The sequence below is a fragment of the Thermosipho sp. 1244 genome, assembly GCF_018588215.1.
Taxonomy (GTDB): Bacteria; Thermotogota; Thermotogae; order Thermotogales; family Fervidobacteriaceae; genus Thermosipho; species Thermosipho affectus.
Genome location: NZ_LNGA01000034.1, coordinates 57,672 through 111,039, shown reverse-complemented (window position 1 = coordinate 111,039; position 53,368 = coordinate 57,672). Strand labels below are relative to the sequence as shown.

General features: G+C 29.6%; 53 protein-coding genes (1 of these 53 running past the window's edge). 42 read left to right on the top strand and 11 right to left on the bottom strand.

Translation table 11 applies throughout. The features are described 5' to 3' along the window. Window positions 1–516: 516 nt before the first annotated feature. Genes AS157_RS09380 through AS157_RS09355 form a run of 6 tightly spaced genes read right to left on the bottom strand, consistent with a single transcriptional unit; the run spans window position 517 to window position 5,018 of the window. Window positions 517–1,602 (bottom strand): S-layer homology domain-containing protein, encoded by a 1,086-nt coding sequence (locus AS157_RS09380; protein WP_077288531.1) that lies wholly within the window; start codon window positions 1,600–1,602, stop codon window positions 517–519. 27 nt (window positions 1,603–1,629) lie between these two features. Continuing rightward, window positions 1,630–2,667, bottom strand: coding sequence for a protein-glutamate methylesterase/protein-glutamine glutaminase (locus AS157_RS09375; protein WP_077288530.1), 1,038 nt, complete (start codon window positions 2,665–2,667; stop codon window positions 1,630–1,632). After that, window positions 2,649–3,164 carry a diacylglycerol kinase family protein gene (locus AS157_RS09370; protein WP_077288529.1) on the bottom strand — a complete coding sequence of 172 codons (516 nt, stop codon included), beginning with the start codon at window positions 3,162–3,164 and terminating at the stop codon, window positions 2,649–2,651. Before AS157_RS09370 ends, AS157_RS09375 begins: the two co-directional genes overlap by 19 nt. After that, entirely contained in the window at window positions 3,088–3,690 is a 603-nt protein-coding gene (locus AS157_RS09365) for a 2-oxoacid:ferredoxin oxidoreductase subunit gamma family protein (protein WP_077288528.1), read from the bottom strand. The genes AS157_RS09370 and AS157_RS09365 overlap by 77 nt, the downstream gene beginning before the upstream one ends. A gap of 4 nt (window positions 3,691–3,694) precedes the next feature. After that, the gene (locus tag AS157_RS09360) at window positions 3,695–4,519 is read right to left on the bottom strand and encodes a 2-oxoacid:ferredoxin oxidoreductase subunit beta (protein ID WP_077288527.1); all 825 of its coding nucleotides are present in this window, start codon (window positions 4,517–4,519) and stop codon (window positions 3,695–3,697) included. After that, window positions 4,506–5,018 (bottom strand): deoxycytidylate deaminase, encoded by a 513-nt coding sequence (locus tag AS157_RS09355; RefSeq protein ID WP_075665091.1) that lies wholly within the window; start codon window positions 5,016–5,018, stop codon window positions 4,506–4,508. Before AS157_RS09355 ends, AS157_RS09360 begins: the two co-directional genes overlap by 14 nt. A 175-nt stretch (window positions 5,019–5,193) precedes the next feature. On the opposite strand from AS157_RS09355, the gene AS157_RS09350 reads away from it, so the two are divergent. Genes AS157_RS09350 through AS157_RS09295 form a run of 12 tightly spaced genes read left to right on the top strand, consistent with a single transcriptional unit; the run spans window position 5,194 to window position 15,326 of the window. After that, window positions 5,194–6,393 carry an adenosylhomocysteinase gene (locus AS157_RS09350; RefSeq protein WP_077288526.1) on the top strand — a complete coding sequence of 400 codons (1,200 nt, stop codon included), beginning with the start codon at window positions 5,194–5,196 and terminating at the stop codon, window positions 6,391–6,393. A gap of 4 nt (window positions 6,394–6,397) precedes the next feature. Next, complete coding sequence (locus AS157_RS09345; protein ID WP_077288525.1) at window positions 6,398–7,795, top strand: Rne/Rng family ribonuclease; 1,398 nt, start codon at window positions 6,398–6,400, stop codon at window positions 7,793–7,795. 12 nt (window positions 7,796–7,807) lie between these two features. Continuing rightward, a complete protein-coding gene (locus AS157_RS09340) occupies window positions 7,808–9,484 on the top strand; it encodes a nucleoside kinase (RefSeq protein ID WP_077288524.1) in 1,677 nt (558 codons plus the stop codon). Next, window positions 9,481–10,377: a DUF4941 domain-containing protein gene (locus AS157_RS09335; protein ID WP_231450242.1), complete on the top strand. Its 897-nt coding sequence runs from the start codon at window positions 9,481–9,483 to the stop codon at window positions 10,375–10,377. Before AS157_RS09340 ends, AS157_RS09335 begins: the two co-directional genes overlap by 4 nt. Then, window positions 10,374–10,808: a GerMN domain-containing protein gene (locus tag AS157_RS09330; RefSeq protein WP_077288522.1), complete on the top strand. Its 435-nt coding sequence runs from the start codon at window positions 10,374–10,376 to the stop codon at window positions 10,806–10,808. Before AS157_RS09335 ends, AS157_RS09330 begins: the two co-directional genes overlap by 4 nt. Window positions 10,809–10,810: 2 nt before the next feature. Continuing rightward, entirely contained in the window at window positions 10,811–11,086 is a 276-nt protein-coding gene (gene hfq / locus AS157_RS09325) for an RNA chaperone Hfq (protein ID WP_075665086.1), read from the top strand. Further along, window positions 11,058–12,143 (top strand): GTPase HflX, encoded by a 1,086-nt coding sequence (hflX, locus tag AS157_RS09320; protein WP_231450240.1) that lies wholly within the window; start codon window positions 11,058–11,060, stop codon window positions 12,141–12,143. Before hfq ends, hflX begins: the two co-directional genes overlap by 29 nt. Before the next feature lie 8 nt (window positions 12,144–12,151). Further along, window positions 12,152–13,117, top strand: a complete 966-nt coding sequence (locus AS157_RS09315; protein ID WP_077288533.1) for a M23 family metallopeptidase — start codon at window positions 12,152–12,154, stop codon at window positions 13,115–13,117. A gap of 2 nt (window positions 13,118–13,119) precedes the next feature. Continuing rightward, window positions 13,120–13,434 (top strand): hypothetical protein, encoded by a 315-nt coding sequence (locus tag AS157_RS09310; RefSeq protein WP_077288521.1) that lies wholly within the window; start codon window positions 13,120–13,122, stop codon window positions 13,432–13,434. Next, a complete protein-coding gene (gene metK, locus AS157_RS09305) occupies window positions 13,431–14,618 on the top strand; it encodes a methionine adenosyltransferase (protein ID WP_077288520.1) in 1,188 nt (395 codons plus the stop codon). The genes AS157_RS09310 and metK overlap by 4 nt, the downstream gene beginning before the upstream one ends. Window positions 14,619–14,633: 15 nt before the next feature. Beyond that, window positions 14,634–14,912: a 30S ribosomal protein S20 gene (gene rpsT / locus AS157_RS09300; RefSeq protein WP_075665083.1), complete on the top strand. Its 279-nt coding sequence runs from the start codon at window positions 14,634–14,636 to the stop codon at window positions 14,910–14,912. Between the two features lie 12 nt (window positions 14,913–14,924). Then, the gene (locus AS157_RS09295) at window positions 14,925–15,326 is read left to right on the top strand and encodes a hypothetical protein (protein WP_077288519.1); all 402 of its coding nucleotides are present in this window, start codon (window positions 14,925–14,927) and stop codon (window positions 15,324–15,326) included. 33 nt (window positions 15,327–15,359) lie between these two features. Here the strand turns inward: AS157_RS09295 and AS157_RS09290 are convergent, their stop codons facing one another. Further along, window positions 15,360–17,216: a transketolase gene (locus AS157_RS09290; RefSeq protein WP_077288518.1), complete on the bottom strand. Its 1,857-nt coding sequence runs from the start codon at window positions 17,214–17,216 to the stop codon at window positions 15,360–15,362. Window positions 17,217–17,353: 137 nt separating this feature from the next. On the opposite strand from AS157_RS09290, the gene AS157_RS09285 reads away from it, so the two are divergent. The 12 genes from AS157_RS09285 to AS157_RS09230 are packed head-to-tail and all read left to right on the top strand — an operon-like array spanning window position 17,354 to window position 28,209. Then, window positions 17,354–17,812: a flavin reductase family protein gene (locus tag AS157_RS09285; RefSeq protein WP_077288517.1), complete on the top strand. Its 459-nt coding sequence runs from the start codon at window positions 17,354–17,356 to the stop codon at window positions 17,810–17,812. Continuing rightward, window positions 17,812–18,420: a class I SAM-dependent methyltransferase gene (locus tag AS157_RS09280; RefSeq protein WP_077288516.1), complete on the top strand. Its 609-nt coding sequence runs from the start codon at window positions 17,812–17,814 to the stop codon at window positions 18,418–18,420. Before AS157_RS09285 ends, AS157_RS09280 begins: the two co-directional genes overlap by 1 nt. After that, window positions 18,350–19,078 carry an ATP-binding cassette domain-containing protein gene (locus AS157_RS09275; RefSeq protein ID WP_231450243.1) on the top strand — a complete coding sequence of 243 codons (729 nt, stop codon included), beginning with the start codon at window positions 18,350–18,352 and terminating at the stop codon, window positions 19,076–19,078. The genes AS157_RS09280 and AS157_RS09275 overlap by 71 nt, the downstream gene beginning before the upstream one ends. Further along, entirely contained in the window at window positions 19,075–20,268 is a 1,194-nt protein-coding gene (locus tag AS157_RS09270; protein WP_143608941.1) for a type II secretion system F family protein, read from the top strand. The genes AS157_RS09275 and AS157_RS09270 overlap by 4 nt, the downstream gene beginning before the upstream one ends. Window position 20,269: 1 nt before the next feature. Then, on the top strand, window positions 20,270–20,626 hold the full coding sequence (locus AS157_RS09265; protein ID WP_077197684.1) for a hypothetical protein: 357 nt from the start codon (window positions 20,270–20,272) through the stop codon (window positions 20,624–20,626). Between the two features lie 10 nt (window positions 20,627–20,636). Next, window positions 20,637–21,581 (top strand): hypothetical protein, encoded by a 945-nt coding sequence (locus AS157_RS09260; protein WP_143608939.1) that lies wholly within the window; start codon window positions 20,637–20,639, stop codon window positions 21,579–21,581. Continuing rightward, window positions 21,559–22,116 (top strand): hypothetical protein, encoded by a 558-nt coding sequence (locus AS157_RS09255; RefSeq protein WP_077288514.1) that lies wholly within the window; start codon window positions 21,559–21,561, stop codon window positions 22,114–22,116. The genes AS157_RS09260 and AS157_RS09255 overlap by 23 nt, the downstream gene beginning before the upstream one ends. Further along, window positions 22,113–22,535 carry a hypothetical protein gene (locus AS157_RS09250; RefSeq protein WP_077288513.1) on the top strand — a complete coding sequence of 141 codons (423 nt, stop codon included), beginning with the start codon at window positions 22,113–22,115 and terminating at the stop codon, window positions 22,533–22,535. Before AS157_RS09255 ends, AS157_RS09250 begins: the two co-directional genes overlap by 4 nt. Next, window positions 22,528–22,971 carry a hypothetical protein gene (locus AS157_RS09245; protein ID WP_077288512.1) on the top strand — a complete coding sequence of 148 codons (444 nt, stop codon included), beginning with the start codon at window positions 22,528–22,530 and terminating at the stop codon, window positions 22,969–22,971. The genes AS157_RS09250 and AS157_RS09245 overlap by 8 nt, the downstream gene beginning before the upstream one ends. Beyond that, complete coding sequence (locus tag AS157_RS09240; protein WP_077288511.1) at window positions 22,971–26,888, top strand: type II secretion system protein GspD; 3,918 nt, start codon at window positions 22,971–22,973, stop codon at window positions 26,886–26,888. The genes AS157_RS09245 and AS157_RS09240 overlap by 1 nt, the downstream gene beginning before the upstream one ends. Next, the gene (gene amrB / locus AS157_RS09235; RefSeq protein ID WP_231450238.1) at window positions 26,885–27,676 is read left to right on the top strand and encodes an AmmeMemoRadiSam system protein B; all 792 of its coding nucleotides are present in this window, start codon (window positions 26,885–26,887) and stop codon (window positions 27,674–27,676) included. Before AS157_RS09240 ends, amrB begins: the two co-directional genes overlap by 4 nt. Beyond that, window positions 27,670–28,209, top strand: coding sequence for a ComEA family DNA-binding protein (locus AS157_RS09230; RefSeq protein ID WP_077288509.1), 540 nt, complete (start codon window positions 27,670–27,672; stop codon window positions 28,207–28,209). The genes amrB and AS157_RS09230 overlap by 7 nt, the downstream gene beginning before the upstream one ends. On the opposite strand, the gene AS157_RS09225 is transcribed toward AS157_RS09230, so the two are convergent. Beyond that, complete coding sequence (locus AS157_RS09225) at window positions 28,206–28,574, bottom strand: hypothetical protein (protein ID WP_077288508.1); 369 nt, start codon at window positions 28,572–28,574, stop codon at window positions 28,206–28,208. The genes AS157_RS09230 and AS157_RS09225 overlap by 4 nt on opposite strands. Before the next feature lie 687 nt (window positions 28,575–29,261). On the opposite strand from AS157_RS09225, the gene AS157_RS09220 reads away from it, so the two are divergent. The 16 genes from AS157_RS09220 to AS157_RS09145 all read left to right on the top strand — a co-directional run bounded on the left by AS157_RS09220 (window position 29,262) and on the right by AS157_RS09145 (window position 48,586). Then, window positions 29,262–29,690, top strand: coding sequence for a FeoA family protein (locus AS157_RS09220; RefSeq protein WP_075665069.1), 429 nt, complete (start codon window positions 29,262–29,264; stop codon window positions 29,688–29,690). Window position 29,691: 1 nt separating this feature from the next. After that, the gene (gene feoB, locus AS157_RS09215; RefSeq protein ID WP_077288506.1) at window positions 29,692–31,635 is read left to right on the top strand and encodes a ferrous iron transport protein B; all 1,944 of its coding nucleotides are present in this window, start codon (window positions 29,692–29,694) and stop codon (window positions 31,633–31,635) included. A gap of 114 nt (window positions 31,636–31,749) precedes the next feature. Continuing rightward, on the top strand, window positions 31,750–32,118 hold the full coding sequence (gcvH, locus tag AS157_RS09210; protein WP_077288505.1) for a glycine cleavage system protein GcvH: 369 nt from the start codon (window positions 31,750–31,752) through the stop codon (window positions 32,116–32,118). After that, on the top strand, window positions 32,118–32,558 hold the full coding sequence (locus tag AS157_RS09205) for a hypothetical protein (protein WP_077288504.1): 441 nt from the start codon (window positions 32,118–32,120) through the stop codon (window positions 32,556–32,558). The genes gcvH and AS157_RS09205 overlap by 1 nt, the downstream gene beginning before the upstream one ends. A 62-nt stretch (window positions 32,559–32,620) precedes the next feature. After that, on the top strand, window positions 32,621–34,273 hold the full coding sequence (uvrC, locus tag AS157_RS09200) for an excinuclease ABC subunit UvrC (RefSeq protein ID WP_077288503.1): 1,653 nt from the start codon (window positions 32,621–32,623) through the stop codon (window positions 34,271–34,273). Between the two features lie 121 nt (window positions 34,274–34,394). Then, complete coding sequence (locus AS157_RS09195) at window positions 34,395–35,432, top strand: ABC transporter permease (RefSeq protein ID WP_075665064.1); 1,038 nt, start codon at window positions 34,395–34,397, stop codon at window positions 35,430–35,432. 14 nt (window positions 35,433–35,446) lie between these two features. Then, window positions 35,447–36,361 (top strand): ABC transporter permease, encoded by a 915-nt coding sequence (locus AS157_RS09520; RefSeq protein ID WP_077288502.1) that lies wholly within the window; start codon window positions 35,447–35,449, stop codon window positions 36,359–36,361. A 13-nt stretch (window positions 36,362–36,374) separates the two neighbouring features. Beyond that, entirely contained in the window at window positions 36,375–37,391 is a 1,017-nt protein-coding gene (locus tag AS157_RS09185) for an ABC transporter ATP-binding protein (protein ID WP_077288501.1), read from the top strand. Then, a complete protein-coding gene (locus AS157_RS09180) occupies window positions 37,388–38,527 on the top strand; it encodes an ABC transporter ATP-binding protein (protein ID WP_077288500.1) in 1,140 nt (379 codons plus the stop codon). The genes AS157_RS09185 and AS157_RS09180 overlap by 4 nt, the downstream gene beginning before the upstream one ends. Before the next feature lie 230 nt (window positions 38,528–38,757). After that, window positions 38,758–40,482, top strand: a complete 1,725-nt coding sequence (gene ade, locus AS157_RS09175) for an adenine deaminase (RefSeq protein WP_077288499.1) — start codon at window positions 38,758–38,760, stop codon at window positions 40,480–40,482. A gap of 3 nt (window positions 40,483–40,485) precedes the next feature. Then, a complete protein-coding gene (locus AS157_RS09170; RefSeq protein ID WP_077288498.1) occupies window positions 40,486–42,744 on the top strand; it encodes a xanthine dehydrogenase family protein molybdopterin-binding subunit in 2,259 nt (752 codons plus the stop codon). Between the two features lie 5 nt (window positions 42,745–42,749). Beyond that, window positions 42,750–44,165: a PLP-dependent cysteine synthase family protein gene (locus tag AS157_RS09165; RefSeq protein WP_077288497.1), complete on the top strand. Its 1,416-nt coding sequence runs from the start codon at window positions 42,750–42,752 to the stop codon at window positions 44,163–44,165. Window positions 44,166–44,175: 10 nt separating this feature from the next. Continuing rightward, window positions 44,176–45,534 (top strand): 8-oxoguanine deaminase, encoded by a 1,359-nt coding sequence (locus AS157_RS09160; RefSeq protein WP_077288496.1) that lies wholly within the window; start codon window positions 44,176–44,178, stop codon window positions 45,532–45,534. Between the two features lie 172 nt (window positions 45,535–45,706). Next, window positions 45,707–46,582 (top strand): 16S rRNA (cytosine(1402)-N(4))-methyltransferase RsmH, encoded by an 876-nt coding sequence (gene rsmH / locus AS157_RS09155; RefSeq protein ID WP_077288495.1) that lies wholly within the window; start codon window positions 45,707–45,709, stop codon window positions 46,580–46,582. Between the two features lie 13 nt (window positions 46,583–46,595). Continuing rightward, a complete protein-coding gene (locus AS157_RS09150; protein WP_077288494.1) occupies window positions 46,596–46,859 on the top strand; it encodes a hypothetical protein in 264 nt (87 codons plus the stop codon). Next, window positions 46,856–48,586: a penicillin-binding transpeptidase domain-containing protein gene (locus AS157_RS09145; RefSeq protein WP_231450236.1), complete on the top strand. Its 1,731-nt coding sequence runs from the start codon at window positions 46,856–46,858 to the stop codon at window positions 48,584–48,586. The genes AS157_RS09150 and AS157_RS09145 overlap by 4 nt, the downstream gene beginning before the upstream one ends. Before the next feature lie 11 nt (window positions 48,587–48,597). On the opposite strand, the gene AS157_RS09760 is transcribed toward AS157_RS09145, so the two are convergent. Beyond that, window positions 48,598–49,431: a DMT family transporter gene (locus tag AS157_RS09760; protein ID WP_077288493.1), complete on the bottom strand. Its 834-nt coding sequence runs from the start codon at window positions 49,429–49,431 to the stop codon at window positions 48,598–48,600. Between the two features lie 127 nt (window positions 49,432–49,558). Here AS157_RS09760 and rmuC point away from each other — a divergent pair, with 127 nt between their 5' ends. Further along, a complete protein-coding gene (gene rmuC / locus AS157_RS09135; protein ID WP_077288492.1) occupies window positions 49,559–50,686 on the top strand; it encodes a DNA recombination protein RmuC in 1,128 nt (375 codons plus the stop codon). A 90-nt stretch (window positions 50,687–50,776) separates the two neighbouring features. Here the strand turns inward: rmuC and AS157_RS09130 are convergent, their stop codons facing one another. Continuing rightward, complete coding sequence (locus AS157_RS09130) at window positions 50,777–51,394, bottom strand: hypothetical protein (RefSeq protein ID WP_077288491.1); 618 nt, start codon at window positions 51,392–51,394, stop codon at window positions 50,777–50,779. A gap of 190 nt (window positions 51,395–51,584) precedes the next feature. Between AS157_RS09130 and AS157_RS09125 the strand changes: the two genes are divergently transcribed. Beyond that, the gene (locus AS157_RS09125; protein WP_077288490.1) at window positions 51,585–52,655 is read left to right on the top strand and encodes a SpoIIE family protein phosphatase; all 1,071 of its coding nucleotides are present in this window, start codon (window positions 51,585–51,587) and stop codon (window positions 52,653–52,655) included. Window positions 52,656–52,749: 94 nt separating this feature from the next. Here AS157_RS09125 and AS157_RS09120 read toward each other — a convergent pair whose 3' ends face one another. Then, window positions 52,750–53,368, bottom strand: the 3' portion of a protein-coding gene (locus tag AS157_RS09120; RefSeq protein ID WP_077288489.1) for a hypothetical protein. It continues 83 nt past the right edge of the window; only the last 619 of its 702 coding nucleotides appear in the window; its start codon lies off the right edge, out of view — the gene reads right to left on this strand; it ends in the stop codon at window positions 52,750–52,752.

Below are 53,368 nucleotides of genomic sequence, written 5' to 3'. Positions count from 1 at the left end.
CCTCTTAGGAAACACCTTTTTTATTATTTTGTGTTATTTGTAATAGATATTTAATTTTATTGGTTAAAAACATAAGCGATGATTTTTTGTAGTACTTGGTAATGTTTAGTAATTTAAAGATTTAGTATGTGTTTTTTGAAAGATTATTATTTATTATTCTCACTTCTTTAATATGTATACTTACTGATATCCGTAAACACCATTGTATTTGAGATATGTCTTTTTAATTTTTTCTTTAAGTTCTTTGTCATTGCTTTTTTGTACTACGTTCAGTAATATGTGATTTTTGAAATAGATGATATTTTACATTTTTATTTATTAATCTGCAAACGAACTCTGCTTTGAGCAATTCCAAAGGGAAATTCAAATGATTTTTTCTTTTATTTTAGGAGAATACAAAAATTTTGTACTTTCTTTGCAAAAAAAAAACACCCCCTTGTCAGTTTTATTTTGCTGCTTTGGGGGTGCTTTTTTATTGTTTTTTGCTCCAGTGGGATATTGTTATGGTTTTATGTATTAATTGGTTATTGTTAAATATAAAGCTATACCAGCGACTGCGCCTGATAAGATCGATATGATTAACGCGATAGTTGAAGTTGAAGACGTAGAATTACTTGAATTTTTTATTTCGTTTATTTCCTGAGATAGTTCATCGATTTTGCTTTCGGTTGTAGATTTTAAGGTTGAGTAATTTTTATTTAAATTTTCAACAACTGTGGAAGTAGTTTCATAATTACTTACGATTTGATTTAATTTTTCAATCTTTTTATTAAACGTTTGTACTGTAATATCATAATCTGATTTGAATGTTTGAAAATCAACTTTTAACTGAGTAACATCACCAGAAATAGTAGAAATTCTTGTATCCAAGGCTTTGGTTTTAGCATTTAAATATTCTTCAAGGCTTGAATAGTTATTATTTAGAGTATCAATTGTTTTCTGCATATTGCTGTTTTCTGTCTTTATAGTAACTATATCACCATTTAATGCATCAAGTTTATTTTCAGTTTGCTTTTTAAAGTTATCAAACTCATATGATAATTTGTTAAACTTATCAAGGTCAACTTTTTGAGACAAGTATTTGTTTATATCTTCATTAAGCATTTTGCTTTCTAAAATAGTAATTTTGTTATTTAATTCGTCTACTTTATTCTTTAATGATGAGATATCGATTGATAAACTTTTTACATCATTTTTAGTATTAACTAATGACGTTTTAAGTTCGCTAACATCTGAAGATACAATCTGAACGGAATCTTTTAAAGAAGATAAATCTTCTATCTTGTTCATTGCTGTGCTTACAATATCAGAAAGTGTTAAAATCTGCTCTCGTAATTTACTTACATTTGATGTATTGGAAACAGCCTTGTCAATTTGAGATTGGATATAATTCATCATTCTATAAAGTGCAACAGCAACTTGATAACGCGTCATTCCTTGGTTCCCTTGGAAAGTTCCATCAGGCATTCCACTAACAATTCCTAATTTACTTAGTTCATTTACAGCATCATATGCCCAGTGATTTACTGGAACATCTTTAAAGGCCCCAAAATAAAATACAGACAATGCCAATATAAAAAATGAAACGAAAAGCTTTTTCATAAATTCACACCTCCTTAAATTATTTTCCTAAATTATTTCAACTAGTTTTTCTGGTATTTTATATGCGGGCAATACAAAGTCTGCGTATCCTTCTTCAACCACTGATTTTGGCATACCGTATACTACACAAGTTTCTTTTGATTCAGCAATAACAATTCCTTTGTAGTATTTCACTTTGAATGCACCTTTTGTACCATCTTTACCCATTCCAGTTAAAATAACAGATATTGTTTTTTCCTTGTATATTTCTGCAACCTTATCCAATGTAAAATCGACTGCAGGTCTAACGTTATTAATTTTCTCGCTTTTTTCAAGATAGACTATACTTTTTTTATCATGTAATCTTATTCCAAGGTGGTAATCGCCAGGAGCAACATACACCCACCCAGGTTTTAGTATGTCTCCCTCTTCAGCTTCTTTAACATTTAAATTTGAAATTTTATTCAATCTATTTGCAAGTGATTTTGTAAATCCGGCGGGCATATGTTGAACAAGAATTATTGGCGCAGGAAAATTTGAAGGTAGTGGTGGAATCACCTGGTCTAATGATTTTGGCCCACCAGTTGATGAACCAATAACAACGATTTTTCCGGAAACTAAAGATTTGACACTAAATGTTTTATGACTGTAAGTGATTTTTCGTGATAGAGCTTTAACGTCAATTTTCATGGCATTTCTTATTTTTTCAATTAGTTCCCCTGCTACTTTTCTAAAATTCATTGAAATACTTCCAGCAGGTTTTGTGACAAAATCAACCGCTCCAAGTTGAAGTGCAGTTATAGTTATATCAGCACCTTCTTCTGTAAGACTACTAACCATTATTATTCTTGAAGGAGAACGCTTCATAATTTCCTTTAATGCTTCAATTCCATTTAATTTAGGCATTTCAACGTCTAATGTAATGACGTCAGGTTTGTGTTTTATAGCAAGTTCTACTGCTTCAAGACCATCTTTGGCAATTCCAACGATTTTCATGTCTTTTTCTTTTTCAATAACATCTTTTAAAATCATTCTCATAAAAGCCGAATCATCAACTATTAATATCTTTATCTTTTTTTCTTCCATCTTATCACTCCTAAAACATATATAAATGGGAATAAGGAAACAAATCCAAAACCAAAAATTTTCGCAATAATTATATCCCAATTAAACAATAAATTCCCAATGATTGCAATACCGACAATTACAGAAAACATTGCAGCCCAAAGTACGATACCAGAACTGATATCTTTTATTATTTTAACAATAGGATGAAATTCTGGTATAAACAAGTCAAGCAAATTTTCGATTAAAGTGTTTATTAATTCAGAAATTATTACAAAAAATACAGCGAAAAAAATCCATATATAGTTATTTTTATCAATTGGCAAAAATAAAGTCAAAAATAGTATAACAAATCCTACAAAAAAATGGATTCTTAAATTCCTTTCTTGAGAAATAGCTGTTAATATACCTTCGATTGCATGTGAAAATGATTCTTTTAAATTATTCGAACCCAATTGTTCTTTTAACTTTTCTTTCGATTCTTGGTTTGTAGAATTTTTCTGTAAGTGTTGTGCCATATTTCACCGCCTCAATATTTTTTTCAACGTATTTTGGATTTATATTTTCTTTGATAGATTCAATTAAATAATCAATATTAACTATTGAAGTTGCTTTAGAAATAACTCCTAACATTATCATATTTGCAAACATTTCGCTTCCAAATTTTTCAAGTGCAATTTTTGAAGCAGGTATATTTATCTTTCTTTTGGTCATCCTAAATGATTCAAGTGGGAGTTCTTTGATATATGTATCATCAATAATAATTATACCATTATTTCTGACATTTTTACACTGTCCAATCATAAAAGGATGTAAAATTAACAATATATCGAAAAGAGTTGCTTTTGGAAAATCAATAGGTTTATTAGAAATTAGTAAATCACAATAACTTGGTCCACCTCTGACTTGTGCAGTATAATTTTGAGTTTGTACAACATACTTGCCAGATTTCACTAATGCCTTTGCTAGAGTTAAACCAGCGATTAGATTTCCCTGACCACCTATTCCTGCGATTCTAATTGAAAATGGTCTTTGGATTTCCATTTATTTACACCTCCGAATTTTTTGATATTGCAACAACTTTTTTATAATTTTCATAAAAGTCATGTTTTTCTTCTTTTTTGAAAACACCAATTATTATTTTGTCTTTTAGTAAATTCTTATCCATTTTTTCAGCTTTGGATTTTAAAATTGCATTTTCCTTCATGTAGTTGTGAATGTCCCAAGCATTTTTCATTCCGTTATATCTACCATAATAAGTGTGACAATTGGTTAAAACTTCTACAATACTCATTCCTTTGTGTGTAATAGCTTCTTTTATATATTTTACTGTTAATGGATAATGATAGACCGTACTTCTTGCAACATAAGTGGCACCAGCAGATAGCGCCAGATTCACAATATCAAAAGAGTTTTCAATATTACCATAAGGCATGGTACTAGTAATTTTTTCATGTGGAGTTGTTGGCGAGTGTTGTCCTCCTGTCATTCCGTATATCATGTTATTAAACACTATTACGGTTAAATCAATGTTTCTTCTACAAGCATGTATAAAATGGTTTCCACCAATAGCTGTTAAATCACCATCACCACCCATTACAATCACTTTGAAATCTGGTTTTGCAAGTTTTACCCCTGTTGCAAATGCTATGGCTCTTCCATGTAGTGTGTGCATTGTGTTAAAATCTAAATATCCAGTTGCTCTTGAAGAACAACCTATTCCAGAAATAACTGCTACTCTGTCTTTTTCTAAATTCAATTCATGAGTAGCTTGGATAAATGATTTCATTATTATTCCATTTCCACAACCTGGGCACCAAACGGTTGGCCATCTATCAATTCTTAAATATTTGATAAGTTCATCCCTCTTCATTTATTACACCTCCATATTTTTCAATTTTTATTTCTGATACTTTAAACAAAAAATCTGTTAATGGATCGGGATAGTCATTGATAAATATGACTTTTTTTATCCCAGCGTTTATTATAAGTCTTGCACAGACGGAGCAAGGTTTATGCGTAACGTAAATTATGGAATTATCAGTAGATATACCAAATTTTGCAGCTTGCATTAAAGCATTTTGTTCAGCATGAAGTGCATAACAAATTTCCTGGTTTTTTCCGGAGGAGATATTTAAATCATCTCTTATACAGTTAATTTCATTACAGTGGGGAAAACCAGAAGGAGGTTGATTATAACCAGTTGCAAGGATTCTTTTATCTTTTACAATTACCGCTCCAACTTTTCTATGGATACAAGACGAACGTGTGGATATTATAAGCGCTATTTTTAAAAAATACTCATCCCAACTTTTTTGTGGCGTACCTTTTGAAGATACATTTAGATTTTCCAAATATTTTTTTAGATCCATTTTTAAACTCCTTTGTTTTGGTGTCTATAAAAATTTTAATATATTTAATTTTAAAAGCAAGTCATAAATACTGCAAAAAGCTATTTTTATTTTAGACTAAGCGTAAAGAGTTGTTAGATTTTCATTTATATGTGATAAAATATAAAATGTTAAAAATTAAATAGGGAGGTATAGTATGATTGGTATGAAGAAAATTGAGTGGGTTTCAAATTATATGCCACTTTTAAATTATTTGCAGAAAAATTATAAAGGGGTTTTGGATGGGATAAAAATTACAATGGCGATACATTTGGAAGCTAAAACAGCTTATTTGGCAATTACTCTAAAAAAGTTGGGAGCAGAAGTTTTTGTTACTGGGTGTAATCCATTATCAACCCAAGATGATGTTGCAGAAGCTTTAAAGGATTTAGGGATAATTGTTCACGCAAAGAGAACAAACGATGAAAAAATTTATTATGAAAATCTTAATAAAGTACTTGACTACAATCCTGATCTAATTCTTGATGATGGGGCAGATTTGAGTGTTATTGTACATACTGAAAGAAAAGAATTATTAAAAAATCTTAAGGGAATTTCCGAAGAAACAACTACAGGTGTACGAAGAATTAAAAATTTGGAAAAGAATGGTATACTATCGGTTCCGGTAATTGCAGTTAACAATGCTCGTATGAAGTATTTATTTGATAATAGATATGGGACAGGTCAGTCGACATGGGATTCAATTATGAGAAACACAAATACACTAATTGCAGGTAAAAATGTTGTTGTTGCTGGGTATGGATGGTGTGGCCGTGGAATAGCAATGAGAGCCAAAGCATTAGGTGCAAATGTTATTATAACAGAAGTTGATCCAGTTAAAGCTTTAGAAGCACTAATGGATGGTTATAGAGTCATGAAAATGTCAGAAGCTTCAAAAATTGCAGATATAGTTGTTACTTCAACTGGAATGAAAGATGTGGTAAAATACGAAGATATTGTTAATATGAAAGATGGTGTTATACTAGCAAATGCAGGGCATTTTAATGTTGAAATTCCGGTTGATGAGCTTGAAAAAAACGCAGAATTTGTATTTGAAGCAAAACCAAATGTCAAAGGATATAAAATTAACGGAAAGAAGATTTTTCTAATTGGTGAAGGAAGATTGGTAAATTTGGCAGCAGCTGATGGTCATCCAATAGAAATAATGGACATATCTTTTGCCCTTCAAACTTTGTCGTTAATTTATTTAAAAAAGAATCATGATAAGTTGGAGAGCAAAGTATACGGTTATCCTGAGGAATTGGATATGGAAGTTGCTAATTTAAAGTTAAAATCTCTGGGAATAGAGATTGACGTTTTAAATGAAAACCAAAGGGAGTATATGAAAGGATTTTGAAAGCATGGAAAAAGTGTTAGTTTTAAATTCGGTTGAAGATAACTTACATTATGCGGTTATTGAAAATAATAGATTAGTTGAAATTGTGTCTGATGAAGAAGAAAAGCTTACTGGCAACATTTATCTTGGACGTGTAGAAAAGGTAGTAAATGCATTAGACGCAATATTCGTAAATATTGGAAATAAAAAAAATGGTTTTTTAAGATTGAAAGATATCCCAGAAGAATATTACAATTACTTCTCATTGAAAAAAATAGATAAAGGAACTAAACTATTAGTACAAGTAAAAAAAGATCCAGTTGGAGATAAAGGACCACAGTTAACTGCAAATATTAGTATTGCGGGAAGGTATATGGTTTTATTTCCTTTTTCTAAAGTTATAGGGGTATCAAAAAAAATCGAAGATGAAAATGAGAGGGCAAGATTGCATGATATTGCAAAACATATTTCTGAAAATGCTAATTTAGGTGTTATAATTAGAACTGCCGCAGAAGGATTGGATGAATCATATATTCAATCTGAAATGGATTTGCTGGCAAATAGAGTTTTTGAAGTTTTAGAGATATTTAAACGTAAAAGGAAAGCTCAAATTTTGTATAAAGAAGAAAATTTGCTCGATTATGTTTTAAGAGAAAAGTTAACAAAAGATGTAAAATTGATTATTACTAACAACTTAAAACATTTAGAAACAATAAAGAAATATTTAAAAATTTTCAGAAGAAGACCAAAAATTGAAATAATAGATGGTGATACTTTTGATTATATGAATATTTACAAATATTTTAAGGAACTGTTAAGCAGAAAGGTTTCGTTGCCTTCAGGTGGAGAAATAATAATTGATAAAACTGAGGCATTAACTATAATAGATGTCAATTCAAAGCATTTTGTAAAAGGAAAAAGTCAACAAGAAACTGCATTTCAAACAAACAAAGAGGCAGTTTCGGAAATTTTTAGGCAATTACGTTTAAGAAATATTGGTGGAATTGTTTTGATTGATTTTATTGATATGAATTCAAATGATATGAAAAACATGTTATTAGAACAGATAAACGAAGAAATAAAAAAAGATAAAAGTAAAATTGAAATATTTGGCTTTACAAAACTAGGGCTTTTGGAAATGTCAAGGAAAAGAACTGTAAGATCTTTTTTTGAGAATTATATTTCACCATGTCCTGTATGTGGTGGAGCTGGTTTTATTGTTTCTCCAAAGATGACAATTAAAAAGTTATATCAAAAAATAGAAGAGGCACCAAAGGAAGCAAAAGAAGTAATTATTAAGCTACATCCTTATTTTAAGAATCTTATTGAGAAGTCGAAGTTGAAAAAGGTAAAAGATTTAGTGTATCATATACATTTTACTTACCATGATCCAAAATCATTCGAAATAACGTGGAAAATTTAAAGGAGGGGAAATATGGAAAAGATAAAGTTGGAATTTTTGGATGATGGTAGAGTTGTAGAAGTTGAAAAAGGTGAAACTCTAAAAAAGTTTGTAGATAATTATTCAAAATATTATGATTCACCTATAATAGCGGCGAAGATAGATAATACAATTATTGAATTGTTTAGGCCTTTACATTATTCTGGGAAAGTTTCATTTTTAGATGTTAATTCTGTTGACGGATTTAGAATATATCAAAGAGGTTTGCTTTTTATATTAAAATCTGTTTTAAAAAAAATGTATCCGCAATACTTTTTAAAAGTTTCTCACAGTGTAGGTAAGTCTATTTATTGTGAATTAAAGGATGAAAATAACAGAGTAAAAGTTTTAGCTGATGATGAAATTTTAGCTGTGAAAGAAAAAATGCTTGAAATAATTGGAAAAGATGAAAGATTTTTGAAATTTGAGTTTATGAAAAGTGAAGCGTTAAAATTGTTTGAGAAGTTTGGATATCACGATAAAATAAATTTGTTGAGGTATCGTAAGAAAAAAACTGTGAAAGTTTATAAACTTGGAGATAGTTTTGATTATTTTTATGGGTATATGCCATATTCTACAGGGGTTTTAAAATATTTTGATTTGTTAAAGTATGAGAATGGTTTTGTGTTAGTCTTGCCTGCTTTTAAGAATGGAAAACCCGTACTGGAATTTAAGCCCCTTCCTAAATTAAGCCAAGTTTTCATTGAATATAAAAAATGGTTAGAGATAATGAATATTGATAGTGTGGGGGATTTAAATAACTTAATTGCAAAGGGTGAGAGAAGCGTTACTGATTTGATAATAATGTCAGAAGCACTTCATGAAAAAAAAATTGCGTTTATAGCAGAAGAAATAAAGAAAAAGAAGAATGTAAGGCTTATTTTGATTGCTGGGCCTTCATCTAGCGGAAAAACAACTTTTTCAAAAAGATTGATGGTGCAATTAAGGGCAAGTGGACTAAGACCTGTTACTATTTCCTTGGATGATTATTTTGTAGATAGGGAAAGAACTCCAGTTGATGAAAATGGAAAACCAGATTTTGAAGCTCTTGAGGCAATTGATATTGATTTGTTTAATAAAAATTTATTGGATTTGTTTGAGGGTAAAGAGGTTGAAATACCAAAATTTGATTTTAATTTGGGAAAAAGAAAAAAAGGTAAAATATTGAAAATTGAAAAAGATCAACCTATTATAGTAGAAGGTATACATGGGTTGAACCCAAGATTAACAGAACAAATACCCGAGGAGTTAAAGTATAAAATTTATGCTAGTGCATTGACACAGTTGAATTTGGATAATACGAATAGATTGCATACAACAGATACAAGACTTTTAAGAAGAATAGTTAGAGATAGTAAATTCAGGAGTCATGATGCTTTAGCAACATTGAAGATGTGGCCAAGCGTGAGAAGAGGAGAAGATAGAAATATCTTTCCCTACCAAGAAAATGCCGATATAATGTTTAACAGTGCGCTTGTATACGAGATTTCAGTATTAAAGATTTTTGCTGAGCAACTTTTAATAGTTGTTCCAGACAATGTTCCAGAGTATTCTGAAGTAACAAGGTTATTGAAAATTTTGGAATATTTCCTCCCAATTACAAATATTGAAGATATTCCTAGAACATCTTTAATAAGAGAATTTATCGGAAGGAGTGTTTTTAAATATTGAGAATACTTTCTATATTGCTTGTTTTTGTTGGTATAATTTCCTTTGCGTTTAATATAAGCTATGGTGGAAGATCTATAAAAATAGAAGAAATTGATTTTGATTCTACTTATGCCTTGTTAAACGATTATTCAAATTTTTTAAGGGTGGAATCTCCATCTACAGGGGCCATTTCTTCGTTTAAATATATTGAATGGAAGGGAAAATTCGTTTCTTTTTCAAGAAATGTATTAGTTTTAGATGAAAAACCAGTAGAAGAGGTTTCAATTGAAGATATATTTAAGTTTTTTGATATACCTTTTAGAAAAGATGAAAAAAGTTATCGTTTACCGGATATGATAATATCTAAAATTGTTGATTTTGGAAGCTATATACAGTTTGATTATAATGGAGAATATAAGTTAGAGATCTCGAAGAATGAAGATTTATTGGAAATTTACTCACAAGGGTTAATTTACTATGATGATGCATTATTTGAAAAAGGAGCTATAATTTTCTCAAAAAAGATAGATTCAAACTTTGAAATGGAGATTAACAAGCTCCCGGGAAGAGTAATTATTCAGTTTTTTAGAGAATACAATATTGACAATTTAATAGTTAAAGTTTTTGGAGAAAAGATAGATTCATATGATTCAAAGAGTTTTGCGTTGATGTTTAAAAATTCTAATTTAAATATAATTTTTGTTCCAAACTATTCTCCAGATTTTGATGGTAAAGATTGGAAAATATTTTCTATATCAGAAAAAATAGGAAAAGTGACTTCAAAAAGATTTAAACTTAAGATATACTATTTACCTTTTGTACAATTACCAAAGGATTTGCCTGGAATAATAATATTTGCACCCAAAGAAACGTGGAATGATATAAAAAAGTTCGTTGAGGAGGAAATTATGTGAAAAAATTGATTTTATTGTTTTTGTTTTTTTCATTGTTTTTATTTTCTTCTGAGATTGCTTTTGTGAAAAATGATGATATAATTTTCCTAGAGGTTGGGAAAATTAATTCTGTACAGGAAATTTTTGAGAAACTTTCTACATACAAACTTAGTGATGGTATTAAAACATTTGTACCAAAAGATATTTTGAATGCATATTATTTTGTAGATACGGCATTGATTATAGATTTGTCCTCTAAGAGTATACAAAACTATTCAATTGATAGAGAAGTAATGTTAGTTTTACAGATTTTATATTCATTATTTGAGAACATAAATGGTATAGATAGAATTTATATTTTGGTTGATGGAGAACAAACGGATATTTTTATTAAGAGTGTTAATGTTTATTTTTCTTTTCCAAAGGAACTATACGTTAAAAAGGGGGAATAGGTATGGCAGAGAAATTTAATTTACAGGATAGGTTTTTGAATATTTTAAGAACTAGCAAAATTCCTGTAAAAGTTTATTTAGTAAACGGTTTTCAAACTAAAGGTATTATAAGATCATTTGATAATTTTACCATGCTTTTGGAAAATGGTAGTCAGCAAAATTTAATTTACAAACATGCTGTAAGTACTATTATGCCTGAGGCGTTTGTTAGATTAACAAGTAAACAGTCGCAAGATGAAAGTGAAAATAATGAAAAGGAAAGTAATGGAGAAGAATAATGTTATTATAGCTGGTATTTATAGTAAATTTATTGACGAATCGTTTTATGAATTAGAATCATTGTGTAAAACTTTAAGTTGGAACGTAATAGATAGGGTGTTTCAAAAGAGAAAAAAACCAGATGCAAGGTTTTATTTTGGTAGGGGTTTTTTGGAAAAATTTAATTTGTTATTTGAAAGTGGGAATATAGATTATTTAATTATAAATGATGATTTAACTATTATTCAAAGAAGAAACATCGAAAGGACAATTGAAAACAAGGTTTATGATAGAACGGAACTAATATTGGAAATATTTGCAAAACACGCTAAAACAAAGGAAGGAAAATTACAAGTTGAAATTGCCAGGTTGAAATATCTTATGTCGTATTTAGTTGGAAAAGGAAAGGAACTTTCAAGACTTGGTGGTGGTATTGGAACAAGGGGACCTGGTGAGACAAAGTTGGAGTATACAAAAAGGTACTTAAAGAAGAGAGTTTCTTTTTTGGAGAAGGAATTGTATGAAATAAGAAAAAATAGAGATGTTCAAAGAAAAAAAAGAATAAAGTCAAACTTAATTAAGATTTCAATTGTTGGGTATACGAATGCTGGAAAAACTACTTTGCTTTCTGCTTTATCAAAGGAATCACTTTACTCTAAAAATGAGATGTTTTCAACGGTGTCTCCTATCACAAGAAGGGTAAGGCTACCATCTGGGGCTTATGTGTTATTTTCAGATACCGTGGGATTTATAAAGAAATTGCATCCATTAATTGTTGAAGCATTCCATTCAACTTTAGAGGAGATTGTTTATTCGGATTTAATTTTAATTCTTGTTGATGCATCAGATGTTAACTTTAAAGATAAAATAAAGGTGATTTTTGAAACATTAGAAGAGCTCGGAATAAAAGATAAGAAAATGATTCTTGTATTTAATAAAATTGATCTTTGTAATTTGGATTATTTGAAAAAATTAAAGGCTGAATATAAAAAAGCTATATTTATATCAGCTAGAAAAAAGATAAATTTGGATTTGTTATTGTATGAGATTGATAGAATAAATTTTAAGGAGGTTTGACAATAGATATGAGAAAAATTTTATTTTTACTAATAGTTTTTATTTCTGTACTATCTTTTTCGGGATTTATTCCACCAGTTGATGATAGTTACTTAACTTCTTCATTTGCAGAGTTTAGAAGTACTGGGAATTCTCCTCATTTTCACGGAGGAATTGATTTTAGTACATTTTCTAAAGAAGGAATTCCCATTAGAGCAATTTATGAAGGTTATGTAGTTCGGTTAGAGTTAAACGATCCAATTTATGGTAACATTATTGTTTTGCAACATCCCAATGGTTATCGCTCACTGTATGCCCATTTGAGGAGCTTTAATTATGTATTACAACCAATTGTAGATGACGTGGTTAAGGAGTTTCAAAATGAAAAAGTGGTTATAGAATTTTCCAATAATGAAATTAGTTTTTCTAAAGGAGATGTTATTGCTTATTCAGGAAAAACAGGAGAAGCAGTCAAACCCCATTGTCATATTGAGATAAGGAACCATGATGAATCTATTTTAGTGGATCCTTTGGAGTTTTTTGAAATCGCTCCACCTGAAGGTGATATTATCTTGAAAGAATTGATTATAGATGGTAAGAAAGTAGAATATAACAGAGGTTCTGTTTATACTTTTACAGGAGATTATCCAAAAATCGAAATGAATGCTTTTCTAAAAATTAACAATAATATGCTTGGTCTTAAAGAAATAAAGCTTTACTTTGCAAACAAATTAATGTATGATATATTACTTGATGAGATACCTATGGAAGAATTTTATAAACCATATTCAGTGTACTCAAAAGATTCAATTGCAGCAGGTTATATATATAAGACGTATTATAGGTTATACCCTGAAGTTTTGGGGACACCTATAAAAATCAATAATTTTCCAACTTTGAATACAAATTTAGACTTTTTTCAGGTGAGAATTGAGGTTTTTGATTTTTGGAATAGAAAGAAAGAATTTAGTTTTAATCTGAAACGGGAGAGATAGGCATGTTTTTTAAAAGAAAGAAGAATTTATCAAAAAATCCGTTTTACAAAGATAAAGATTCATTGGTTATATATATAAAATGTGATAAATGTGGAGAGATGTTTAGAAGTCATTTGAGAAAAGGATACGATTTTTTGGTAGAGTATGATAATAAAAATATAGCGTATAAAATAGAAAAGGTATATGTTGGTTCAAAATGCCCTAACAAGATTGAAGTAAGAGCACAATTTACTGGTTCATATAAACCAGTAAGTTTTGATATATTTGGAGGAAAGTTTATCTCCAAAGAAGAATATGAGAAGGAGGTTGAGCGATGAGAAAACTTTTTACGAGTGAAAGTGTTACAGAAGGTCATCCAGATAAGGTAGCAGATCAAATCAGTGATGCTATCTTGGACGCGATGTTAGAACAAGACCCAAAGTCAAGAGTTGCAGTGGAAACGTTAGTTACAACAGGTATTGCTATTGTTTCGGGTGAGGTAACTACCAGAGCATACGTGGATATTCAAGATATAGTAAGAAAGACTATTTTGGATATTGGTTATACAAGAGCTAAATATGGATTTGATGGTGAGACTTGTGCTGTACTTTCGTCTATTCATAGCCAATCACCGGATATAGCTCTTGGTGTTGATAAAGCACTTGAGGTCAAAGAAGGAGAACTAAATGCAGCTGATGAACTTGAATTAGTTGGTGCTGGTGACCAAGGTATGATGTTTGGTTATGCAACTAATGAAACGAAAGAATTAATGCCTTTACCAATAATGTTAGCTCACAAACTTGCAATTAGACTTTCAGAAGTCAGAAAAAATGGTATAGTTCCGTTTTTAAGGCCTGATGGTAAGACACAGGTAACTGTTGAATATGATGAGAATGATAGACCTGTTAGAGTTGATACAATTTTAATTTCAACGCAACATGAACCAGATGTTACTATTGAAGAAATCAAAGATGCTCTTATTAAGCATGTTATTGAGCCAATTATTCCCGAAAATTTAATGGATGATAAAGTGAAGATTCTTGTAAACCCAACTGGAAGATTTGTATTAGGAGGACCATCTGCAGATACCGGTTTAACTGGCAGAAAAATTATAGTTGATACATATGGTGGTTCTATTCCTCATGGTGGAGGAGCATTTAGTGGAAAGGATCCTACAAAAGTAGATAGATCTGCGCATTATTTCGCAAGGTATGTTGCAAAGAATGTTGTTGCGGCTGGTTTGGCAGACAAATTTATGGTTCAAGTTGCATATGCAATAGGAAAAGCAAAACCCGTTTCAGTAATGATAAACACATTTGGTACGGCTAAGATTGAGGAAGATAAAATTTTAAAGGCAGTTCTTGAATTATTTGACTTTAGACCAGGTGCAATTATTAAAAAACTAGACCTTTTAAGACCGATTTACAAGAAAACTGCTGCATACGGTCATTTTGGAAGAGAACTTGAAGAATTTACTTGGGAAAAATTAGATATGGTTGATGAATTAAAAAAAATATTATAATAGGAGGTAGAGATAATGCCTAACATAAAGTCTGCAAAGAGAAGAGTTAAAGTTTCAGAAAGAAATAGATTGATAAACAAAGCATATAAAACAAGAATGAAAAACTCTATTAAAAAAGTTTTGGAAGCATTAAATGAAGGTAAAGATAGAGATGAAGTAGAAAAATTATATAAAGTTGCCCAAGGTTTTATAGATAAAGCTGCAAAAATTGGTGCAATACATAAGAATGAAGCGTCGAGAAGAAAATCAAGATTGATGAAAAAGATTAATAAGCATTTTGCTAGTAAAGAATAATGGAGGTGTGTTATGCCATTTCATTATACTATAGAGATGTTCTTAAGTGATATAAAAGCAAATACGATAATGAAAAACAAAGAAATAGAAGAACTTGCCCGGAAAAATCAGACAGAAATAAGGTACAAAGATGGTAAATTAATATTAACTTGTGCAGAAAATCATGATATTGATGAAGAATTAGTAAAAAAAATATTAGGTGCTGTTAGCGGAACAGTTAATGCAAAGGCTTATTTAATTGATGGAAAAAGTAAAGTGGAGATTTTCAACGGTAAGCTAGATCCAAAGAACCCATTTGGAATGTCAGATGAGGAGTTTGAAGAAAGAACGATAGATAGTTTAGAAGAAGAAGACGATGGAATACCAATAGATGAAGATTTGGAAGATTTTTTGAATTATGATGAAGAAGAATAAAAAAGTTCCCCATCCAACATGGATGGGGAATTTTTAAATTAGGTTCTTAATTGTTTCTTTAATTTTTTGGCTGTCAAGTCCATAAATATCAAATAGGTATTTGCTATTACCGGAAACTGGGAATCTATCGATTCCAACTTTTACAAATTTTTCGGGGATAATCTTTAGATTAAATAATTTTGACTCCAATAAAGTACCAAGACCGTTATATATATTATGATCTTCAAAAACAACAACTTTGTTTCTTGTATATCTTGAAAGTATTTCTTCATCAAGGTCATATGGGCATGAAACGTTTAGAAGTCCAACTTTTATTCCTTCTTTTTCTAATTCATCTACAGCTTTTAGAGCATGTGGTAATACTGATCCATATGTTATAACAACAATTTCTTCGCCATCTCTTATCACATCGATTTTCCCGTATTTAAATTCATAGTTTTCATCATAGAAAATAGAGCCGTCTGATTTTGTAATAGGTTCAATTTTGCTTCTTCCCATTGCCACAACATAGTTACCATATTGGGTAGCGATATACCTAATCACCTTGTCTGTTTGATTTGGGTCTGCAGGAACGATTACTTTAAAACCAAACCATGATAGTGGAGCAGAAATGTAATTTAGTGCGTGGTGGGTTTTTCCATCTTCTCCAACATCAATGCCACAGTGAGTTACCACAACTTTTAAATTTGTATTATTTATCGCGTTTAATCTGTGTTGATTAAAGGTTTCATCAATACCAAACACTCCGAAATCGGCAAAGAATGTTACGAATCCTTCTGCACTTAATGCCCCAGCAATTGCAGCAGCGTTATGTTCTTGAACGCCAATTTCGATTAGACTTTCCGGTTTGACTTGATCAAGTTTATCAAGTTTTACGGATGATTTTAGATCACAATCAATTGCAATTACATTATTGTTTAAAATGGCAAGATCGGCAATTGCATTACCTAGGGCTGTTCTGTTATCGATTTTTTCTTTGTATATTATTGGTTTTCCAGTGTTTATTGAAATTGGGTATTTTAAATAAATTTTTTTGTGTTCAGAAATATCTATTTCTTTTCTCATTTCAATGTATTTGTTGATATCAATAGATATTCCTAATTCTTTTAATGCTTTTTTATATTCATCGAGTGAAAGTGGTTTTCCATGATATTTGGGAGTATCTTCCATGAAGCTGACACCTTTACCGATGATAGTGTGTGCAATGATAACAGTTGGATTTTTATCATTTTTGGCTATTTTTAGTGCAGATAAAATCTGCTCAAAATCATGACCATCGATTTCTATAACATTCCATCCAGCAGCTTCATATTCTTCTTTAATATTTACGTACATAATATCTCTTGCTCTACCACTAATTTGTATATCGTTGTAATCAATAATAACTGTTAAATTATCAAGATTATATTTTTTTGCGGTTCTTCTTGCTTCAGTAACTTGTCCTTTTGCACTTTCGCCATCACTCATTAATACATAAACGTGATGTTGTTGTTTTTTTAATTTTGCTGCAAGTGCCATTCCAACTCCAGCGGATAAACCTTGGCCGAGATTTCCAGTAGTCCATTCAACACCAGGAATCCCGCGTGTAATGTGACCTTCAAATATACTTCCAGGATGTCTAAATCCTGATAACACATCATCTCTGCTTATAAAACCATATGCCGACAAAGTACTATAAACTGCTGGTGAAATATGTCCGTGACTTACTAATATCCTGTCACGATTTTCATTCCAAGGGTCATTTGGGAAGATATTTGCAAAAGAATATAAAGTTACTAAAAGGTCAATTGATGACATCGAACCACCTGGATGTCCAGAACCTGCAACGGTTGTCATGGTTAAAATATCTGCTCTACATTGTTTTGAGATGTTTTTTAATTTTTCAACCAAAATAGGCCACCTCCTTGAATTTTGAACTTTTTCATATTAATTATATCATATAGCATAAGTTTATTAATTAGACAAATTTTGAGTAAAAAAATTTTATAAAAATTTACATATGATATAATACTTAAAGAGGTGAGATTATGGATGTAGTAAAAAAGATCTATAATTCAACTGTTGTTGTTACAATGAGGTTGAATGACAAGATTAATGGTATTAGTGTTGCGTGGATAACTAGAGTTTCAATTAATCCAAAGTTAATTGCAATTTCTATTGGTAAAGAAAGGTTTAGTTATCTTTTGCTAAAAAGTTCCAGTTTTTTTGGTGTAAATATATTGAGTAAATTTCAAAAAGATTTAGCAATTCATTTTGGAAGTGTAAGTGGGAGAGATTATGACAAATTTGAAGGAATTGATTATGAATTAAGTAAAAATGGTATTCCAATCTTAAAGGGAATCGTGGGTTATATTGAATGTGAAATAGTTCGTATTTATGATGCAGGAGATCACTCTATTTTTGTAGGAAAGGTAATTGATGAGAAATTATATAATGATGTGGAACCATTATTGTATGGTGAACATAAAATATTGGAGGGATTTTAGTGTTTGAACATTATTATACAGAAAAGCCAACAAGTAAATTGAAAGTCAGAGAAATAGTTTTCACATTAAAAAATGGACATATCTATAAATTTAAATCTCCTAGTGGAGTTTATTCTTTTGGTAAAATTGATAAGGCTACAAAAATCTTGATTGAGAATGTGAATATAGGTAGTGGAAAGGTTTTAGATTTAGGTTGTGGTTATGGAGTTATAGGTATTACTCTAAAAAAGGAAAATCCAAATATTGATTTATATATGAGTGATATAAATGAACGAGCCGTTGAATTTGCAAAAATTAACGCTAAAAATAACAATGTGAATGCGGTTGTGAAGCAAGGTTATTTGTTTGAGGTGTGGCAGGGTGAAAAATTCGATCATATAATATCGAACCCGCCTATTGTTGCAGGAAAGAAAGTTTGGATGGAATTAATTGAAAAGTCCAAAGAACATTTAAATTTAAATGGTACTTTACAATTAGTCGCGTACCATAATAAAGGTGGAAAAAGAATAAGAGAATATATGAGGAATATTTTTGGTAATGTTAAAGAATTATGTAAAGAGGGAGGTATTAGAGTTTATTATTCAGAAAAATATGAGAATGATTTTTGAAAAAGTCGAATATATTTACAATCAAAATACGCCCTTTGAGAAACATGTGTTAAAAGGTATAAATTTTAGAATTAATGATGGAGAAACTGTTTTTATTCTTGGGAATACTGGAAGTGGTAAAACCACACTTTTATATTTATTAGATTTTTTAATTAAGCCTACTAGTGGTAAAATTTGGGTAGATGATTTTAGGGATCCTTATGAAAATCCATATGAATATAGAAAGAAGATAGGTTTTTCATTTCAATTTCCAGAAAGGCAATTTTTTTCTGAAAAAGTTAGAGATGAGATATATTTTTCAATCAAAAATTTTGAGGTGGAGAATCCAAAAATGCGATTTAAAGAAGTTGTAAATTTTTTTGATTTGAATGAGTATTTGGATAGATCTCCATTCCAGTTATCAGGTGGAGAACAAAGAAGAATAGCCATAGCCTCTGCCGTTGCTCATAATCCAGATATTCTAATTTTAGATGAGCCGACAGTTGGACTAGATAGGAAAAATGAAAAAAAAATAATTCAATATTTAAAAAAGTGGAATGCTGATGCTAGAAAGACTTTGATTATTGTTACACATGATTTTGAGAAATTTGTTGATTTTAAGGGAATAGTATATGAGTTAAATGAGGGGATATTAAGAAAGAGAGGGGTTAAGCATTGAAATTTGTATATCTTGCGTATAACAAAGATATGAAGAAGGTTAAAGGAGAGATTGAAGCTTCTAGTTTGCAGGAAGCATTGGGAAGGCTAAAATCAAATGGGTTGATGATAGTAGATATCAAGGAGTCGAAAAAGAGAAAAGGATTAAAGAATATATTTGGGATTCCACTAAAAGATATAGTCTTTTTTACAAGGCAATTAGAAACTATGATAAAAGCAGGACTAAGATTGAGAGAAGCAATTTATATACTATCAAACCAAGAAATTTTTTCTAAAAGATTTAGAAATGTTCTTGTTAACGTAGTAAATGAATTAGACGTTGGGACATCATTAACAGAGGCGTTTAAAAAACAAGGGGTTTTTGATGAAGTGTTTATTAATATGTTAAAGGCAGGAGAAGAAGGAGGAGTACTTGAAGAAACTTTAGAGAAATTATCTAATTATTATGAAAATTTAAACAGGACTCAACAACAAGTAAAAACGGCAATGGTTTATCCAATTTTTATACTGAGTTTTGCTATAGTAGTGGTTTTGGTAATTAGTTTATTTATTTTACCAAAATTGTTTTCGGTTTTTGGTAACATTCCAACTTCTGGTTTAATTTCAACGCTTGTTAAGTTGAATAAATTATTAACTGAAAACGGATTTTTGGTTGGTTTCTTTTCAGTGTTGATATTTATTGGCATTTACGTGTTTTTCAAGACAGAATATGGAAAAATATTTAAGGAGTTTTTAGGAAATTTGTTTCCACCGATTAGAAAACTTAGGGAAAAGATTACGTATGAAAGATTTTCCAGAACCTTTGGGGTATTAGTTGGAAGCGGTGTTTCAATAATTGATTCGTTAGAAATGGCGGCAAAAGCATCTAATAACAGAAAATTTATTTCTAAAATAAAAAGTGTAGAAGAAAAGGTAAAAAGTGGTAGTTCATTAAAGCAGGCTCTAAAATCTGAAAAAGTGTTCCCACAAATAATTTATGAAATGATAGGTACAGGTGAAGAAACAGGTAAACTTGAAGTTGTTATGGAAAAAGTTGCAGATTTTTTTGATGATCAAATACAACAAGATACTAAGAAACTTTTGTCTATGTTAGAACCTTTGATGATAGCCTTTGTGGGATTATTCATTGCTTTTTTAGCGTATACAATGTATTCGACTATTTTTCAAATGCAATCAACTTTTGGAGGATAATATGACCTATATTGAAGTTATAACTGTTCTGATTATAACTGTCATTATATTTTCCATTAGTGTTATATCTGTATTCAATTTAATGGATAAAGTTGTCTTAAATGAAGAATTGTTTAAAACAATTGTATATTGTGGTCTTTGGTCTTCAAATGCTGATTATATAAGATATTCTAAAAATAAAGTATATATTCATTACACGTTTTTTGAGAAAGAAAATGTAGTTATAACAAAAGAGGTGGATTTAGGGGATTATTTTAATAAACTTGATTTAACAATTATTCCATTGTATAGAGTTAGTGGAGGTACATTTGGAAATTTTAAAATTGAACCTATTGTTTTTGATATTTCAGGGGAATAGGAGGGAAAGTTTGTTAAGGGAAATTTTAGGTAAAAGGATTATTTCATTTGATTTTAGAAATGATAATGAAATTTTTTATGGAAGTCTTGAATATTTTTTTGGTAAAACTAGGTTATCTTCTTTCAAAGAATGGGATTTAGATTTTCAACCCACTGTGGATGATATAATAGTTGTTAACATTCCATGGGATTATATTTTAAATTTGAAAATTCCTCTTCCCACAGTAAAAAATAAAAAGGAAATTGACAAGTTATTACTATTAGAAATTACACAAAATTTGGGTATACAACCAGAGCAAATATATTACGATTATTTAATAACATCTAATAATATTGCAAATGTGTTTGTTGTAAAAAAAGAAGAACTTCAGAATTATTTTCAAAACCTTTATGCTAAAAAAATCCCAGAACCAGATATTCTATATCCAGATTTCTTCAAAGAATCTATTCTTTTGAGTAGATTCACTGGATATAGTATGCAGTTGTTTATAAACAAAAAGTATTCAGGAATGTTAGTTTTTAATGATTCAGATTTAATTGAGGTAAGATACTCTGATTTAAGTTTAAAAAATTTTGACGAGGTTTTATTGGATGAGTTTGGTTATTCTGTATACGAATTGGAATATATTGACGATGAAACATTAATCAAAGATGTTAAAGCTTTTTTGATGAATTTCTTTAGTGATTTTTTATCGTTGATTGAACGTGAAGTCTTTATTACTATAAATTCGATGGAAGAAAAAATAGGACTTGAAAATATACAAACTATTCAAATTGTAACTGATTCAAATATAATTAATGAGCTTTTAAAAGAACATTATGATGATTCTACTCTTTTATTAAATAGATTCTTTTTTCAAGATTTTATTCCATTAGTTAAACATTATAGATTTTTAGGGGTTTTAGGTCTCTTAAAAAGAGGGGGGATAAGTGTTGGAAAGATTAAACTTATATAAGGCGAAGGAAAGAAGAATTTCAATAAAGAAATTTTTGATTTTTGTAATAATAGTTCTAATTCCATTTTTTTCGATGTTTTTTCTTTCACAATTTTGGGTATATCAAAGTATTTCTAAAACTGTAGAAAGTTACCCTCTTGTTTTTAATAACATTACTTTTTTAGAACCACTTGAAATTCCTAAAATTGTTGAAAACGAAATTTTAAAATATGATTCAAAATTAAATATTATTGTGAACAAGATAACTTATTATAAAAGTTACTTAAATAAGGTTTATTATTCCAAATATTTTTTACAAGAATTGTTGGATTTTTTCAAGAAAAAAAACGAGAAATTTTTTATAAAAAGTATAAATTTTTCTGATGGAAAATTTAAGATCTTATTTTATGAATTTTCAAATCAAAAAGATGATTTTAGTGAGGTTGTAAATAAACTTAATGATGTTTACAAAAATGTGGGAATATCTTTAAAAGATACAAAAACTCTATATAGTGATTTTAAAATGTTTGAATTTTATTTGGAGGGGGAACTATGAATATAAAACAAAAATATGCTAACTTATTTTTTGGAATTTTAATAATTTTTTTGACATTTTTACTATTATTTAATGTATTTGTTATAAAATTGAATTTTTTAAAAAATTTTAAATATAACACAGAGATTTTAAACGAAAAAATTAAGCTCTACAACAGGTTTAATATTAATTTTAAGAAGCTAGAGAGTATAATAAAAAATGATGATAGAGAATTTTTGAACTTATTGGAAAACGGTTATATATCAAAGGAATTAGATGTCAAAGAATTTGAAAAGATTTTTTATGAAATTGTGAATTCAAAAAGTGTACCAATTGAAATTTTAAAGGTAGATGTCAAAACCAATTTTCCTATTATTTTTGATAAAGATAAAAAAATAACGGTCAGTTTTCAAATGAAAGTAGGTGATATAATTGAATAAAAAATACATACTAATTTTAATGGGATTATTAATAGTGTTTTTTATCTTTATGTTAATTTTTTCAAGCAAAAAATTACCAAATTTATCTGATACGAAAAAATATATAGTTAGAGCAAAAAATGATTATGTTAATTTTAAAAATATAGAGAAGATTAATTATTTTGAACCATTTTATTTGAAAATTACTTTAGATAGAGAGCATTTAAAAAATTATACAATTGTTGGTAATATAAGTTATTTAGGATACTATTTAGAGGATAATGAGTTTTATGCGTACATTAAAAATTCGGATAAAGTCTTAAAAATTAAGCCAAAATCAATATTTTTAAATAAATATTATATTTTAAATGTAAGTAATAAAAATCTTGTAGTGCTTGATATTGACGATGGTAGTATTAAATTAATTGTTCCAAAGAAGATAGGGGGGAATGACTAATGAGGAAAAAATTTTTGTCTTTGTTATTCATAACGATATTATTTAGTTTCTTGTTTTCGAAAATATTGAATATTGATTACTATTTTGTTGAAAATAAACTTCAGGTGGTTTTAGAACTTGATAATGAAGTTTTGCCTTCAAAAGTTAGATTTGGTTGGAATGATTCAAAAACGGTGTATTATTTATCAATTAATGGGGAATTTGTTCAAAGTTCCTTTTTACCTGTTTCGAAAGGTCCTTTAGAAGGAATACAATTATCACCATCTGAGAATTCTGCAGACATCTTTTTCTTTACGATTGTGCCAGTAAATTCTGATTGGTATGTTGTTGGAAATAAAATTATTGTTGATTTTCCAAGTAGTGTGAAAGATAGAAAATTTAGTTTTTCATTTTTAAATGCACCTTTAGATGTAGTTATAAGGGAGTTTTCAAAAGCTTTAGGGATAAATATTTCGTTGTATGAAGGAGTTAGAAATATAGAGGTTAATCTTGATGTAAAAGATGTTACAATTGAAAAGGCTTTGAGATTGTTATTTTTAAATAACCCAAAAGTTTGTTATGCATATGGACCAGATGGTACTTTATATTTAGGGTTGGAAGAAGAAATTAACAAGAATTTTGCAATGTATTGGCAGATCTACGATGGAGAAGTTAGTGCGGAAAAGATAAAATCGTTACTTGGATCAGGTACTTTTATGAGCTTCTTAAAGGATAAAAGTAAAGTATTTGTATATGGTGGTATTAGAGAACATAGGATAATTTCGGATGCAATTTCAGTAAGACCAAGCAAATCTTGGTATTATTATTCATACACAGTTAGTAAAAACACAGTTGAGGAATTTTTAAAAAATATTTCGTCTATATATGATTTTAAATATGTTGTTTTGGAGCCATTAAAGCAAGTAGCTATTTATGCAGATACAGAAATTTCAAACACAATTGGTTATTTAATTTCAACTTTAAGAGATAATGGGATTGTTGATTTTTATGATTATATTGATGTTAAGGTAAGGTATCCTCAAAGAATTGCATCGGTTCTTGATTCAATAAATATTCCATATAAAATGTTTGGTGAAGTAATAAAAGTTCCAAAAATTTTTAAAGATTTAGTTGAAAAGATAAACAATGATAGGAGTATTGGGAATCCGTATAGGATGGTGATTGAAAGTATTAAATTGGATACTGTTAAATCTGCAATTTCATATTTAGGTATTGGTGAAAATAATGCAAAGGTAACAGAGGTAAATGGTAAAATTTTTGTTACGTTATTTGTTACTGAAGAATTATATAAAAGATTTAATCAATTCATTGAAATTGCAGGTACAAAAACTGCAAGGTTGAAGGTTGATAGAAGTTTATTGAGTAAAGTAAAAGTTCTGAAAGAATTTGATGACGGTACTTACTTAATAGAAGGTAAAGAGAAGATAATTGAAAAATTAATGAGGATGACTCAAAATAAGAAAAGATACGTTCTTGAATTGACACCTTTTGATCCACCAAAAGAGTTATTTTTGTCTCTTATAGATGCAACTCCGGTGTATTATTCTGATAAGACTTTAATATACGATAACATAGATGATTCATTAATTGCTGAGATAGAAAAAATAAGGAAACAATTTGGAAAGGAAATTGTCGAAATTGGTGTTATTGATGATAATTTTAAAAAGATATTGGAAGAGTTATTTGGTGTAACAGTTTATAGATTGAAAAATAAGGTATATATAAAGGGTGAGAAAGCAAAACAAGCTAAGGAGTTTTTTGAAAAAAATAGTGTTTCATATAAAACAGAAAAAGTTAATGTGAAGATTGAAAATTTTGAAGAAGTACAATCCATAATAAAAGATTTGTATAATATTGAGGCTAAATATTATCCGGAAAGTAAATTGTTGATTCTTAGAGGAACTGACGAAAATATAAAACAAGCAAAAAAATTCTTGGATAGCTATAACAAAGGTAAAGTAATAAAATTTGTTGATTTACCTTATACAGATGATATTAAATCTGTTGTTGAAAGTACATCATCAGTAAGAGTATTTGATTTGAACGGAAAAATATTGTTGGTTGGTGAAGAAAGAGAACTTCTTGAAGTTGAAGATTTATTAAATAGTATTGATACCAAACAATCTATAATTGAAATTAATTCAAATGTTCAAAATATTGAAGAATTCGTTAAATTTAATTTTGAAGATAGGATAAAAATTCTGAATTTAAATGGGAAGATTTTGGCAAAAGGTACTCCAGAAGATTTGAAAAAACTTCAAGAAAGGCTCAAGGACTTTGACGAAAAAATTGTTAATGTGGAAGATGAAAAATTAAAAATAGATGTTAAAGACTATAATTTGAAAGATTTGATTGAAAGAGTTTTCAGAGCATATGGCAAAGATATTGTATTTGAATCGGATATCGTTGGTAGTGTAACGTTGAAAGTTGAAGGTATAACTTTGAACAATTTTGAAGACTATTTGAAAAAATATGGAATTGATGTTCGCGAAAATGGGAAAATAGTATATATTGAAAAAACTTCTAAAATATTAAATGTTAAAGATGGGAAGATTTCTATAAATGCAACTGATGTTTCAATTGCAGATATGGTTAGGGAAGTTTATCCTAAATTTGGTTATGCTGTAATCGTAGATTCAGTTGATGAAAAATTAAATTTAGTTTTGGACGGGTCAACTTTAGAAGATTTTGAAAAAATTTTAACGAAAAAAGTAGATATTACAAAAGAAGGAAGTATAGTGTATATTGAACCTAAAGATCAAGTGAAAGAAACTGAGATGAAAGATTTTATAACTTTTGGAAAAAACAAAAGATTTAGTATAAGTGCTGAGAATGTGCAACTTAGAGAAATTATCAAGCAAGTTGTTAAAGGATATGGTTTTTCTGCGGTTATTTCTAAAGATATCAATTCTACTGCTAATCTTTACGTTAATGAACTAGATTTTAAAGAATTTGAAAAAATATTAAATCATTATAATATAGAGGTGAAACAAGAAGATGGAATTTATGTATTTGATTCGCTAACGACAGATTCAACAAAGACTGTAAATACTTTTGTATTTTCTGTCCCAAGAAATGTAGAAAAGATACAGGAACTTATAAGTTTTTATGGAGGAAATTCTTTTGTGGATTCTGCTGCAGGTGTGGTAATTGCAACGGGAATTGATGCTAAAATCTCCGGAGAGATAAAAGGTTATATTGAAAAATATTTGAATTCTAAGCTAGCATTGATTGAAGTTAGGGTAGTAGATGAGGAATTAACAAATTCTCTAGACATAAATTTTGGAGAAATTACTTCCAATATTGGAACTTTATCAAAAAATGGATTTGATATAACACTTTCTTTGGGAGAAATGCCTTTAGAGAAAATTATAGATAAACTACTTTCAATTGGTTCGGCAAATGAACTTACTGTAAGACTGAATGGGAAAATGAATTTAACTGATAAAGATGCAAAGCTACTTGCTAGTCCCAATATTGTTGCCAAAAGCGGTGAAAAAGCAAGTATTTTAATTGGTGACAAAATTCCGATTGTTTTAAACGCTGGTGAGAATTCTCAGGAAATTAGGTATATAGAATCAGGTGTTACTTTGGAAATAATACCGTTTGTAAATGCGGATAATACAATTGATCTCGAATTAAATATAAAAGTAAGTAGTTTTGATTGGGATATAAAAAATCAATACGGACTTGCGTTACCGCTAGAAAGGACCAGGGAATTTAATTCTAAAATTTCTTTGAAAGAGAATGAAACACTAATTATTGGTGGACTAACAAGAGAAGAAAATTCAAAAGTGGAAAGTAAGATTCCAATTTTGGGGGATTTACCTATTATAGGAAAGTTTTTTAAAACAGAAAAAGATGACAAAGTAAAAAGAAACATAGTAATTTTAATATCAGCAAAGGTTGTGGAATGATGAAAAGAAAAATGGCTTTTGCTGATAAGTTTTATCCCAAAGATGTATATAAGTTAAAGAGTTTCTTTGACACTTATGTTGATAAAGTATTTTTAGAAAAATCTAAAAAAAATTTTGGGATGATCCTACCACATGCTGGATATGTATATAGTGGTAAAACTGTTTTATTAACATTGAAAGAAGCTTTAACTTTTGGAAAACCAGAAAGGGTTATAATTTTTGGAACAAATCATTCAGGTTTTGGTAAAGAGACTTTTTCCGTTTGGGAAAGAGGAAAGTGGGAAACACCGTTTGGTGATTTACAAGTTGATGAGGTTTTTACAAAAAAATTATTAGAATATGAAAGAGTTAGTTCTGATTATTCTGTACATTTATATGAGCATTCAATTGAAGTTATTTTGCCTTTCTTGAAGTATTATTATAATGATTTTAAGATAGTACCTATTGTGTATAATTATCAAAATTATAATTCTACACTTGAAATGGTTGAATTCTTAAGGAGTCTTAATTTAGAAAAGACATTGATTATTGCATCATCTGATTTTAATCATTATGATTCGCACAAAAAAACGTTGGAAAAAGATGAACTATTAATTAATGAGATATTAAAACGTAATACAACTGAATTTTTCAAATTAGGTCAAGAAGTATCTGCGTGTGGAATAGGTCCTATTTCGGTTACGGTGGAGTATTTTCAAAATGTAAAGTTAGTTTATCATACAACAAGTGCTGAATTTTCAGGAGATTACAATTTTACTGTGGGGTATGCAGGTTTTGTATTATGGTAAAAGAAAAATATTTCAAGGAATTTGTTATATTATTTTTAATTTTTTTAGTGTTAACGACTGCGGTTTTTCAAAAGAAAGAAATAGTTCATGAAAAACAAAAAAGAGTTTACTCTGAACAAATAATCGATATTAATACTGCTACATATGATCAGCTTTTGGCTTTACCAGGAATAGGGCCAACAAAAGCAAAGAATATAATCGATTATAGAGAAAAAAATGGAATGTTTTATGCACTTGATGATTTGCTAAATGTTTCAGGAATAGGTTCATCAACTTTGAAAAAAATGAAACCTTTTTTAAGATTGTCTAAAGTTAAAAATGTAACCAAAGAAAAAGTTGAAGATAAGATAAATATTAACACTGCTTCAATAGATGAGTTAATGAAACTTCCTGGAATTGGTAAGGTAAAAGCAAGAGAAATAATAAATTACAGAAACAAAAACGGATTATTTAGCTCGAAAGATGAACTATTAAATGTTAAAGGTATAGGACCAAAAACACTGGAGAAAATTAAATCAATGATTTCATTTTAATATTTAGAAAAGAAGATAATAGGAATGATTAAAAGTAGAGATAGAAGTTGAAAGAAATTATAAGTAGTTATTAAAGAAGCTCCAATCAAGATTAGAGATAGTATATAAATTGATATAAAAAATCGAAAGTTTATATCTTTAAAGATTAGAGAAATTAAGAATATAACAGCAATTAAATTCAATATAAAACTTGTAAAAAATCTTGTATATAGTTTTTCAAATGAAGGTATACTTTGCCCACCTGGTATTCTTCCAGGAATGCGTAATATCCAAGTATATTTTACTATACCCTTTCCATACAGGGTAAGAATTGACATGCTAAGTATCAAACAAAGAATAGTTAAAATAATAAAAATTTTTTTCATAGTATCCCTCCCATTTGTTTAGATTATGTTTAATTTAATTTCGTTTTCGTTTGAAATGTTAATTTAATGAACCTGTTCAAAAAATAAGAAGATATAAAACAAAGCAGATAATATCTATCTGCCGCAAAATATTTACACTTTTCACAAAATTATTCAAGCATTGATTTTAAGAGTTTACCTTCATCTGTATATGCTAAAGAAGCATTTATGTTTGATACTATTGTTTTATCTTTGATTATTCCAGCAAGTATTTCTATTTTTACGTGATTTTTTGCTTTCCTTAATTGTTGTCTTTTTTTATATGAAAGATAAAACGTGTTTGAGTATTTAATACTTTGAAGCTATACTAAAGAGACGTGTGAGAAGGTACTTTATTCTTTATATTTTGTAATAATGCTTTCAAAAGAACTTGTAAAAAAAGAGAAAACAAATCATGGGTTCTGTGTATTTTCGCAGTTTACCTTTCTTTTTAGAATATTGCAAAATAAATTTGTAAAATTCTTTGTTGAATTTATAACTTCGTCTCATTCCTGTTTTCTTCTTTGCTTTGTTTTTTGTTTGTTTTCCATTTTTTATTTTATCTCTTTTTACTTTTTTTGATGAATATGTTCTCAATTTAATTGACAATAAACATAACATTTGATACAATCTTATTGAGAATTATTTTCAATAATTGGAGGTGTGTTTATGACTTTGGATCAAGTACCAGAATGCACAAAAGTGAAAATTTTATCAATTATGGATTCAAATATTAGAAACAGAATTTTAGGGTTGGGGATTGTACCGGGGAGTGTAGTTGAAGTTGTACGTACTTCACCGATGGGAGATCCAAGGATGTATAGAGTTTTTAATAAGACAATTTCTTTGAGAAATAGCGAAGCAAACTTAGTTGAAGTGGAATTATTGAATGATTCTATACCATTAATATTTGCTTCTGATGGAGAATATATAGTCGAAAAATTATGTGGTGGAAGAATGTTTAGGGTAAAAGTAGAAAAATTAGGGGTAAGTGTTGGAGTAAAATTGAAAATTTCAAATGGTGAGTTATATATTCATGAAAAAAAAGTTGTTATTGGGAGTGGAATGAAAAGAAAAATAATTTTGAGGAGGGGCTAAGATGGTAATCTCCGCAGCATTGGTTGGAAATCCAAATGTTGGAAAAACTAGTATATTTAATAGGCTTGTTGGAGCAAGGCAATATGTGGCTAATTGGCCTGGGGTCACTGTAACTAAAATTGAAGGTGCAATGGAATGGAAAGGAAATACCCTTCATTTTATTGATTTACCTGGGACCTATTCTTTGACGTCAAAGACGATTGATGAAAAAGTAACAAGAGATTATTTATTTTTTACCCCACCTAATGTATCTCTTTTAATTGCAGATTCACTAAATCCTGAACAAAGTTTTTATCTTTTAATCGAATTGTTGGAAATAACAAATAGTGTTATTTTGGTAATGAATTCGATTGATGAGATAAGAAATAGAGGAGTTAAAATAGATAAATTTGAACTTGAAAAACACTTTGGGGTGCCTGTGGTTTTTACTTCTGCAAAAACTGGCGAAGGAATTGATGAATTAAAAGATAAGATAATCGAGGTGGCAAATGGCAAACACTCAAAAAAAGTGTTATTTGATTATGGAAGTAGAATTGAAAATTATATAAACAAAGTAATAAAACAGATTCCGGACAACGTATTTACAAATAAACGATATGCAGCGTTAAAATTTTTGGAAAAAGATGAATTTTTTTATGAAAAATTAAAATCCCATGTAAATATTGAACGTGATGAAGATTTTTCATCTGAAATTTCAAAAACAAGATATGAACATGTGGTGTATATCATAAAAGAGGCATATTCAGGGAATAATTTAAGTTATGTGAAAAATATTAATGACAGAATTGACCATATTTTGACTCACAAGATTTTTGGAATACCAATATTAATATTTGTTTTCTATCTTGTGTTTAAATTTACATTTGAAGTTATGCAACCTGTATCTGATTTATTAGATGTAGCTTTTTTAAATTTGTCCGAATATGTAAAATCATTTGGTAACAACGCATTTATTTCGTTGATTACAGATGGAGTAATTGGTGGGGTTGGTGGAATTTTAGTTTTTGTTCCAAATATTTTTGGTTTATTTTTAGCTTTAGGGATTTTGGAGGAATCTGGATATTTACCTAGGGCTGCTTTTGTTTTAGATAGGCTAATGTATAAGTTAAAATTATCTGGTAGAGCATTTATGTCCTTAATATTGGGATTTGGATGTAATGTTCCTTCAATAATGACAGCAAGAGGTTTACCAGATGAAAAAGAAAGAATTGGCACCATATTATCATCACCTTTTATAAGTTGTAGTGCAAGGCTTCCAGTGTATATAATGATAATTGGAATTTTTTTCAAAGGGTATAAATCTGAAGTTCTTTTTAGCATTTATCTTATCAGTATACTTTTAACCGCTTTTTCAGCTTACTTTATCAACAAAATCTTCTTCAAAGGAGAAAATGTACCATTAGTTATGGAATTACCAAGGTATAGAGTACCTACTTTTAGAAATATTTTCATTTATACTTGGAACAAAGGAAGTCATTTTTTGAAAAAAGCTGGGACTATAATACTAGTTACAAGTATCGCAGTATGGGGATTAACGTATTTTCCAGATCATGGAAATATAGAAACAAGTTTTGCATCTTATATTGGTAAAGGTTTAGAAATAATATTGAAACCCTTGGGGTTTGATTGGAAAATAAGTACAGCTTTGTTTTTTGGTGGGGTTGCAAAAGAAGTTATTGTTTCTACAATTTCAATGTTGTATGGATTTGCCCAAGGAGATATCTCAAGTGCAAAAATGTTACTTTCTCAATCTTTATCACCTTTAAGTGCATATGCATTTCTTGTATTTGTTTTGTTGTATATTCCATGTTTTGCAACACTTGCTACAATTAAATCAGAAACTGGTAGTTGGAAATGGATTGTTTTTTCAGTAGTTTATAGTTTTAGTTTAGCATATTTATTTTCATATATTGTTATATTTGTTGGAAAAGCCTTTATTTTTTAGCTTGATTTTATTTTTTACGTTTTTTTTGTCCAAATATTACTTTTTTGAACCTTGAATAACTTATTTTATGTGTTAGAATTGTATTGGTTAAATATATAATAGGGAGGGGATTATATGAAAAGATATACAAAAACTCATGAATGGGTTGATGAAAATGGATATGTTGGAATCACTGAGCATGCTCAAGAAAAGCTTGGTGATATAGTCTATGTTGATCTTCCAGAAGTTGGAGCCGAACTAAAAAAAGGGGATATTTTACTTTCAATTGAAAGTGTTAAAGCAGCATCGGATATTTATGTACCAGTAAGTGGGAAAATTGTCGAAGTTAATGAAGAGTTGGATTCTCAACCAGAGTTAATAAATGAAGATGCTGAAGGAAAGGGATGGATTATTAAAATTGAATTTTCGAACAAAGAAGAATTTGATGAATTGATGAGTGAAGAAGAATATAAAGAATTTTTGGAAAATGAGGGTGAAAGTTAATGTTGGGAGTTACTGCTTACTCTGTTTTAATGTGTATTGTTAATATCTTGCTTGGAATATTATTAACTCTTGGAATTATTCAGCAAGGTAAATCAGTTTTTGGTATTTCCACGGTTATGGCATGGTTATTTTTTGTAATTTCATTGTTGTTTTTTCTAACAGGTGGGTTTGTGGAATTCTTTACAAAGTTGGGTTTGTCTATATCACCTGTTGTATATTTAGTAATAGCTATTTATTCAATGTTTGAAATGAAAGATTTGGCAAGTTTGAATATTCGTTCTGCGATGAGAAAAGGAATTTTATTTTCGATAATACTAATAGCATTTTTGGTTATTGATGCGTTGTGGGTTAAGAATGCTGTTTATATTTCCTCATTTTCAATTGGATGGTCATATGTTGTAACTTTAATTTTTGGTATTAAGAACAGAAATTTAGAATAGAAAATGATTTTTCAGATAAATAGTGGGGGAATCCCCACTATTTTTGTATTGGGAGTGATTTTATGTTAGAAAAAAGTGTTATTGAAGATATCCCTGAAAAACCTGGAGTCTATATTTTCAAAAAATCCAATGAATATGTCTACATTGGAAAATCAAAAAATTTAAAAAAAAGGTTAAGTTCGCATTTTTTATTTAAAGAAGAAAAAAGTAAGTTGATTATTGAAGAATCCGACAAATTAGAAACTATAATTGTAAAAAATGAAAAGGAATCATTATTATTAGAAGCTACTTTGATTTACAAATATAAGCCTAAATATAATGTAATGTTGAAAGAAAGTGAATCGCATGTATATATAAGAATTTCTGATGATGAATTTCCGTATGTTGAAATTACTAGGAATAGAAAAAAAGGCGGAAAGTATTTTGGACCATACACCAACATAGGCTTTGTGAGACTTTTTTTGGAAGTTTTACAAAAAGTATTAAATTTTAGAAATTGTAAGAAAAGCTTAGAAAAAATAAAAAAACCGTGTTTAAATTATTATCTAAAAACTTGTATTGCTCCATGTTTAAAAGAAAAAGAAAACAAAAATCTTTATATTAAGATTATAGAAAAGTTGGAGAATGTGTTAAATGGTAATTATGATTATGTTAGAAATTTTGTTGAAAATAAGATGTTATATCATTCTAAAATGCTTGATTTTGAAAATGCGGCAAAATATAGAGATTTATTATTTTCATTTGACAATCTTATGAAATCACAAGGAGTAATTTTAAATGATAATAGAAATGTAGATTATATAGCATTCAGGGATAATATGTTTACAATTTTAAAGGTAAGAAGTGGAATTTTGGTATCAAAACTATTCTATGAGTCAGCATTAACCTTTGAGGAATTTCTTTTTCAATTTTATTATGGTTTAAAAAGTGACCTTCCTGAAAAAATAGTTTTTAACCAAAAGATAAAACTAGATTTTACAGTTCCTATAACTTTACCAAAAGATGAAAAGGATATATATATTTACGAAATTGCCTTAGAAAATTTAAATGAACATGTTAAAACAATTAAATTTAATAAAAGAGTGCTCTTAAAAATGAAAGAGATTCTAAATTTGAAGAAAATTCCTTTAAGAATTGAGGGTACTGATATTTCCCATAGAAATGGAAAATATACTGTGGCATCATTAGTGGTATTTGAAAACGGCTATCCAAAAAAAGAAGAGTATAGAAGGTATAAACTTGGAAATATATTAGATGATTATGAGAGTATTAGAATGTTTATTAGAAAAAGATATTCAAAGCATAAATTACCAGATTTACTTTTTATTGATGGAGGAAAAGGGCAAGTTAATGCTGCAATTCAAGAACTAGAAAAAATGAGTTTAGATGTGGATGTTGTAGGTATTGCAAAGGAAGAAGAACTAATTGTGGTAAAAGGTAGAGTTATAAAGCTTGAGCATACAAATGATGTGTTAAGGACATTAATTTTTATAAGGGATGAAACCCACAGAGTTGCTAATACATTTAGTGGAAATTTAAAATTAAAAAGTTATAAAGTAAGTAAATTAGATGATATATCTGGCATAGGTTTAAAAAGAAAAAAGCAATTGCTCATGAAGTTTAAAACGTTGGAAAATATTAAAAATGCACCATTATATGAATTAGAAAAAATTGTTGGTAAAAAATTAGCAATGCGGATTAAGGAAGAATTGTGATTATATAAACAAAATTAAAAGTTTTGCATTAATATTAAGATTTATTCAGACTTGAAACATTTTTTACTACTGATATAATTAAAGTGAGAATAACATTAAATGCATATAGGAGGTGTTACAGTTGACGGCGTATATTATTCGGAGGCTTTTGTTGTTACCATTGATTATTTTTGGTGTAACATTGGTTATTTTTAGTTTTACCGAAATTTTAGGTCCAGAAAAAATGTTGTCAGCATATGTAAATCCTAATATGTTCGATAAGTTGTCAAATGAAGAACTGGACAAATTGATTGAACAGTATGGATTGAATGATCCAATGTGGACGAGGTATTTTAAATGGATCAGTGGTGTTTTAAAAGGAGATCTTGGTTGGTCGGTTACAGCAAAGGAACCAGTTGCAAAAGCCATTAAAGACAGAATACCTTATACTATTGAACTTGCTATTTACGCATTTATACCAGTAGTGGTTGTAGGTATTTGGTTAGGAGTTACTGCTGCTGTTAACAGAGATAAATTTATAGATCATTTTATTAGGATTTTTGCAATAATAGGGTGGTCATTACCAGATTTTGTGTTTGGATTAATTGTGTTAATGATATTTTATTCAGTATTAGGATGGTTTCCACCTGGTACTTTAAGTGGTTGGGCAGAACAAGTGGTTAAATCAGGAGAATTTCATAGATTTACCAAAATATTGACAATTGATGCTCTTTTAAATGGTAGATTAGACATTTTCTGGGATGCGCTTAGACATTTAATAGGTCCCATTTTGACAATTTCATGGTTGTGGTGGGCATATCTTTTAAGAATAACAAGGTCAAGCATGTTGGAAGTATTGGGAAAAGAGTATGTTAGGACTGCAAGAGCCAAAGGTGTTCCAGAAAAGGATGTTATTCATAAACATGCTAAGAAAAATGCAATGATTCCTGTGGTAACAGTTGCAGGTGCTATGGTTATTGGTTTGTTAGCCGGTACAGTTATTGTTGAGGTTATATTCAATAGAATTGGTATGGGGAGATTTACTGCACAGGCTGCGACGCAACTTGATTATGCAGCAATATTGGGGAGTACACTCTTTTATTCTACGTTGCTTGTTATTGGTAATCTTATAATTGATATACTATATGCTATTCTTGATCCAAGGATTAGACTCGGTTAAGGAGGTGTTTTTGAGTGAATACAGAATTTAAAAGAACTTTAAGAAAATTATTTAGAAATCCATCTGCAGTATTAGGCTTCTCATTATTACTTTTTTTTACATTTGTGGCAATCTTTGCACCATTTCTTGCACCACCTGTGAATCCAATGTTTCCAGATGAAAATGGAAATCCTTCTAAATTAGAGGACCCATATATTATGCCAATTCTTTCATGGAGCTCTGATCCAGTACCACCAAGTAAGGATCATCCATTTGGAATGATTGCGGGAAGAGATATTTATTACGGTGTTGTTTGGGGAACTAGAACAGCATTTAAAATTGGTTTAACCGTGGTTGTTTTGTCTACAATAATAGGTTTAATAATAGGTTCAATTGCAGGGTATTTTGGTGGATGGATTGATGAAGTTTTAATGAGAATTACTGATGTTTTTCTTTCAATTCCGTTTCTACTTGCTGCCATGGTATTAACCACCATTTTGGGGAGTGGACTTGATAAGGTGATGATAGCTATGACTGTTTTTGGTTGGATGGCTGTTGCAAGGCTTATTAGAGCTAACATTTTACAGGTTAAAGAGGAACAATTTGTACTTGCTGCTAAAGCACTTGGTATAAAAGATTATGTTATTATTTTAAGACATGTACTACCAAATACAATTTTTCCTGTGTTAGTTCAGGCAACAATGAGACTTGGATCACTTGTTATTACTGCTGCTGCCTTGTCATTTTTAGGATTAGGTGCACCTATTGGTTATGCTGATTGGGGTTCGATGTTAAATTATACAAGAAATTATATTTTGGGTTCTAGTGGACAGGCTTTTGCGTATTGGTATACTATTTTTTATCCAGGTATGGCAATGGTATTGTTTGTGCTTGCGTGGAATTTAGTGGGTGATGCCCTTAGAGATGTATTTGATCCGAAATTGAAATAAAGGAGTGGTAAAGTTGGAAAAGAAACCATTATTGCAAGTAAAAAATCTTAAAACATATTTTCATACAGAAGATGGGATTGTAAAGGCTGTTGATGGTGTGGATTTTGAGGTGTATCCTGGTGAAACGCTTGGAATTGTTGGTGAATCGGGTAGTGGAAAAAGTGTTACATCTCTTTCAATATTAAGATTACTTGATCCAAACGGGGAGATTTTAGAAGGTAGTGAAATTATTTTTGAAGGTAAAAATCTTTTGGAACTTTCTGATGATGAAATGAGAAAAATAAGAGGAAATGATATTGCGATGATTTTTCAGGAACCAATGGTGGCTTTAAATCCGGTTTTCACGATTGGTGAACAAATTATGGAAGCAATTTTACTTCATCAAGATGTTAACAAAAAAGAAGCAAGAGAAATGGCAATTGACATGCTTAGGAAAGTTGGAATTCCTGAACCAGAAAAAAGGATTGATGAATATCCACATGAACTTTCGGGTGGTATGAGGCAACGTGCAATGATTGCAATGGCTCTGTCGTGTAGACCGAAATTGTTAATCGCAGATGAGCCTACTACTGCTTTAGATGTAACTATACAGGCTCAAATTCTAGATTTAATGAAACAACTACAAAAAGAATATGGTATGGCAATTATATTTATCACACATGATGTAGGGGTAATAGCAGAAAATGCGGATAGAGTTGTGGTTATGTATGGCGGTATGGTTATGGAAACAGCTGATGTAAAAGAAGTTTTTAAGAAAATGAGACATCCGTACACATGGGGATTGTTAAATTCTATACCAAGATTGGATATTGATCAGGATAGATTGTACAATATTCCGGGTATTGTACCTGATCCGTTACATTTCCCACCGGGATGTAGGTTTAATACAAGATGTGAATTTTCAGATGAAAGATGTAAAAAAGAAATTCCTCCATTACAAAAGGTTGGGGAAGATCATTATTCAAGATGTTTTTATTATCATAAAATTGAAGAAGCTCAGAAACTAAAAAAGGCTGGTGAAAGTGCATGAGCGAAAAAAAGGTATTACTTAGAATAGAAAATCTTGTAAAATACTTTCCAATTAGAGCAGGAGTTTTCAAAAGAGTTGTTGCATGGGTTAAAGCAGTCGATGATATAACTTTTGATGTCTATGAAGGTGAGACAGTAGGATTAGTTGGTGAGTCTGGATGTGGAAAGACTACTGCAGGGATGACGTTATTGCGATTATACGAGCCAACTTCTGGAAGAATAATTGTTGATGGTGAAGATACAACGTATTATTTTATGCCAAGATTTCGCGCAAAAAAATATCTAAAAACAACTTATGTGGATAAATTTAAAAATATTGACTCACGAGAATTGAATGGTATAGATAAAAAGTATTATGAACTTTATAAAGAATTAGGAGAGAACGGATTTTATAATAAACTTCTTTCAAATCTTTCCGAGAAAAGGTCAGAATTTAGAAGAACTATGCAAATAGTATTTCAAGATCCGTATAGTTCTTTAAATCCAAGGATTAGAGTAAAGACAATTGTATCAGAAGGCCCTGTATTACATGGAGTAATTAAAAAGTCAGAAGTCATAGAGAAAGTTAGAGATGCACTAGAAGAAGTGGGAATTCATGGTGAGCATATGTACAGGTTTCCACACCAATTTTCGGGTGGGCAAAGGCAAAGAATTGGAATAGCAAGAGCCTTGTTAATGAATCCAAAGTTAATAGTAGCCGACGAAGCAGTAGCCGCTTTGGATGTTTCAATTAGATCACAGGTAATTAATTTAATGATAGATTTGCAGAAAAAACATAACCTTACATACATTTTTATTTCACATGACCTTTCGGTTGTAAAGTATATTTCTGATAGAGTAGTTGTTATGTATCTTGGTAAAATAGTTGAGAACGCTCCTAAAAAAGAATTATTTGACAGTCCAATGCATCCTTACACAAAAGCCCTTATGAGTGCAATACCTGTACCCGATCCTGAATATAAAAAGAATAGAATTATACTGAAAGGAGATGTTCCAAGTCCAGTAAACCCACCAAAGGGTTGTAGATTTCATCCAAGATGTCCCGTTGCAAAAGATATATGTTCCAAAGAAGAACCTGAATTAAGAGAAATTAGTCCTGGGCATTTTGTGGCATGTCATTTCCCAGGTTCATTATAATAAAGATTTATCTATAACGAAAGCTGGCCATTTTGGCCAGCTTTTTTTTGTTATTCAAGTATACATTTGTTAGATATTATATGTTTGTTCAACAATATTTTATATCATCCAAAAAAAAGAAAAAAAACAATTAAGTAAAGTTTAAAACGATTATGATAAAAAAACTTTAAATATCATAATTTTCTTTTTATCTAACTTTTCGTATATAATGCAAAAAAAGGGGGGATAAAATGAAAATTTGTGAAATGGTTCCAGTAGCACTTGGAAAAAAAGTTCCTGACTTATTAATAAAAAATGTAAATTTAGTTAATGTGTATACTGGAAAAATTGAAAATACAAATATTGCATTATACAAAAAAAGAATAGCAGGTATTGGATTTGAATATACAGATGCAAAAAAAATCTTTGATGCAAATGGATTATATGCAATTCCAGGCTTGATTGATGCTCATGTACATATTGAAAGTTCTATGCTTTCACCAATTGAGTTTGCAAAAATGGTTTTACTAAATGGGACAACAACTGTAATTGCTGATCCACATGAAATTGCAAATGTTTTAGGAGTTGAGGGGATTAATTATATGATTAAGGCTACTGAAGGAATTCCATTAAATGTATATTTTGCAATTCCTTCAGCTGTCCCTGCAACTTCTTTGGAGACTTCAGGGGCAACACTTGGACCGGAAGATATGGTTAGTTTAATTGAAAAGTATCCATTTCGAATTATTGCATTAGGTGAAGTTATGAACTATCCGGGGGTAATTAATTGTAATAGAGAATTAATTACTAAAATTGAAATTTTGCGTCATAAATACAAAAGAATTGATGGTCATGCTCCTGGATTATCTGGAAAAAATCTTAACGCTTATATTGATGCATTTGTTAGATCCGATCACGAATGCGAAACTGTCAATGAATCGTTAGAAAAACTTTCAAAAGGAATGCATATTTTTATTAGAGAAGGTACCGCAGCAAGAAATTTAAAATCTCTTTTACCCGCCGTTGATTTGATGAATCACTTCTTTTTTTCATTTTGTACAGATGATAGGGATCCAGAGGATATTAATAAAAGAGGACATATTAATCAGATTGTCAAAGAATCGATTGATAACGGTATTCCACCAGTTATAGCAATAAGAATGGCGACAATTAATACCGCAAAATATTTTAATCTAAGAAGTATGGGCGCTATTTCACCTGGGTATAAAGCTGATATAGTCTTGGTTGATGATTTAGAAAGTTTTAACATTAAATTTGTAATAAAAGATTCAAGATTTGTGGTGAAGAACGATAAACTAAATTTAACAATTGAAAGTATTTTTAAGGATGTACCAGAAACTTTAGGAATTATAAACATAAGAAAAGACTATAATTTAAAAATTAAAAATAAAAACAAAAAGATTAGGGTAATTTCTATTAAAAACTATTCTCTTTTTACTGAGGAAATAATTATTTCGCCTAAGGTATCTAAAAATGAGATAATTTCAGATGTTGAAAATGATATTGTAAAAATGGTTGTCTTTGATAGGCACAAAGCCTCGGGATATACAATAGGTTTTGTTAAAGGTACGGGAATAAAGAAAGGAGCTATTGCAACTACAATTGGTCATGATTCACATAATTTAGCAGTTGTTGGTGAAAATGATAATGATATGAATAAAGCAATAAGACGAATTCAAGAAATTAATGGGGGAATAGTTGTTGTAAAAGGCGGTAAAGTAATTTCCGAATTATCATTACCTATCGCCGGTCTTATGTCGGATAGAGATTATACATATGTAATTAACAATTTAAAACAAATAAAAACTGCAATCGAATCTCTGGGGCCAAGAAAAGATGTTTTAATGAATATTCATTTCTTACAATTAGCTGTAATTCCAAAATTAAAGATAACTGACAAAGGATTAATTGACGTTGAAAAGCAAAAAATTGTGGATCTATTTGTGGAGGTGTAATTTATGAATATAATTGGAAAAAAAGTAATAAGAATTGATGCAAAAGAAAAAGCTTACGGTATTTCTAAATATGCTTCTGATTATTACTTTCCGAACATGCTTTATGCAGCGGTTGTTTACGCAGACGTTCCACATGGAGTACTTGAACATATAGATATAAGTGAAGCAGAAAAATTACCTGGTGTTGTTAAGATTGCCACTTATAAAGATGTACCTGGCACAAATAAATTTGGTCATGTAATTGATGATATGTTTTTTTTAGTTCCTGAAGGTGAAAAAGTAAGATTTGAAAGAGATGTTCTTGCTATAATTGCGGCAGAAACTCCAGAAATTGCGAAAAAAGCAAAAGAATTAGTGAAATTTAAAATAAAAGAGCTACCAGGTGTTTTTACTATAGACGATGCAATAAAAAATGAAGTTTTGGTGCATGAGAATAATGTGGCATTTACAAGAAAAATCAAAAGAGGAAATATTGAAAATGCGTTTAAAAATGCAGACTTAATAATCAAAGAAATCTTCGAAACGGGATATCAAGAACATGCTTATCTTGAAACACAAGGTGTTGTCGCAAATTATTCTGATAAATTAGAACTATATGTATCTGCACAATGTCCATTTTATGTACAAAAAGATGTATCAAAAATATTAGGAATAGATCTAAAGGATATTAACGTTATCCAAACTGAAACAGGTGGAGGTTTTGGTGGAAAAGAAGATGTGCCATCTTATATTGCCTCAAAGGCTGCTCTGTTATCTTTTTTGACTAAAAGACCTGTTAAGTTAATTTACACACGTGAGATGGATATTAAAGAAACTAGTAAAAGGCACCCTAGCAAATCATTTTATGAGGTGGCATTTAATAAAGATGGGAAAATTCTTGGTGTTAAAGCAAAAATTTACCTTGATATGGGGGCATATTCCACATTATCTCCAATAGTTATGTACAGAACAATGGTTCATGCATGTGGACCATACAGTGTTGATAACGTAAAAGTCGATGTCTATGGAGTTTACACAAATAAAGTTCCATGCGGTGCTTTCCGAGGATTTGGTTCTCCACAAGTTTTGATGGCAATGGAATCAATGATGGACCTAGCTGCTAAAAAACTTAATATTGATCCATTCGATATCAGAATGAAAAATGCACTTGAAAAGAATAAACAAACTGCCACAGGACATTTACTTACTGAATCTGTGGGAGCCAAAGAAACTTTAAAAAAGGTATATGAAGCTTCAAATTACAAACAATTAAAGGAAAGGGTTAAAAAATTCAACGAAAGCAATTTGTTAAAAAAACAAGGTCTAGGCTGGGCTCACATATTCTATGGGGTGAGCTTAGGGGCCGGTGGACAATTTTTAGATGGAGCTACAGCAATGGTTAATGTTCAATCTGATGGAACAGTTACCATTATGATAGGCAATACTGAAATGGGACAAGGTGCAAAAACAACAATTTCAATAATTGTTTCAGAAATTTTGGGTCAAGACTTATCAAAAATTAGGGTATTACAGCCTCAAACATTATTTATTCAGGATAGTGGGCCAACAGTTGCATCAAGAACTACTTTTTTCAGTGGTAATGCTGTAAAAATTGCTACCGAAAAAATTAAGAACAACATGTTAAACTTCTTGGAAAAATACTTCAACGTAAAAAAAGATGAAATAAAATTTAAAGATAGCTTTGTTTACGTGAATAATAAAAAATTTTCTTTTAATGAGATTGCTATGCTCTGTAATAATAATAACGTAAAGTTATCTGAAACGGGATGGTACAAAACACCAAAGCTTGATTTTAACCATGAAGATGGCATTGGTGAAGCATATATTACTTATTCGTATGCTACACAATTATCATTAGTAGAAGTCGATATTTTAACTGGCAAAATAGAATTAAAAAAGGTTTGGGTATGCCATGATATAGGAAAAGTTATAAATTTGGATGGAGCAATTGGACAGGTACATGGTGGAGTTATTCAAGGAATGGGGTATGTTCTTTTTGAAGATTTAAAGTACAAAGATGGGAAAATCACAACTAAAAATTTTAACAACTATTTAATTCCCACAATTAAAGATATACCTATTGAGTTTCACGTTGATTTCGTAGAGGATAGTTTTTCAGAAGGTCCATTTGGCGCAAAAGGATTGGGTGAACCATCACTAATGAGCGCACCACCTTCTATTTTAAATGCTATATCAGCTGCTATAGGGAAGCAGTTAAATAAAATTCCCGTATCTATTGAAGAAATTATAAAAAAGGAGTGATAGTTATGAAAAAAGTTCCTGTGATTGGTCCTACATTTTCTGAAATGCTTAATCCAGAAAGAGTTGATTCAAAGATTAGAAAAAGGGCACTTGAGATGAAAAAGAAAGATCCATTGCATCCTATTAACTTATTTAATATCTCGTGGAAAAACGAAGATAATGAATACTACTATTTTATTCTTCCAAGTGAATTAACTGGTGTAAAGCCAAATATTATAGTGCTTTATGCAAAGGAATTTCCATCTGGAAGTCATAAAGTTGGTGCAACATATTCAATTTTAGCAGAGAAAACTGTAAGTGGAGAAGTAGATCCATTTAAACATACTTTAGTATGGCCTTCTACTGGAAATTACGGTATAGGCGGTGCTTGGGTATCATCACGGATGAATTATAAATCAATTGTATTATTGCCAGAACTTATGAGTAAGGAAAGATTTGAAATTATCAGAGCTTATGGTGCTGAGGTTATTGCTACTCCTGGATGTGAATCAAATGTCAAAGAAATTTATGATAAAGCAAAGGAGTTATATAACAAAGATCCTGAAAAAATAAGGATTTTAAATCAATTTGAGGAATTTGGAAACTATAGATTTCACTACTATGTAACAGGAAATTCAATGATTGATCTTGTAAAAAAGAGAAATATAGGTAATGGAAAAATTTCTGCTGTTGTTCTTGGCGTCGGTTCTGCAGGAACAATTGCTTCTGGAGATAGAGTAAAACAAGAATTTCCAAATGCAAAAGTTGTAGCAGTAGAACCTTTACAATGTCCTACGATCTCACTTAATGGATACGGAGGACATGACATTCAAGGTATCGGCGATAAGCACGTAACTTGGATACATAACGTTTTAAATAATGATGCCGTAGTACTAGTTGATGACATAGACTCGAAAAAAATGCTACATGTTTTTAGTGATCCAGTTGGAAAAGAATTTTTGAAAAGTTTTGTAAATAAAGATTTAATTGAATTTATTTCGGATAAATTTGGAATTTCTGGTGTTGCAAATCTGATTGGAGCAATAAAAGTTGCAAAACACTATAAATTCGGTGCTGATGATAATATCTTTATAGTTGCTACCGATTCAATTGAAAGATATAGGTCCGTTATGAACGATTTAGAAGAAAAATTTGGAAAGTTAACTTTAAATGAAGCAAAAAATAGATACGAAAGAATAATTTCATATCAGGAACCTTCTTGGATTTTTGAGGGCACTATGTATAACAAAGAAAGATGGCATAATTTAAAATATTATACTTGGGTAGAACAACAGGGGAAAACTGTTGAGGAATTAAATGCTCAAAGAGATTATAACTATTGGAAAAAGGAACAAGAAAAAGTGGAAGAAATCGATGAATTAATTGTTGAGTATAGAGAAAAACACAAAAATGAGTTAGAAAAGATTTATTTTGAAGATTGAGGTGAATCACATGAAAAAATTGTTTAAGAACATTTCTTATATATACACATTTGATAAAAAAATAGGAAACTTAAAGAATGGATACATTTTGGTAGAAAATAACAGGATCATAGATATTGGTAAAAATCACGAGGGAATTGAAGCTGACGAAGTCTATGATTTAAATGGATATATGGTTATTCCAGGATTTATAAATACACATCATCACATGTTCCAAACCTTAACAAGGGGACTTGCTGAAAATAGTAAACTGTTTGATTGGCTTGTTTATTTATATGAGATTTGGAAGTTTATAGACGAAGAAGCAATATATATAAGTACAATAATTGCAACTTATGAAATGATTAAAACGGGTGTTACAACGACTACCGATCATCTTTATTTGTATCCATTTGGGAACAATAAATTGTTTGATGCTGAAATTGAAGCTGCCAAAAATATTGGAATTAGATTTTATCCAACTAGAGGTAGTATGTCTTTGAGCAAAAAAGATGGAGGGTTACCACCTGATACTGTGGTACAAAAAGATGACGAAATATTAATCGAATCTGAAAGAGTTATCAAACAATACCACGACGCATCAAAGTACTCAATGTTAAGAATAGCTTTGGCTCCATGTTCACCATTTTCAGTTACTAAAACTCTTATGATTGAAACTTTAAAGTTATCAGAAAAATATAACGTGCTTCTCCACACGCATCTTGCCGAAACCTATGATGAAGAAATGTATTGTATCGAGAAATTTGGTAAGCGACCAGTAGATTATATGGAAGAATTGGGATGGTTGAATGATAAAGTGTGGTTTGCACATTTAGTTTATTTAAACGAAAAAGATGTAGAAAAATTGTCCAGTAATAATGTGGGTATGGCCCATTGTCCATCATCAAATATGCGGTTGGGGTCTGGAATAGCCCCAGTTACAGAAATGAAGAAAAAATTAAAAATAGGTATAGCAGTTGACGGAAGTGCTAGCAACGACACAAATAACATGTTGTTAGAATTGAGAAATGCACTTTTATTACAAAGAGTAAAGTATGGTGCTAAAGCTGTAACGATTGAAGAAATTTTGAAAATGGGTACTTTGGGTGGTGCAAAAGTTTTACACGTAGATGATTATCTTGGTACATTAGCAAAAGACAAAGCAGCAGATTTTATTGGTTTTAAACTTGATAAAGTTGAATTTGCAGGAGCACTTCATAATCCTATTAATGCAATATTACTCTGCGATGCAAAACAAGTCGATTTATCCGTTATTAATGGGGAGATTAAGATATTTAATAGCGAGTTTGTGAATTTTGAAATAAGTAAATATATTGAAAAACATAACATTATTTCTAAAAAGATCCTTGAAAAATCATTAAAAGGTTAAATGAAATATTATCGTAATAATTATGTATACTATTGTTTTTATATTTTAAAATTATCTAAATTACCATGGCTAAGTGCTTAAATGCACTTAGTCTTTTTTTTTTTAATTTTGAAATTAAAAATACATATGTTATTCTTTACAATGTGTGAGTATAGCGGAGCGGAGAGATAGTATGAGAAAATACAATGATAGGCATATTCCGGTTTTGCCACAAGAAGTTATAAGTTACCTTATATGGAACGATAATGGAATATACGTGGATTGCACAGTTGGGGAAGGTGGACATACTGCTTTAATTGCCAATAAGTGTCCAAATTCTCGTATTATTGGTTTTGATGTTGATTTTGAAGTTTTGAAACTTGCAAGGCAAAGACTTGAAGAGTTTGCTAATGTCACCCTCATAAAAGCTTCCTATGTTGACCTTCCATTGATATTGAAAACTATGGGAATTGAAAGAGTTTCAGGTATTCTTGCAGATTTAGGTATCTCAACATATCAGTTAAAGGCTGAAGATAGGGGATTCACTTTTAATAGAGATGAACCTTTAGATATGAGAATGGATTTAGAACAAACCACAAGCGCCCACGATATTGTTAATTCATACTCAGAGAGAAAACTTGCAGATATTATTTTTAGATATGGCGAAGAAAGATTCTCGAGGCGTATTGCAAAATCAATTGTAAATAACAGACCGATAAACACAACTAGAGAATTAGTTGAAGCAATCCGAAAGGCTTTACCACCAGCTGAAGTTAGAAAAAGAAGGAGACATTTTGCAACAAAAACTTTCCAAGCAATAAGAATAGAAGTAAATAAAGAATTAAAAAATATAGAACAATTGTTAAAGAATGCTGAGCAACTTTTAGAGATTGGAGGGAGATTGGCTATAATATCATTTCATTCACTGGAGGATAGAATAGTTAAGCACTTTATTAAAAACTCGAAATTTCTTAAGCAAATAGCAGGACCAATCAAGCCTAGTGAAGATGAAATAAAAAGTAATCCTAGAGCAAGGAGTGCAAAATTGAGAGTAGCGGAGCGTATTTAAGGGGGGGAACATTATGGCTGTTAGTGTACAAGCGAAGCGAAGCAAAGAAGTCAGTATTAAATTATCTAAATTTTTTAAATTTGTTTTTTTTGTTACAATTCCTATTATTTTGGTAATTCTGTCTTTTGCCATTTCTCTCCATTATTCAAGATTGAATTTGGAAATTCAAATTCAGAAAGAGGCATTTAAAAGGGAAACTTTAGAATTGAATAGGAAAATAATCAACATAAACAAAAACATAGAAGCATTAATGGTTGGATCTGAAACCTTGAAATGAAAAACTCTAGAGTAATTTTTATATACATAGTTCTAACTGTAATAATTTTCATAGAGATGCTTAGCTTATTTAAAATTAACAATACTAATAGTGAAGAAGTTTTAGAATTAAGTATTCCTTCATTAAGAGGGAAGATTTTTGATTGTAATGAAAACCTCCTTTCAACGAGCATTCCATATTATGTAGCATACTTTGACACCCGTTTTTTTAAAAGATTTTATAATCCTTCATTGGATTTTGATTTAAAGCTTTTGGAAAGTCGATTTGGTGTAAAAATAGATTTTAAAAAAGAATTTAATAAAATTGGTGAAGCATATGACATCGATGAGATTAAAAGAAAAATTCCAAGCAACTTGAGAAAGTTTGTTAATATATCAATCAGTTCCAAGAGAATTTCGCTTTTAAACTATGGCATGGACATGATAATTGGAAAGGTAAATTCTTCTAATGGAATCAGCGGAATTGAAAAAGTATATAATTCTTATCTAAAAGGAAAGAAAAATGGAAAAATTATATTCAAATTTTCTGGTCAGTTTAATAAAGATGGAACTATAACCCAATATATACCTCCTAAAAATGGAAATAATTTAAAATTGACAATAGATTCTCTTTTACAAAAAAATATTTACGAGCTAGCAATTAAAGCCAAAGAAAAATATAATGCTGAAAGCGTAGGAATAATTTTAATGGAAACAAAAACTGGTAGAATAAAGTCACTAGTAACTACAAATTCCTGGCCAGATTACACCATGGGATATATTGAACCAGGATCAGCAATTAAGCCAATATTTTATGCAGCAGCTTTAGATTTAGGAGTTATATCAAAAGATTCAACATTCCTATGCAATGGTTATATTTATCCTGAAAAAAATCTAAGTATAAAAATTACAGACATACACCCACATGGACTAATAAATTTGAAAAAAGCAATATCTGAATCGTGTAATATTGCTGCGGTAAAAACTTCTGATAAATTAGTAAGTGAATTTGGCAAAGAAACTTTATATAAAATTTTTAAAACATTTAATTTTGGAGAATTAACAAATATAGAACTTCCAGGAGAAATTAAAGGAATTCTAAAAAATCCTAAAAACTGGTCGAAAGTAGATTGGGCTTATCTACCTATTGGTTATTCTATAGGTGTAACTCCAATCCAATTAATTACGGCTTTTAACAGTATTTTGAATGATGGTATATACATCTCGCCAACTATCGTACTTGATTCATATCAGAAAAGATATAGAGTAATAACTTCAAAAACTTCAAAATTAGTTAAAGAATTTCTAAGAGATGTTATAGAAAATGGTACGGGAAAATTAGCAAAAGTACCTGGAATTGATATATTAGGAAAAACTGGTACCAGTCAAATAAAACCGGGAAGTAAGGAATATATGATGACTTTTTTAGGAGGATTTTCGATCAAAGATAATTTATATACGGGAATGGTTTGGGTTAGAAATCCCAAAGGTTATGGGCTATCAAGTCAAGTTGCTGCTCCACTTTTTTCCGAACTTATAAAAGTTGTAAAAGATTATTACACCAAAAATGAGAATTATATCTTTGTAACTCCTGGCATTGTACCCAATGTGAAAGGATGGAATTTAAGGCAAATATTGGTATTAGAAAAATTCTTCAAAATAAAATTTGTTGGAAAAGGAATCTATGTTTATAAACAAATTCCTGAAACTGGAAGCTTATCCAACGAGATAACAGTTTATCTAAAATAAATTAATTGATCCTAAGAATTATTATACTTATAATAATTTACTCCCCAAACACCTAATATAATAAGCGTCATTCCTATTATGTGTTTCAAAGTTATTTGTTCGTTTCTAAATAAAGCACCTGCCAAAACAGATATAACAGTAGTTAAATTAGCAAAAATTGATGACTGCGTAGGTGATACCTTAGAAAGCATATAATTGACAAGGAAAAATGCTACAGAAGAAGATAGAATACCTAGATATAAAGCCGGGATCAATACATGAATATTTGTTAGTACTGTATAATCAAGTTCTCCTCTTGTAAGTGCCAATACATTAAAAAAGATAGCACCGATAATCATCATAAAAAAAGTTATTTCAACCGGTTGAAATTCTTTTGAAAATTTTCTTGAAGTAAAGTTATAAAAAGTTGCCGAAAAAACAGCACAAAGTATCAACAAATCCCCTTTAATGTTTCCTTTAAAATTGTTAAAACCAACTATTAGTAGAACTCCAAAAAAACTTAAGAAAACAAATAAAAAGTTCATATTATGTACTTTTTCTTTCGAAACAATAGGAGTTAAAAATGTTATAAAAATAGGTATTGAAGCGATTAAAATCCCCGCTTCAGAGGATGGAATGTATAATAACCCGGAGGTTTCGAATATAAAATATAAAATCGGTTGAAACAAAGCTACAATTAATAATTTAAAATAATTTTTTCTTTGCAAGGAAATTATTTTAAAAATAGAAAGAAAGAACAAAAACAAACTAGCGATCGTAAATCGAATTGCTATGAAATTCACCGGGAAAGTATAATCAAGAGCATTTTTTGTAAAAAGAAATGACAATCCGAATATAAAAGCCATAAATAAGCCAGAAATAGTTACTTTGAAAATGAAAGCCCCTCCTCGTTTTCAATTTATTCCTTTCTAAATTATATCAAACATTTATGGTAAAATTAAGTCAAAACATATTAAAAAAGGAGAGTGCTTTATGAATTACGTTTTTGTTGGTATTATAAGTTTGCTAATCGGTATTTTTGTTGGATATAAATTTGGTTATATCTTGGGAAAAAGAGATAAAAAATCTGAAGATTTTTCTAATCAGCTTTCCACTATAAATAATCTTTCAATTCAAATTGCTGGATTAAAAGCAAAATATGAGGAAATTGAAAAATCAAGACTTGAGGCTGTAAAACAAAAAGAAAAATTAGATGAAGAAAGAGAAAAAAGGTTAAATGAGTTTATTCAAAATACTCATAAGCTATTTTCCGAATTGACCCAAAAAACGATAATGATTGATGAGCAAAAAGATAAAAGAATTTCTGAACTTGTTGAACAAATGAAAAATTTTTTTGAAGAACAAAGAAAAAATACTGAACAATTTTTAATTGAACAAGGTAAGTCAAGAGAGGAAATTGAAAAGAGAAGAGATGCTCAAATAGAGGATATGAAAAGAATGATTTCTATTTTCACAAAAGCAGTTTCAGGAACAAAAACGCGTGGCATGACAGGAGAAATATTATTAAAAGATGCAATTAAAGAATCAATAAAAGTGGGATTAATAAAAACAAATCTAAAAACAGAAAACGGAGAAGTTGAATTTGCTTGGGATTTAGGAGATGGTAAATATATTCCAATTGATTCAAAATTACCCGACATATTTGAGATTTTAGAAAAGTATAATGAAGAAGAAAATGTGAATTTAAGAGAAAAACTAAAAAAAGAGATAATAAATAAAGTAAAGAAAGAAATACAAAGGATACGAAAATATCAAAATCTTGTGAATACAATTGATAGTTGTATCTTAGTAGTTCCAGAATCAATCCTTGATCTCGCTCCAGAACTTATCGAAATGGGAAATGAGAATAAAGTATATATTTGTAGCTATAAAGATGTATTTGTTATAGCTCATACTTTACAAGATAGGTATGTAAAATTAAAAGAAGAAGGAGACATAGGTAAATACAAACAAATTGTAGAAGCTTTAATTCAATTGCTTGAACAGATAAGCAAAAAAACTGATACAATAGAGAGGGCTTTAGCTACTATCAGGAATGCAAACGAGGATATTCGAAAAGGTGTGGCAAAAGGAAAAAACACCGTAAGTGAAGCAAAATAAGTGATTTACAAAAATATGTATCATAATCATGAACAAATCAAACTTCAAAATTGTTTGAGATTAACAAACAAATTAAAGTTCAATGTATAACTACATTATAAAATAAAGCAAACCCATATTTTTCTTTGTTTTTGAAATAAAAATAACCTCCAAAATTGCCTTACCTTTTTCAGAAATATCTAAATACAAAGTTAGTAAAATATTATCAATGTTATAATTTATAGGTGGGTCATTTTCAAACATTTTTTTAACAATTTCAATCAAAGAATTGTAAATACTCAATGCGTCAGAAGATATGGTACCATTTTCATCGAATGCATATGTATTAAATGATTTTGTAATAACTTTTAAATCGTTATTGAACAGCAATATACAGTACAAGTAAATATCACCTTGAATCTTAAATTCTTCAATAAAATTTAGTGGTAAAACATATTCAGAATTAACTTCTTTGAACAAAAAATAGTCTAGAATAGTTAACACATGTTTTTGAAATTTTTCATGATATGGAGAATATAAATACTCATAACTTTTTTTAGTGATTCCGTAATCAGTAAGCGAAATTTTAGGGTCATTTTCCAAAATAAAGTTATATAATTCTTGCACAGTGTCTTCAGTTTTATTTGGTACAATTAATTCATAGTAAACATCTATTGGCAATACAATTATGGAATAAATTATCAATAACCATACAAACTTTTTTATCATTATCTCACTCCTTTATGTATTTGTATAACAATGCTTGTTTTTATTATAACACTTTACATTACCAAATCTTAAATTAATATTTTAGAAGTTGTTTTTAAATAGGAGAAAATATGATATTCTTAATTTGTGGATAAATATTTTTAAAATATATTTTGAAAGAAATTATTCTTATGAAAAAGGAGCGAATAATATGCTAAATTTCAAAAAACTCTTAGAGGAATACAAGATAATGGATTGGCTTAAAAACCTAGACATTCCAGCATATGTAGTTGATGCAAACAGAAATATACAATTTTGGAATAAAGCAGCCGAAAAGCTTATTGGCTATAATATGGAAGAAGTCGTCGGTAGATCATGTTCGAACAACATACTTAAACATATAGACAGAAACGGTATAGTTGTATGTCGTACAGATTTATGCCCTCTTATTATGTCAATAAAAAATAAAAAATATTTTAGAGTACCATTTGCTGTATATTCTCTAACCAAACAAGGAAATAGAATACCTGTAAGTGTATATGCTATGCCTTTAAAAGATGATAATGGAAATGTTATCGGAGCAATAGAGATGTTTGAAGATGCTTCAATAGCTGATAGGGAACTTTCAAAAGCCTTTGAAATTCAACAAGCTCTATTACCAAAAGAAGATGATACAGTAGAATTTGTATATTATCCTTCTAATGTTCTTGGTGGGGATCTAATATATTACAAAAAACCATGGATTATGTTAATAGATATAAGTGGTCATGGGCTTGCAGCAGCACTACTTTCTACTTCCGTAAAACTTTTAATAGATTCAATACTTGAAGATGATAAATTATCAATCAGTGAACTTCCTATTATATTAGAAAAAAACGCTGAACAAATTTGTGAACAAAATTATTTTTCAGCTATAATAGGAAAACTTGAAGGAACCAAAATTAAAATAATAAGTTGTGGACATCCTGATCCAATTATATTTGATAACAATAAAACAAAGATTATAGAAGTTTCTCGAACATTTCCTGTGGGGATGGGGCTTATTAACTCCAAAATCGACCCAACAATTATAGATCTCAAAAATAAAAAGATTCTATTTTACTCAGATGGAATAACAGAATTGAAAGTTTCTAAAAAAGATATGCTAACATCAAAAGGATTAGAAAAATTATTTAGCAATACCCAAGATTTGAAAAAAATATACGAAGAAGCTATGAAAAAAAATATAGATATTTACCAAAAAGATGATATAAGTATGGTATTAATAAAAGGCCACAAATAGATTAGAGTAATACCTTATTGGTTTTTTATTTAAACGATGGATAAGTGATATAGCCTAAAGTAAAGGAGGGGAAAAGTAAAAAAAAGAAATATAGTTATAATTTTGTAATTTGTTGGTTAATATCAATTTTCTCCACATTTTTTGATTCTAGCACTCTTTTTGCAAATTCAATCATCCTACATTCCATTGCCTGAAGAAGAATTTCGCTGGCACTTTCAAATTTAATTTGAGACAAATCACGAAAGTTCAATACTACTATATCGCCATCTTCTATAAATGAAACAGGTATTTGTGAAAGATATGTTGTATTAATATATTTTCCTTTAAAAGGCGGAAAAACTCCTGGAAAAGCAAGACAGGCTTTTGCAACATTATAAGAAGAGCACTCATAAAGTTCTACTGTCTGCTTTTCAAGGTTTATTACTTCAGCTTTAACACAAGTGTTTTCATTTAAACCACCTAAAAACTCCTCAACTTCTTTCCATTTATAAATCGCTATAGAAGTACTCCAAAGAACACAGTATTTTATTTTATTTTTTCTTGATTTTCTTTTATAAATCTTTTCTTTTTTTTGTACTCTATCTATGATCCAAAAAGTACTCTCAAATTTTTTTACAAAACTATTTATTTTCTCTCTTGCTTTTTCACTTCCAAAATTTTCAAACAAAATTGCATAAAAACCAGCAAGACCATTTGCTATTATCTCTAAATTT

Bases quoted from the DNA above. Each gene is read 5' to 3' on its own strand.
- AS157_RS09180 (WP_077288500.1), top strand. From the start codon at position 37,388: ATGAGCGAAAAAAAGGTATTACTTAGAATAGAAAATCTTGTAAAATAC.
- rpsT (WP_075665083.1), top strand. From the start codon at position 14,634: ATGCCTAACATAAAGTCTGCAAAGAGAAGAGTTAAAGTTTCAGAAAGA.
- AS157_RS09125 (WP_077288490.1), top strand. From the start codon at position 51,585: ATGCTAAATTTCAAAAAACTCTTAGAGGAATACAAGATAATGGATTGG.
- AS157_RS09170 (WP_077288498.1), top strand. From the start codon at position 40,486: ATGAATATAATTGGAAAAAAAGTAATAAGAATTGATGCAAAAGAAAAA.
- AS157_RS09350 (WP_077288526.1), top strand. From the start codon at position 5,194: ATGATTGGTATGAAGAAAATTGAGTGGGTTTCAAATTATATGCCACTT.
- amrB (WP_231450238.1), top strand. From the start codon at position 26,885: ATGATGAAAAGAAAAATGGCTTTTGCTGATAAGTTTTATCCCAAAGAT.
- AS157_RS09165 (WP_077288497.1), top strand. From the start codon at position 42,750: ATGAAAAAAGTTCCTGTGATTGGTCCTACATTTTCTGAAATGCTTAAT.
- rsmH (WP_077288495.1), top strand. From the start codon at position 45,707: ATGAGAAAATACAATGATAGGCATATTCCGGTTTTGCCACAAGAAGTT.
- rmuC (WP_077288492.1), top strand. From the start codon at position 49,559: ATGAATTACGTTTTTGTTGGTATTATAAGTTTGCTAATCGGTATTTTT.
- AS157_RS09250 (WP_077288513.1), top strand. From the start codon at position 22,113: ATGAATATAAAACAAAAATATGCTAACTTATTTTTTGGAATTTTAATA.
- AS157_RS09160 (WP_077288496.1), top strand. From the start codon at position 44,176: ATGAAAAAATTGTTTAAGAACATTTCTTATATATACACATTTGATAAA.
- AS157_RS09295 (WP_077288519.1), top strand. From the start codon at position 14,925: ATGCCATTTCATTATACTATAGAGATGTTCTTAAGTGATATAAAAGCA.
- uvrC (WP_077288503.1), top strand. From the start codon at position 32,621: ATGTTAGAAAAAAGTGTTATTGAAGATATCCCTGAAAAACCTGGAGTC.
- AS157_RS09265 (WP_077197684.1), top strand. From the start codon at position 20,270: ATGACCTATATTGAAGTTATAACTGTTCTGATTATAACTGTCATTATA.
- AS157_RS09275 (WP_231450243.1), top strand. From the start codon at position 18,350: ATGTTAAAGAATTATGTAAAGAGGGAGGTATTAGAGTTTATTATTCAG.
- feoB (WP_077288506.1), top strand. From the start codon at position 29,692: ATGGTAATCTCCGCAGCATTGGTTGGAAATCCAAATGTTGGAAAAACT.
- hflX (WP_231450240.1), top strand. From the start codon at position 11,058: ATGAAAAGGAAAGTAATGGAGAAGAATAATGTTATTATAGCTGGTATT.
- AS157_RS09225 (WP_077288508.1), bottom strand. From the start codon at position 28,574: ATGAAAAAAATTTTTATTATTTTAACTATTCTTTGTTTGATACTTAGC.
- gcvH (WP_077288505.1), top strand. From the start codon at position 31,750: ATGAAAAGATATACAAAAACTCATGAATGGGTTGATGAAAATGGATAT.
- AS157_RS09145 (WP_231450236.1), top strand. From the start codon at position 46,856: ATGAAAAACTCTAGAGTAATTTTTATATACATAGTTCTAACTGTAATA.
- AS157_RS09340 (WP_077288524.1), top strand. From the start codon at position 7,808: ATGGAAAAGATAAAGTTGGAATTTTTGGATGATGGTAGAGTTGTAGAA.
- hfq (WP_075665086.1), top strand. From the start codon at position 10,811: ATGGCAGAGAAATTTAATTTACAGGATAGGTTTTTGAATATTTTAAGA.
- AS157_RS09355 (WP_075665091.1), bottom strand. From the start codon at position 5,018: ATGGATCTAAAAAAATATTTGGAAAATCTAAATGTATCTTCAAAAGGT.
- AS157_RS09375 (WP_077288530.1), bottom strand. From the start codon at position 2,667: ATGGAAGAAAAAAAGATAAAGATATTAATAGTTGATGATTCGGCTTTT.
- AS157_RS09310 (WP_077288521.1), top strand. From the start codon at position 13,120: ATGTTTTTTAAAAGAAAGAAGAATTTATCAAAAAATCCGTTTTACAAA.
- ade (WP_077288499.1), top strand. From the start codon at position 38,758: ATGAAAATTTGTGAAATGGTTCCAGTAGCACTTGGAAAAAAAGTTCCT.
- AS157_RS09285 (WP_077288517.1), top strand. From the start codon at position 17,354: ATGGATGTAGTAAAAAAGATCTATAATTCAACTGTTGTTGTTACAATG.
- AS157_RS09760 (WP_077288493.1), bottom strand. From the start codon at position 49,431: ATGGCTTTTATATTCGGATTGTCATTTCTTTTTACAAAAAATGCTCTT.
- AS157_RS09360 (WP_077288527.1), bottom strand. From the start codon at position 4,519: ATGAAGAGGGATGAACTTATCAAATATTTAAGAATTGATAGATGGCCA.
- AS157_RS09130 (WP_077288491.1), bottom strand. From the start codon at position 51,394: ATGATAAAAAAGTTTGTATGGTTATTGATAATTTATTCCATAATTGTA.
- AS157_RS09380 (WP_077288531.1), bottom strand. From the start codon at position 1,602: ATGAAAAAGCTTTTCGTTTCATTTTTTATATTGGCATTGTCTGTATTT.
- AS157_RS09345 (WP_077288525.1), top strand. From the start codon at position 6,398: ATGGAAAAAGTGTTAGTTTTAAATTCGGTTGAAGATAACTTACATTAT.
- AS157_RS09370 (WP_077288529.1), bottom strand. From the start codon at position 3,164: ATGGCACAACACTTACAGAAAAATTCTACAAACCAAGAATCGAAAGAA.
- AS157_RS09220 (WP_075665069.1), top strand. From the start codon at position 29,262: ATGACTTTGGATCAAGTACCAGAATGCACAAAAGTGAAAATTTTATCA.
- AS157_RS09315 (WP_077288533.1), top strand. From the start codon at position 12,152: ATGAGAAAAATTTTATTTTTACTAATAGTTTTTATTTCTGTACTATCT.
- AS157_RS09205 (WP_077288504.1), top strand. From the start codon at position 32,118: ATGTTGGGAGTTACTGCTTACTCTGTTTTAATGTGTATTGTTAATATC.
- AS157_RS09365 (WP_077288528.1), bottom strand. From the start codon at position 3,690: ATGGAAATCCAAAGACCATTTTCAATTAGAATCGCAGGAATAGGTGGT.
- AS157_RS09230 (WP_077288509.1), top strand. From the start codon at position 27,670: ATGGTAAAAGAAAAATATTTCAAGGAATTTGTTATATTATTTTTAATT.
- AS157_RS09150 (WP_077288494.1), top strand. From the start codon at position 46,596: ATGGCTGTTAGTGTACAAGCGAAGCGAAGCAAAGAAGTCAGTATTAAA.
- AS157_RS09240 (WP_077288511.1), top strand. From the start codon at position 22,971: ATGAGGAAAAAATTTTTGTCTTTGTTATTCATAACGATATTATTTAGT.
- metK (WP_077288520.1), top strand. From the start codon at position 13,431: ATGAGAAAACTTTTTACGAGTGAAAGTGTTACAGAAGGTCATCCAGAT.